At 55.9% G+C, this 55895-nt stretch carries 60 protein-coding genes and 3 pseudogenes (2 of these 63 only partly in view); 26 read left to right on the top strand and 37 right to left on the bottom strand.

The genetic code is table 11. From position 1 onward, the window contains the following. Positions 1-525 carry the 5' portion of a CpaF family protein gene (locus tag XX99_RS10240; protein WP_050059227.1) on the bottom strand. It extends 456 nt beyond the left edge of the window, so 525 of the gene's 981 nt are visible here — the first part of the coding sequence; the start codon lies at positions 523-525; its stop codon lies off the left edge, out of view. Positions 526-554: 29 nt separating this feature from the next. Between XX99_RS10240 and XX99_RS10235 the strand changes: the two genes are divergently transcribed. Continuing rightward, the gene (locus XX99_RS10235; RefSeq protein WP_231581230.1) at positions 555-722 is read left to right on the top strand and encodes a hypothetical protein; all 168 of its coding nucleotides are present in this window, start codon (positions 555-557) and stop codon (positions 720-722) included. Positions 723-793: 71 nt separating this feature from the next. Here the strand turns inward: XX99_RS10235 and XX99_RS10230 are convergent, their stop codons facing one another. From XX99_RS10230 to XX99_RS28640, 16 genes and pseudogenes are all read right to left on the bottom strand, one after another. Continuing rightward, entirely contained in the window at positions 794-1579 is a 786-nt protein-coding gene (locus XX99_RS10230) for a VirB8/TrbF family protein (RefSeq protein WP_050059226.1), read from the bottom strand. Between the two features lie 162 nt (positions 1580-1741). Continuing rightward, on the bottom strand, positions 1742-2659 hold the full coding sequence (locus XX99_RS10225) for a type IV secretion system protein (protein ID WP_050059225.1): 918 nt from the start codon (positions 2657-2659) through the stop codon (positions 1742-1744). A 24-nt stretch (positions 2660-2683) separates the two neighbouring features. Continuing rightward, complete coding sequence (locus XX99_RS10220; protein WP_050059224.1) at positions 2684-2953, bottom strand: hypothetical protein; 270 nt, start codon at positions 2951-2953, stop codon at positions 2684-2686. Positions 2954-2965: 12 nt separating this feature from the next. Further along, entirely contained in the window at positions 2966-3751 is a 786-nt protein-coding gene (locus XX99_RS10215; protein ID WP_050059223.1) for a hypothetical protein, read from the bottom strand. 24 nt (positions 3752-3775) lie between these two features. After that, positions 3776-3982, bottom strand: a complete 207-nt coding sequence (locus tag XX99_RS10210; protein WP_156185906.1) for a hypothetical protein — start codon at positions 3980-3982, stop codon at positions 3776-3778. 5 nt (positions 3983-3987) lie between these two features. Then, positions 3988-4221 (bottom strand): hypothetical protein, encoded by a 234-nt coding sequence (locus tag XX99_RS10205; protein WP_050059221.1) that lies wholly within the window; start codon positions 4219-4221, stop codon positions 3988-3990. Between the two features lie 13 nt (positions 4222-4234). Next, the gene (locus XX99_RS10200; RefSeq protein ID WP_050059220.1) at positions 4235-5491 is read right to left on the bottom strand and encodes a TrbI/VirB10 family protein; all 1257 of its coding nucleotides are present in this window, start codon (positions 5489-5491) and stop codon (positions 4235-4237) included. Positions 5492-5493: 2 nt separating this feature from the next. Beyond that, positions 5494-5673: pseudogene (locus XX99_RS28050) on the bottom strand (TrbG/VirB9 family P-type conjugative transfer protein); the annotation flags it as partial. Beyond that, positions 5672-6718, bottom strand: a pseudogene (locus tag XX99_RS10195) (VirB4 family type IV secretion system protein); the annotation flags it as partial. The pseudogenes XX99_RS10195 and XX99_RS28050, both read right to left, overlap by 2 nt. Continuing rightward, a complete protein-coding gene (locus XX99_RS10190; protein WP_050059219.1) occupies positions 6699-6962 on the bottom strand; it encodes a VirB3 family type IV secretion system protein in 264 nt (87 codons plus the stop codon). The gene XX99_RS10190 and the pseudogene XX99_RS10195, both read right to left, overlap by 20 nt. Positions 6963-6977: 15 nt before the next feature. Further along, complete coding sequence (locus XX99_RS10185) at positions 6978-7268, bottom strand: hypothetical protein (RefSeq protein WP_231581250.1); 291 nt, start codon at positions 7266-7268, stop codon at positions 6978-6980. A gap of 423 nt (positions 7269-7691) precedes the next feature. Next, a complete protein-coding gene (locus XX99_RS10180; protein WP_050059218.1) occupies positions 7692-9965 on the bottom strand; it encodes an nSTAND3 domain-containing NTPase in 2274 nt (757 codons plus the stop codon). A 42-nt stretch (positions 9966-10007) separates the two neighbouring features. Continuing rightward, the gene (locus XX99_RS10175) at positions 10008-11255 is read right to left on the bottom strand and encodes a type II toxin-antitoxin system HipA family toxin (protein WP_050059217.1); all 1248 of its coding nucleotides are present in this window, start codon (positions 11253-11255) and stop codon (positions 10008-10010) included. Beyond that, positions 11236-11550 carry a helix-turn-helix domain-containing protein gene (locus XX99_RS10170; protein WP_050059216.1) on the bottom strand — a complete coding sequence of 105 codons (315 nt, stop codon included), beginning with the start codon at positions 11548-11550 and terminating at the stop codon, positions 11236-11238. Before XX99_RS10170 ends, XX99_RS10175 begins: the two co-directional genes overlap by 20 nt. 435 nt (positions 11551-11985) lie before the next feature. After that, positions 11986-13233 carry a tyrosine-type recombinase/integrase gene (locus XX99_RS10165; protein ID WP_050059215.1) on the bottom strand — a complete coding sequence of 416 codons (1248 nt, stop codon included), beginning with the start codon at positions 13231-13233 and terminating at the stop codon, positions 11986-11988. Further along, positions 13230-13478: a helix-turn-helix domain-containing protein gene (locus tag XX99_RS28640; protein WP_082125434.1), complete on the bottom strand. Its 249-nt coding sequence runs from the start codon at positions 13476-13478 to the stop codon at positions 13230-13232. Before XX99_RS28640 ends, XX99_RS10165 begins: the two co-directional genes overlap by 4 nt. A 5-nt stretch (positions 13479-13483) precedes the next feature. Here XX99_RS28640 and XX99_RS28760 point away from each other — a divergent pair. After that, positions 13484-13846: pseudogene (locus XX99_RS28760) on the top strand (outer membrane beta-barrel protein); the annotation flags it as partial. 31 nt (positions 13847-13877) lie between these two features. Here XX99_RS28760 and XX99_RS10160 read toward each other — a convergent pair. Together XX99_RS10160 and XX99_RS10155 are read right to left on the bottom strand one after the other, a co-directional pair. Continuing rightward, positions 13878-14192, bottom strand: a complete 315-nt coding sequence (locus tag XX99_RS10160; protein WP_231581249.1) for a hypothetical protein — start codon at positions 14190-14192, stop codon at positions 13878-13880. A 247-nt stretch (positions 14193-14439) separates the two neighbouring features. Further along, positions 14440-14655 (bottom strand): hypothetical protein, encoded by a 216-nt coding sequence (locus XX99_RS10155; protein WP_050059214.1) that lies wholly within the window; start codon positions 14653-14655, stop codon positions 14440-14442. A 90-nt stretch (positions 14656-14745) separates the two neighbouring features. Between XX99_RS10155 and XX99_RS26700 the strand changes: the two genes are divergently transcribed. Then, the gene (locus tag XX99_RS26700) at positions 14746-14967 is read left to right on the top strand and encodes a helix-turn-helix domain-containing protein (RefSeq protein ID WP_082125433.1); all 222 of its coding nucleotides are present in this window, start codon (positions 14746-14748) and stop codon (positions 14965-14967) included. 45 nt (positions 14968-15012) lie between these two features. On the opposite strand, the gene XX99_RS10150 is transcribed toward XX99_RS26700, so the two are convergent. Further along, on the bottom strand, positions 15013-15633 hold the full coding sequence (locus XX99_RS10150) for a hypothetical protein (protein WP_156185905.1): 621 nt from the start codon (positions 15631-15633) through the stop codon (positions 15013-15015). Between the two features lie 761 nt (positions 15634-16394). Here XX99_RS10150 and XX99_RS10145 point away from each other — a divergent pair. From XX99_RS10145 to XX99_RS10100, 9 genes are all read left to right on the top strand, one after another. Continuing rightward, positions 16395-17090, top strand: coding sequence for a response regulator transcription factor (locus XX99_RS10145; RefSeq protein ID WP_050059212.1), 696 nt, complete (start codon positions 16395-16397; stop codon positions 17088-17090). A gap of 338 nt (positions 17091-17428) precedes the next feature. Next, positions 17429-18460 carry an ATP-binding protein gene (locus tag XX99_RS10140; RefSeq protein WP_184084760.1) on the top strand — a complete coding sequence of 344 codons (1032 nt, stop codon included), beginning with the start codon at positions 17429-17431 and terminating at the stop codon, positions 18458-18460. A 421-nt stretch (positions 18461-18881) separates the two neighbouring features. Then, positions 18882-19871, top strand: coding sequence for an MBL fold metallo-hydrolase (locus XX99_RS10130; protein WP_050059209.1), 990 nt, complete (start codon positions 18882-18884; stop codon positions 19869-19871). Between the two features lie 633 nt (positions 19872-20504). Further along, the gene (locus XX99_RS10125) at positions 20505-21494 is read left to right on the top strand and encodes an MBL fold metallo-hydrolase (RefSeq protein ID WP_050059208.1); all 990 of its coding nucleotides are present in this window, start codon (positions 20505-20507) and stop codon (positions 21492-21494) included. A 69-nt stretch (positions 21495-21563) separates the two neighbouring features. After that, the gene (locus tag XX99_RS10120) at positions 21564-21971 is read left to right on the top strand and encodes a DoxX family protein (RefSeq protein WP_050059207.1); all 408 of its coding nucleotides are present in this window, start codon (positions 21564-21566) and stop codon (positions 21969-21971) included. A 121-nt stretch (positions 21972-22092) separates the two neighbouring features. Further along, positions 22093-22848 (top strand): hypothetical protein, encoded by a 756-nt coding sequence (locus XX99_RS10115; protein WP_050059206.1) that lies wholly within the window; start codon positions 22093-22095, stop codon positions 22846-22848. 127 nt (positions 22849-22975) lie between these two features. Then, positions 22976-23575: a DinB family protein gene (locus tag XX99_RS10110; RefSeq protein ID WP_082125432.1), complete on the top strand. Its 600-nt coding sequence runs from the start codon at positions 22976-22978 to the stop codon at positions 23573-23575. 209 nt (positions 23576-23784) lie between these two features. Continuing rightward, positions 23785-24285, top strand: a complete 501-nt coding sequence (locus tag XX99_RS10105) for a hypothetical protein (protein ID WP_050059204.1) — start codon at positions 23785-23787, stop codon at positions 24283-24285. Between the two features lie 215 nt (positions 24286-24500). After that, positions 24501-25241, top strand: a complete 741-nt coding sequence (locus XX99_RS10100; protein WP_050059203.1) for a hypothetical protein — start codon at positions 24501-24503, stop codon at positions 25239-25241. A gap of 480 nt (positions 25242-25721) precedes the next feature. On the opposite strand, the gene XX99_RS10090 is transcribed toward XX99_RS10100, so the two are convergent. Beyond that, the gene (locus XX99_RS10090; protein WP_050059201.1) at positions 25722-26669 is read right to left on the bottom strand and encodes an SDR family NAD(P)-dependent oxidoreductase; all 948 of its coding nucleotides are present in this window, start codon (positions 26667-26669) and stop codon (positions 25722-25724) included. Between the two features lie 87 nt (positions 26670-26756). Here XX99_RS10090 and XX99_RS10085 point away from each other — a divergent pair, with 87 nt between their 5' ends. Further along, on the top strand, positions 26757-27374 hold the full coding sequence (locus XX99_RS10085) for a TetR/AcrR family transcriptional regulator (protein WP_082125431.1): 618 nt from the start codon (positions 26757-26759) through the stop codon (positions 27372-27374). A gap of 322 nt (positions 27375-27696) precedes the next feature. On the opposite strand, the gene XX99_RS10080 is transcribed toward XX99_RS10085, so the two are convergent. From XX99_RS10080 to XX99_RS10050, 7 genes are read right to left on the bottom strand one after another with little or no spacing between them, the layout of a single operon-like run. Then, a complete protein-coding gene (locus XX99_RS10080) occupies positions 27697-27984 on the bottom strand; it encodes a muconolactone Delta-isomerase (RefSeq protein ID WP_050059199.1) in 288 nt (95 codons plus the stop codon). 18 nt (positions 27985-28002) lie between these two features. Then, positions 28003-28716, bottom strand: a complete 714-nt coding sequence (locus tag XX99_RS10075; RefSeq protein WP_050059198.1) for a type 1 glutamine amidotransferase domain-containing protein — start codon at positions 28714-28716, stop codon at positions 28003-28005. Continuing rightward, positions 28713-29270 (bottom strand): SRPBCC family protein, encoded by a 558-nt coding sequence (locus XX99_RS10070; protein ID WP_050059197.1) that lies wholly within the window; start codon positions 29268-29270, stop codon positions 28713-28715. The genes XX99_RS10075 and XX99_RS10070 overlap by 4 nt, the downstream gene beginning before the upstream one ends. A 9-nt stretch (positions 29271-29279) precedes the next feature. Next, positions 29280-29702, bottom strand: a complete 423-nt coding sequence (locus tag XX99_RS10065) for a nuclear transport factor 2 family protein (protein WP_050059196.1) — start codon at positions 29700-29702, stop codon at positions 29280-29282. Between the two features lie 27 nt (positions 29703-29729). After that, positions 29730-30572: an alpha/beta fold hydrolase gene (locus XX99_RS10060; protein WP_050059195.1), complete on the bottom strand. Its 843-nt coding sequence runs from the start codon at positions 30570-30572 to the stop codon at positions 29730-29732. A 33-nt stretch (positions 30573-30605) separates the two neighbouring features. Next, on the bottom strand, positions 30606-32237 hold the full coding sequence (locus tag XX99_RS28340; protein WP_050059194.1) for an FAD-dependent oxidoreductase: 1632 nt from the start codon (positions 32235-32237) through the stop codon (positions 30606-30608). Positions 32238-32297: 60 nt separating this feature from the next. Continuing rightward, positions 32298-32675 (bottom strand): nuclear transport factor 2 family protein, encoded by a 378-nt coding sequence (locus XX99_RS10050; RefSeq protein WP_050059193.1) that lies wholly within the window; start codon positions 32673-32675, stop codon positions 32298-32300. 184 nt (positions 32676-32859) lie between these two features. Here XX99_RS10050 and XX99_RS10045 point away from each other — a divergent pair, with 184 nt between their 5' ends. From XX99_RS10045 to XX99_RS10035, 3 genes are all read left to right on the top strand, one after another. After that, positions 32860-35250 (top strand): winged helix-turn-helix domain-containing protein, encoded by a 2391-nt coding sequence (locus XX99_RS10045; RefSeq protein ID WP_050059192.1) that lies wholly within the window; start codon positions 32860-32862, stop codon positions 35248-35250. A 667-nt stretch (positions 35251-35917) separates the two neighbouring features. Continuing rightward, positions 35918-36217 carry a hypothetical protein gene (locus XX99_RS10040; protein WP_050059191.1) on the top strand — a complete coding sequence of 100 codons (300 nt, stop codon included), beginning with the start codon at positions 35918-35920 and terminating at the stop codon, positions 36215-36217. 514 nt (positions 36218-36731) lie between these two features. After that, positions 36732-37286 (top strand): hypothetical protein, encoded by a 555-nt coding sequence (locus XX99_RS10035; RefSeq protein ID WP_050059190.1) that lies wholly within the window; start codon positions 36732-36734, stop codon positions 37284-37286. Between the two features lie 120 nt (positions 37287-37406). Here XX99_RS10035 and XX99_RS10030 read toward each other — a convergent pair whose 3' ends face one another. Beyond that, entirely contained in the window at positions 37407-38231 is an 825-nt protein-coding gene (locus XX99_RS10030; RefSeq protein ID WP_050059189.1) for an alpha/beta fold hydrolase, read from the bottom strand. A gap of 266 nt (positions 38232-38497) precedes the next feature. Here XX99_RS10030 and XX99_RS27200 point away from each other — a divergent pair, with 266 nt between their 5' ends. The 6 genes from XX99_RS27200 to XX99_RS10005 all read left to right on the top strand — a co-directional run bounded on the left by XX99_RS27200 (position 38498) and on the right by XX99_RS10005 (position 44615). After that, a complete protein-coding gene (locus tag XX99_RS27200; RefSeq protein WP_156185904.1) occupies positions 38498-38665 on the top strand; it encodes a hypothetical protein in 168 nt (55 codons plus the stop codon). A 142-nt stretch (positions 38666-38807) separates the two neighbouring features. Next, entirely contained in the window at positions 38808-39806 is a 999-nt protein-coding gene (locus XX99_RS10025; protein WP_050059188.1) for a zinc-dependent alcohol dehydrogenase family protein, read from the top strand. A gap of 387 nt (positions 39807-40193) precedes the next feature. After that, a complete protein-coding gene (locus tag XX99_RS10020; protein WP_050059187.1) occupies positions 40194-41744 on the top strand; it encodes a methyl-accepting chemotaxis protein in 1551 nt (516 codons plus the stop codon). Beyond that, a complete protein-coding gene (locus tag XX99_RS10015; RefSeq protein WP_082125430.1) occupies positions 41734-42570 on the top strand; it encodes a CheR family methyltransferase in 837 nt (278 codons plus the stop codon). Before XX99_RS10020 ends, XX99_RS10015 begins: the two co-directional genes overlap by 11 nt. A gap of 64 nt (positions 42571-42634) precedes the next feature. Beyond that, positions 42635-43066, top strand: coding sequence for a chemotaxis protein CheD (locus XX99_RS10010; RefSeq protein WP_231581246.1), 432 nt, complete (start codon positions 42635-42637; stop codon positions 43064-43066). A gap of 13 nt (positions 43067-43079) precedes the next feature. Next, entirely contained in the window at positions 43080-44615 is a 1536-nt protein-coding gene (locus XX99_RS10005) for a chemotaxis protein CheW (protein WP_050059185.1), read from the top strand. Positions 44616-44725: 110 nt separating this feature from the next. On the opposite strand, the gene XX99_RS10000 is transcribed toward XX99_RS10005, so the two are convergent. Both XX99_RS10000 and XX99_RS09995 read right to left on the bottom strand, forming a co-directional pair. Further along, positions 44726-45541: a family 1 encapsulin nanocompartment shell protein gene (locus XX99_RS10000; RefSeq protein ID WP_050059184.1), complete on the bottom strand. Its 816-nt coding sequence runs from the start codon at positions 45539-45541 to the stop codon at positions 44726-44728. After that, complete coding sequence (locus tag XX99_RS09995; RefSeq protein WP_050059183.1) at positions 45534-46604, bottom strand: Dyp-type peroxidase; 1071 nt, start codon at positions 46602-46604, stop codon at positions 45534-45536. The genes XX99_RS10000 and XX99_RS09995 overlap by 8 nt, the downstream gene beginning before the upstream one ends. 462 nt (positions 46605-47066) lie before the next feature. Here XX99_RS09995 and XX99_RS09990 point away from each other — a divergent pair, with 462 nt between their 5' ends. Next, complete coding sequence (locus tag XX99_RS09990; RefSeq protein WP_184084769.1) at positions 47067-48962, top strand: acyltransferase family protein; 1896 nt, start codon at positions 47067-47069, stop codon at positions 48960-48962. 184 nt (positions 48963-49146) lie between these two features. On the opposite strand, the gene XX99_RS09985 is transcribed toward XX99_RS09990, so the two are convergent. Further along, a complete protein-coding gene (locus tag XX99_RS09985) occupies positions 49147-50094 on the bottom strand; it encodes a GlxA family transcriptional regulator (protein WP_050059181.1) in 948 nt (315 codons plus the stop codon). 108 nt (positions 50095-50202) lie between these two features. Here XX99_RS09985 and XX99_RS09980 point away from each other — a divergent pair, with 108 nt between their 5' ends. Further along, entirely contained in the window at positions 50203-50862 is a 660-nt protein-coding gene (locus XX99_RS09980; RefSeq protein WP_197081865.1) for an HD domain-containing protein, read from the top strand. A 321-nt stretch (positions 50863-51183) separates the two neighbouring features. Here XX99_RS09980 and hemQ read toward each other — a convergent pair whose 3' ends face one another. The 3 genes from hemQ to XX99_RS09970 form a co-directional block, all read right to left on the bottom strand. Further along, positions 51184-52020, bottom strand: coding sequence for a hydrogen peroxide-dependent heme synthase (hemQ, locus tag XX99_RS09975; RefSeq protein ID WP_050059179.1), 837 nt, complete (start codon positions 52018-52020; stop codon positions 51184-51186). 20 nt (positions 52021-52040) lie between these two features. After that, positions 52041-52217, bottom strand: coding sequence for a hypothetical protein (locus XX99_RS27195; RefSeq protein ID WP_156185903.1), 177 nt, complete (start codon positions 52215-52217; stop codon positions 52041-52043). 96 nt (positions 52218-52313) lie between these two features. Continuing rightward, the gene (locus XX99_RS09970) at positions 52314-52574 is read right to left on the bottom strand and encodes an acyl carrier protein (protein WP_050059178.1); all 261 of its coding nucleotides are present in this window, start codon (positions 52572-52574) and stop codon (positions 52314-52316) included. 226 nt (positions 52575-52800) lie between these two features. Here XX99_RS09970 and XX99_RS09965 point away from each other — a divergent pair, with 226 nt between their 5' ends. After that, positions 52801-53400, top strand: a complete 600-nt coding sequence (locus XX99_RS09965) for an acyltransferase (RefSeq protein WP_050059177.1) — start codon at positions 52801-52803, stop codon at positions 53398-53400. A 451-nt stretch (positions 53401-53851) separates the two neighbouring features. On the opposite strand, the gene XX99_RS09960 is transcribed toward XX99_RS09965, so the two are convergent. Further along, complete coding sequence (locus tag XX99_RS09960) at positions 53852-54460, bottom strand: ester cyclase (RefSeq protein ID WP_231581229.1); 609 nt, start codon at positions 54458-54460, stop codon at positions 53852-53854. 221 nt (positions 54461-54681) lie between these two features. Here XX99_RS09960 and XX99_RS09955 point away from each other — a divergent pair, with 221 nt between their 5' ends. After that, complete coding sequence (locus XX99_RS09955; protein ID WP_184084772.1) at positions 54682-55329, top strand: helix-turn-helix domain-containing protein; 648 nt, start codon at positions 54682-54684, stop codon at positions 55327-55329. A 47-nt stretch (positions 55330-55376) separates the two neighbouring features. On the opposite strand, the gene XX99_RS09950 is transcribed toward XX99_RS09955, so the two are convergent. Continuing rightward, on the bottom strand, positions 55377-55895 hold the 3' portion of the coding sequence (locus XX99_RS09950) for a pyridoxal phosphate-dependent aminotransferase (RefSeq protein WP_082125426.1). The gene runs 612 nt beyond the window's last position; the window shows 519 of its 1131 coding nt (coding positions 613-1131); the start codon falls outside the window, past its right edge; its stop codon occupies positions 55377-55379.

Raw genomic sequence — 55895 nt, 5'->3', positions numbered from 1 at the left:
CTCGGCGGGCTGCTCAATGACGATGAGCCGCTCCTGCATCGGCACATGATCGAGCAAGGCTTTCATCAAAGTCGTCTTCCCACTCCCAGTTCCACCGCTGATGATGCCGTTCTTCCGCTCTCCAATGAGGCCGACAACAACATCTCGGATCTCCACCGGCAGACTGCCCGATGCAATCAGCTCGTCGGAGGTAAACCAGCGGTTGAATTTCCGCACCGTGACCGTCGGGCCATTGATCGAAGATGGCGAGCCGACCACGGCAACTCGGGAGCCGTCCGGCAGGCGCGTATTGAGGATCGGATTCTGGCTGGTGAGGTCCTGTCCCAATAGGCGCGCGACACGCTCAATGGCCGCCTGCAAGCGGTCGTTGGTGTAGGGCGTGGATAGCGCAATGTGCTCGACCACGCCGCCACGATCCGCGTAGACGCCGGTGGTCCCATTAATCATCAGATCGGAGATGGACGGGTCCAACAAGAGCGTTCGCAGCTCGTCGGGAAAGAACGGTAATATCAGATCGAAGCTCATCGGACCACCAACCCGCCAGAAAGGACGCTATGGCAATCAAGACCATTTCCTACGACAGCATCGCCAACGAGCTGATGACCAAGGCCAGCCGCGCCCGAGCAAAGAAGCGCGCCAAAGCCATCCTCAAACGCATGGGACTCGACGAATTGCGCGAGGTTCGCAAGGTGACGCAGGAAAACCTCACCCCTTCTAAATAGCGCAACCGCTGGTCCCGGCTGGCAGGGTCGCGTGGATGGTGCTTCGGGCTCCGGAGTTGAAGCAGGAAGTCTCATCGAACTACCCCATCGGTCGTTGCGGCGGTGCCGGGAGTAATGGGATCAACCGAGACGCGGTTTTCGTGGAACTCGGTGATGGTCAATCCCAATGGATTGATGAACTCATATTGCGGGTAAATCTTGGCCTGGTCGCTGACCTGTTTGGGATTCAGATAATAGGTTAGACTGAGCATCCAGTGCTCGGTCCTCGGTTGATGCGAGTGGCTGGGAGAATACAGCTTATCGAAGGCAAGCAATGCCATTCCACGCGCCATCAAAGCGCCCTGCACGGTCTCTTGCGACATGGACGTGATGGTGACGTTTTTCACCTCCACATCGCTCTGCTCGATCTGGCCGCCGACTACCTGCGAAACAAGGTGGTTGGCATTGTCTTCTGTCATCAACTGCGAAGCGAGATTGCCGGACAAGAAGTAGTAGTTGAGGGGATACTTCTTAGCGACGGTGTCGCGGTTGATCGTATAGCGGTAGTTTGCCCAATCGGTGAGGTAGGTCCTAACCTCTCCCTCGCGTGGGCTATAGCTCAAATCGCTATACTGAATCGCCTGGGCGCGGCCCATCTCGTCGATGCGGATGTAACGGTTTACCAGCGGGCGGCGAGCAAGCGAGAGATTGAGCCACATCGAGCCGCAAAGCAGGACTGTTCCACAGGTGAGGATGATGCGATAGGCTTTGCGCTCAGCATAGTGTGAGGCGTAAACCTCATTGCCGATCTGATCCGTGAGCAAGATTTGCTGTGGCGAGAGTGTCGGTTGCTCATTGACTACGGTGTGCGTGGACATGGGGAGGACGACTCCTTTCGTTGACCTCATGGAATACAGCGAAAGCGTAGATCAATCCGGCAATGATCGACCCTAGCAGGAAGAGCAACAACAATGGCCGAATGATTCGTGATGCGCCGGTAGCTCGCGCGAATAGAAATCCTAATAAGAAATTCCACATGCTCATCCTCCCGATTTGATCGCCATCGCAGCCGCACCACCAGCGAGTTGCGCGGGCGCTCCAGTAAGCCCGGCAGCCCCACCGAAGATCGCCTGCGTCATGCTCGGAATAAAGAGCATGTTCACGATGAATGCGACAAACACCATGATGCACGGGATGAGGTTCGCAAGCCACGTTTCCATGGAGTAATTTCCGTTGAATGTCTGCTGGATAAAGGCATTCATAAAGCCACCCCAAACAAAGATGAACGCCGCTGCGACAGCGCGAATCATGGCGAAGCTAATCAGCACGTCAAGGAAGTGAAAGAACTTTGCCCGAAAGGTCTTGGTCATCAGCAAAGGGATGAAGACGGGACCAAATAGAGCCGTCACGCCATAGAGGATGAAGGCGCTGCAATTGATGACAAACAGGATGGCGGACGCGATGCCGAGAAGTGCTTGCACAACGAAGTAGCAAAGGATCTGCACCGGAGCCGTGAGCGACGGCATCGCGGTATTATCGCCAGCCGTTTTGAAGAGCTGCAGGAGATTATCCAGCGAATGCTGGTCGAAGGCCGCCACCATCGCCTGCGCGATGTACGAGAAGAAGTGGTTGATGCCGAAGCTCGCGCCGGGGAAAGGGTTCACCCAGTAGTTCTCAAGCAGGCAGCAAATGATAAGTCGCAACAGGAAGTTGACGAGATCGCCTGCGTGGACCGGCTGAGCGTGAAAGCGAAACGTCATGCTGGTGGTATTCCAGTTAATGACCAGACTGATGAGCGTGAAGAGAGAGATGCAGGCCAGCTCCGTCAATCCCAGTTGCGTGAGTGCGCCGCCATTCTGGGTGGTGAGATTGGTCAGGTTGTTGGTAAACTGATAGAGCCAATCGACCCCGGAACTTGTGCTCGGCAGTGCTTGTGCTAACAACGCCACGGAAACCATATCGTTTCTCTCCCTCGGTCACAGTTACGGGATGTACTTCTGCCAGGTCTTGCCCTCATTGGCAGCAGCGGAGTTGTGCTTCTCCTTGGCCGCTTCGACACGCTGCCGGAACGCCTCATCTTCGGCCTTGCGGTCTTCGGCTTCCTTCTGCTGTTGCTGGAGGATGGCCGCAGCTTTGGCGGCGGCAGCGGCGGCTTTCGCCGCCTCGTGCCGCTGGTAGGTGAGCGCGCCACCAATCGCGGTGAGAGCCGCGAGGATGGCGAGCAGGATTTTGGTATTGATCGCTTTCAACATCGCGGTCTCCGCTTAGGGCAGATAGCTATCCCAGGTGCCGCTTTCGTTGGCGGCGCTGGTGTCGTTGACGGAACGTTGCTGCTGGACGAAGACGGCGGTGTTGAGGTCTTCGACGTGGGCGTTACGACGCTCCATGTTCGCGACCGTCATCTGCGAAGCAAGGCAGGCGTGCAACGTGCCTTGTGATTGCATCTCGCTCAATCTCTGCGCCTCTGCGGCATTCAGGAGATTGAGCTGCTGTACCTCGCTGTTGGTGCTGTCGCCACCGTCGAACTGTTGCGACAGAAGCGAGCTGTTCGCCGTAGCATTCTCGCTGCGTGCGGCGCGGTACTGGCCCACGGCGGTAAGGCAGTCGGGAGAGACCGAATCGGCCGTCTCGATCATCGCCAGTTGCGAGCTGCGGGAGCTGCCGAGAGACTGGCTGGCGAGGTAAGCCGGCGCACTGCCGTTCATGGTGACGGTGGCCGCCTTCCATGCCGTACTCGATGCACCCGGCGAATTGGTATTGAGCGCAATGCTCATACCCGCTGTCTCGCCGAACATATTGGCGACGTTCACGTTCTCAAGAGCATGCAGCGTCGTCTGCCACTGCTGCTTGGCCGAGAAGTGCGTAATGTTGTTCTTCAGCATGTTGTATTGCGTCTGAAGAGTCGTCAGTTGCGATACAAGACTGGCATAGCTGGTGGGATCGAACACAATGTCACCGATGCCGAACAAGGCGAAGCTGGGAGTTGCTGTGAGCAACACCGCCGCGCCTCCGATAAGCCACTTGCGACGCTTGCTGAGAGTGAGTTTCATAAACCCTCCTGTCATTGGGTTGAACTACATGCACTGCGGGCAGGTCGGGTCCAACCTGTCCAGGGGAAAAGTGCGGATGTGGGTTGCGTTTGTAATCGCTTCGGCGGACTGGAGGTAGATCCACCCAAGCGCATCTCTACCGGAGGTTGTACCCACCAGCAGCAGGGCGAGCACAACGGCGGAGAGAATTCCGGAGACATGGCAAAAGCGATGGAAGCCGACTCTCAGCATGACCTTCACTCCTCCTCTGCAAGTTGCCGTGCAACCTGCGGAATGATCGCGAGCCAATCCGGCCCGCTGCGTTCGATCGCTTCGGGGATCGTGTACTCGATCTCGGTCAACCAATCGGCACGATTGAGGACGAGCGCCACGGCAACCTTTTCGGCGGTGGACTGCACGCCCCATGCGTCATGCCCGCCACGCTTGGCGTCGCGTGATTTGCGGAGCAGATGGTCATAACGGTCATTCATGGCAGGCTCCTATCTACAAGGTGGGATCGACGCGATGCTCCGCGTAGGCCGGAATCAGAAGGTCGGTGCCGATGTACACGCGAGCGCGGGAACCTTCCTTGAGCGTGATGATGGGCAGGCGGTTGAGGAAGTGATTCAATACCTGCTCGCCTTCCACGGCAGACTGCTCGGAGATGCCATTGCGAATCTGCACCGAAGGATCGAGAACACTCCCGCCATTCCCGATCTGCGCCAGGCCGCCCAAGCCGCCGATGGCAGCAGCGGCGGCGAACGCCTGCAAATAGCCGTGGTCTACCTTCGTGGCAAGTCCGGTCGTGCCGATCTGGTCAAGGCCGATGTACTTGGCAAATTCTATCGAGAAGCCATCGGGGCAGATAGCACGATGGAAGGTAACGAACATCTTGCGCTGCTGCGCATTGCCGACGCTCTGCACGTCACCAAGCAAACGTGTGCCTTGCGGCAAGAGAAGCTGCTGATGATCGTGGGAATACAGGTCAGTCGTCAGCGACACCATGATGGGGCCGCTGAATCCACCGTCAATATGGTTGGTCACGACACCTTCCAATACCGTGCCCTCGAAGATGCGATACAGACGGCCATCGTAGGTATCGAAGTCATACCCGGCCATCGCATTGCCTTTGCTGTCTTTCTTGGCTTCTACGCTGGCTGACTTTGCTGGAGCCACGCCGCCAGCTGCGGCAGCAGCCGCCTCCTGTGCGGCCTCCGCCGTGACTGCCGGGTTGGTGCGCTCGAAATCAATCGCAACGGTGTCGCTATTGATGGCGTCCTGCTGCTGCTTCTCTTTGGCGAGCTGCTTCTGTTTGGCTTCGGCCTGGGCCTGCGACATGTTGGAAGTCCGCTGCGGGGCGTTTGGACTGTCGCCGTATATAGCCGAACGCTGCGCGGCGGTCATGGGCGGTGCGCCTACGGCCTCCGGGCCGGGCGCACCTTCCGTCTGCTGTAACTGCTGGAGGGCAGCATTCAGCTCCTGCTGATGTTGGCGCGCCTCGGCGTCGCGTTGCGCCTGCAACTGCTGCTGCGACTCGAAGCTGTTGACCTGCTGTGCGTTCGGCGCTGCCGGACGCATGGGCAGGGCGCTGGCTGGCGCATTCCTCTTGCTACCGCTCAAGAGGCTGGAGAGATTGGAGATCCCGATAATCCCGATGATGACAACCAGGGCGATGACGACCGGCATACTCTTCCGCAGTGGGGGCTTGCTTTCTGGTTGTTCGGGAACGGTCGCAGGGACGTTCTCATTGGGCTCCGGCATGGCTACCTCGCTTCCTCGGTACGGTGAAACTCAACCTTCTGCTTGCCGATGGCGAGATAACCGTTATCCAGCTTCTTGGGCACGGTATAAAGGCCATTCGCGAAATCGAAGTTGATAAGCGACGGCTTCTTGTCCTTCACCTCGTACAGGGCAGGCGTCTCCTGAAACTGCCCGCGCAGGTAGCTGGTCGGCGCTGTTGGCCGCCAACAGCAAGCGCAGCGAGTATTCTCCCTGCGCCTTCTTGTCCAACTCGCGGATGACCAGGCTCAAGTCATCGACACTGCTGTTGGCGGCCTTCGCACCCGCGCCTGTGTCAAGCGAAGCAGTATCGCGCCCGCTCATTACTCGCGTCAGAACACCAACTTTGAAAAACGAGATGAACTTTTCCTGCGCGTCGATCTCGCTGCGGGCCGCGGTGGTGGACTTGGGGCGCCATGTCGAGCACAGCACGCTATCGCAATCCAGTGCCAGCAAGCCGGAGAAGAGGCAGGGCCGCGATGCCTCCGGCGTGGTCTTGAGCGAATACATCTGCACATAGCGTTTGCCGACGCGTAGATGATCGCTATGCCATGCAACGGGATTGCTGACAATCTGCCGGTCCACACCCGCATCGTCCCGGAGCTGCGCTTGTGAGGCCCACTCTTCGAGATTGAAAAGGTACGAAAAGAACTGGAATGCGTCCGCCTTGTCGAGCAATCGTAGCCCCAACAAACTTCCCAGATGACCTCCAAGGATCGTTGCGGCTTTCTGTAGTTCTGCGAGCATCCGCGAGCTGTCTGCGGCGTTTTCTTGTGGCTTGCGCTCGAACGCTTTTAACTTCGAAGGCTCCAACGTGAGGCACCAATGAATGTCAATGCGCCGAAAGCCCGCGGTCTTCTCAAGGAAAGTCAGCCGGTCGTCCACGAAAACCTGCGTGACCGGGTTGCTGTACTGCTTCTGTCGAGGCAACTCATAGCCCGACATGACACGGGTGTACTGATACAGACATGCACCTTCGGGCAGGCCGCGCAATGCGCCTTCAATCGACCGCATCCGCGACTCTAATTCCTGGTCGGTCAGGCCCTCCTCGTCGATACCGGTCAGCGCGAACAGGCATCCGTATCCGCCCCCCTTCAGCGCGAAGATATTTGGCCCGATGAAGCGTGCAATCGGAACGATGCTGCATGCGGCTCCGGCCTTGGCGAACCATGGGACGAATTTGGCTTGCTCAGTATTTACGCGGGTCATAGTAGCTCTTCTGGTTGAGGCTCAGGCCCCAGAGCTGGAACATCTTTGGGTGGTTGCGGATGATGAGCCATGCGCCCACAGCAAGCGTGGGGAATGCCATCATCGCCAGCAGGCGAAACCCAACGAGGAAAACCGTTACGCAGACGAATATGATCGCCATCCATGCTGTAAGATCGAGACCAAGCTTGGCCCTCGGTCGATTCAGCGCCTGATTGATCGGTAACGGCTCTCCTCGCTTGGTCATGGTCGATGTCACCTCCTACATCGACTGTCCGGTCAGGCTGCCTATCCATCCGGCTCCCCAACCGAGCACTCCAGCGCCGAAAAGCGCGCCGAAAAGCCCTGGAATCGCGTCCTGGAACCGTCCACTCATCATGCGAATTCCCGCAAAAATGAGCCCTCCAAGGCAGATAACGGCCCCAGCGTACATTGCGAAAGTCTTGAAGGTTGTCATCAGCGTTTGAGCGCCAGAGAAGTCCATCGTTCCTTGAGCATGAGCGACGCCGCTTCCGACACCCGCAAACACGAGTGCAGTAAGCGTCGGTCCCATCACATGAAGAGCGTGGCGGAGGGACTGCTTTGAGAGGGGTATTGCCCACCGTTTGGCGGAGCGATTGGACGACCGATTGAGAGGCTTTCCCAACCGGATTGCGTGGCGGATTCTGAGCATCTTTGCACCTCCGCTGACTCGGTGTCAGCATGGCGCAAACCTAAGATCGCTCAGCTCTCGATGTCCAATAACAAAATGATTTCTGACTATTCTGAATCGTGATAGACGCCAGCGAAAGGTGGAACGTTCGAACCGCTGTGCGTGAGCAACCTCAGTTGGCTGGATGCGGACTTGCTGGACGTCAGATCGGATGACACTCACGGATCGATGGAAACGCTGAATGTCCGGCGTACCTTGGAGACGCCTAAGGCAGACTGGAAGCGGCTGCAGGAGGTACTCGATTCCTATAAGAACCCCTGATGACTACTCATCTACGTCGTCAAATATTCCGCGCTCCTGGGGCGGGAGAGTGTCTTGAGGGTCGATCTCTGCCAAACTGCGCTCGGCCCGCGCGTTATCGGGTTCGTCGGCCAACAGTTGCTCGTACCATTCTCGTCCTAGCTTTATCTGCCGGTCGATCTGACTGATAGCCGCTGAATCATCTGCAAACTCTTTTTTTAACGCCGAGAACGAATCGAGCAACGGATCTAAATGTTGATCCGGTCGCTCGTCGGAATTGCGGTTGCGCTGCCATGTCTCTCTGACAGTTGCTAGATTCGGCAACAGCTCTACTCGGACACGTTCGCGGAACGATGTCAGTTCTGCAGGTGTGAACACACTCTGAATGCGGTGGTTTTCGATGGCGTAAAGGTCCTCTCCTTCCAAAGCGTAAGAGACCACTGTTTCAACGAAACGCTTCCGTTGATGCTCTGGCAACAGTTTGAATCCATGCAGCCGGATAGCGAGACCAACCTCGGAAACCGCATGGAGAAACAGTCCTGGCTCCGCGACTTTCTGGAGTGTTTCCGGGTGATGCTCCAAATACAGTTGCAAGAAGTCTCTTGAACAGCGGCTTGCCAGAAATCGAAGGATGCGACCGCGCCCCATCCACTCTGATAGCCATGGTGCCTTGTATTCCTTGTCAGCCGATGCGTCATCCAGCCTCTTCAAGACCAAAGAGAACAGACCCTTTGGCAAAGTGACGGCTCGTTCGAGGCCAACATTTCCGCACGTTACCTGATCTAGCAGTTTGTGCACGGGGCTGCCGTGCACATAGATGCCTAGCAATTCCGGGCTCTCAAGCAGAATACCGCTGTACGCATCGCCTACAGTCGGATGCTTGAACCTCCAAGTGGCGTTTTGTTCAGTAATAGTATGTTGAACAAGGCTTCCCCTCAGTGCTTCGAGGGACGCGATGCATCCTCCAAGATCGCTGCCAAGCCGTTCAATTGCTTCGCGTTCTGAAGCCTCCAGAATCACTGGGCTATCAAGAAGATCGTTGCGCATGTATATGAGGGCCAGAGCCGCCTTGCTGTCTTTATCCAGTCCTCGCAAGACTTCTTGTAGAAAATGCTCCTGCTTCTCTACAAAGTCAGTGAGATCGTAACGGCTTACGTCCAGTTCTCTGGTGAAAAGCGGATCGGCTAGACGCCGCGCTGTCTCGGGAACGAATCGAGGATGTGCGGCTATGTCCGGCAAATATGCTTTTACGGCCACTCGGAACTCGCGTGGCTGTTTCCCTAGCTTCATGTGGTTGTACAGAATCTGCTGCTTCTCTTCCGCAGTTAGATCGTGAACGTCGATTACCACCTGACTCTCACGCAGGAGCGGGAACGCCCCTTCCTTGAGATCGTTCCTGGCGCGTTTATAGATGTAATCGCGCGAAGTCATGACGATCTTCGCGCCTTTGCGAAGCATAGTCCTCACCATCGGTAAGGCATGATTCCACCCGTGGACGAGGAAAGACTCATATTGCGTCACGCCGAACGCATCGTCTATCCAGAAAAACTGGGAGGGCTCATCGGGATTCCAGTGTTCAACGACTTTTTCTGCCGTGTCGAGCTTCAACGTGGAGGCGCTCCACTGATCCAGAGCACCCATAGACAGCATGGATGCGATCGTGGTTTTGCCAGCGGCGGGTTCTCCAATTAGGAGAACGAAGCCATGCTGATTGAGGGCGTCTGCAGCCCTGCGGTAGGCCCCCGTGAGAACAACTTTTGCAAGGTCATCCTTCAGCGAAGAGAGCAGCGCCTTCGCTTGCTCATAGGCCCGCTCGTCCAGTATTTGGCTCAGATCGCCTAGCCCATAGACACGTGGCACCATCATGCGCAGCCGCTTATTCTCGCGGATTTGCTGGCAAATCCAAGTGGAGCCGAACACGCGGAACTGTTTGACCCCGGCCTGAAGAAAAAGTGCCCCAATGTCTTCGGCAGCGGTTCCCGAGAGTCCGGCATTAGTCATCAGGATGTAGCAATCGCAGCGGCCGGCGAGCACTAGTTTTCTCGCTTTTCCAACATCATCGGTGATGTCAGAAGGCTTTAAGGTCTTGTCTTGTTTCCCAGTGAATTTGCACTGAATGACGAACTTCCCATTGAGCGCTTCTCCATTCATAGGATTCCAAATGCCTGCGAATGCACCGTCTTTTCCTGCATCTGCGGAATCGAGATAAGACTCTACTGTCTGGCCTAAGATTTCACGGGTTATGGTGAGGCAGAGCTGTTGGAAACTGTGCCATCCGAGGATGTGTAGGTCGTACATGCTCTAAGCTCCTCGCGGTGCTATCTCAGTCTGTGTCACTCTCTACCTGTTCTGGAGAATGGGGATAGATTTCATGTGCTCTGTGATCTGATCTCGTGTAGTCCTGTCCAGCGGTAGGTTCTTCTGAATTGCAGGCCAAAGACTTATTATCGTGTTCGCAGTTTCTCTGGCAATATCGAGCACCAATTTGCTCGGCACCTGAGCTTTTCGAGCGAAGCGCTCCAACAGCTCCATGTTTAATTCCGTTGGAGATTTTTCCTTGGCAATCGAGAGCGCCAGCCGATCGTCCGCGATGTAGCGCACGGTCGATACGAAATCATAGGCGGGTGCTAGCAGTGGCGTGTGTCCGTCTGGATAGATAAGAGACCAATTCTTCAGGTGCATATCGTTGTTGCCAATGGCCACGTTAAAGATCAGCCGACGGATAAACTCGGCGAACTGTGTCTCATCGGTCAACCGCCATAGATCGTTAGCCATATTCGTATAGCTGTAGTTCTTGTATTTGGCTTCCGGGAACTGGCCATAGAGCTGATTGAAATCCTCGATATGGATGCGTTTGCCATGAGAACCACGATCAAATCGCCGGATGTAATACGCGTTTCCTTTGAGCTGCTGCCAGGGCTCCGGAATGCCGGGAATCTCGTCCAGTGGAATCAACCCGATTTCGGGCACCTGAATCCCTATTGCACGCGCAAACTCCATCATGGAAAACTCGTTCTCCGGTAGCCCCGGATACGCGGGCGACGGCAGTTTGACAATCCAATGGCCGCCCATGCTGGAGGCGGGGATGGAAAGCTGGCGGTCGGGGTTTCCGATGGCGGAGAGTTTCAACTGCACGCCCGCCAAGGAGAATCGCAGTACATCCCGGCCTGCGCGCGCGCGGGTCTCTCCGGGATTCTTTTCTGACGGGGGCAGGGTGCGGCCCTCCGCATCGCGCACCGTCACAGCGCCAGGAAGATCGTTTCCCAACAGCCAGAGCAGGAAGAATTCTCGCTGTGCATTCACTTCGCCGCGCTCGGCAATGAACTGCCGCAGCGCCCCTTCGGGGAGCAGATTGGAGAAGAACGGCGGCAACCGGCGCGTCACGGGGCGAACGTTCGTAATCGGATTGCGGTAGGCATCGTAAAAGCTCAGACTTAGGACGGGACGGTCCGCATCGGCAACATACGCCGAATCGAAGACGAAGAGGTTCTGGTCGTTCGGGAGGTTGGTGAGGGTACCCACCAGGGTTTCTCCGAGGCGCACTTCCAGTACCGAAGGCCGATTCGTATTATTCGCTGTCTTCGGCATCTTCCGGCGCTCCGCCTACCAAGGGAATATTTGCCTCTGAGGCTAGAACCTGGCTCCGGCCCCCCGTGGCGTGTCCGACAAGAGCCTGCACGGCTGGAACCAGATGCTTCGGGATCAGCATGGGTTCCATTTCAAGAACGCGGGCCATCTCCAGCAGAGTGGAGACCCGAAGGTCGCCGCCACGCTCGATGCGGGAAACGGCACTCTGGGGTTGACCGATACGCGAACCGAGATCGGCCTGCGTGAGACCCTTCGAGTCCCGTGCTATCCGAACCTGCTCCTGAATAGATGCCATGAGATATATCCAGTCTGGATTATATCGCTAAACATATATTTGTGCCCCTTGTGCCCACATTTGCTGAAACGCGCCAAAACGAGGGCGCAATTGTGCCCTTTTCGGTGTCTCTTCGCTTTTTCAGAGAAAATGTTCGTCTTTTATTCGGTTCCCATTTTTGGGAACCTTTGCCGATCCCAGGCAGAGGAGAGGGTCGAAAATGCGAATTATGCCGCAGGACGGCAGAGGTCGCGGAGCTGTTTTGAAGGACTTAGCGCGGAATTCGAGGGCACAACATGGACACAATAACGGTTCCTCGGTGTACCTTTTAGGGCCTATTGGAGCCACCCATTGCCCGGCGTTTCTATAAGTTACGGGTTTTAGGCTCACTGTCACGGCAGAGGTCGCGGGTTCGAGCCCCGTCGTCCCCGCCATAAACCAAAGAAAAATAAGGGTTTATGGCACAGTGACAAGATCAGTTAGAGCCCGCGAGGGTGCTGAAGGGTGCTGAGAGTTTCCGGCACCTTTTTTGCTGCCCTCCAGTAGCAGGGACTCCCGTTGCGAGGGTGCTGAAAGCCTGGTCTTGCCAGCCTCAATCACCATCTCCATCACTTTATTGTTGGCCTCACGCTTGTTCGCTGAGATCGCTCGCGTATAGATATCGAGAGTGATCCGTGAGTTCTCGTGACGCAGGAGTTCCTGGGCTGTCTTCAGGTCGGCCACAGCCGCTCTCAGGTTGGTTGCCAGAGAGTGACGGAAGCTGTGCCATCCGATCCTTTTGCCTATGATCTTCGCCCGGACGAGTGCAGGGCGAATGATCTTCTTCAGAATCATGTCGGGAGTGACCGGTGTCCTTCCCTCATTCCGAACCGATGGAAAGAGAAAATCGTCCTCGCCGTTGTAGCGGGATTCCTTCCTCCAGACATTGAGGCACTCGACGACTGACGTGTGCAGCGGAACGGGCTTGCGGCTGGCCTCGGTTTTCGTATCCCCAAAACGACCCCGCACACAGGAACGAAGAACGTTGATCTGCATAAGGAGCGGATCGACATCTCGCCATGTGAGGGCAACCAGTTCCGACCTCCGCAACCCCGTACTCCCAGCCAGTATCACCATCGCTTTCACACGCAGCGGTAGTTCTTCCACCAAGGCCGAAAATTCGCCAGGTGTCAGAACATCCGGTTCGCGCAGGCGCTTTGACGAGGCCCGGACCTTGGTGATGGGGTTGCGGTGCGTCCATTTATACCGGATGGAATGGTTGAACACTGCGGACATGATGTTCCGGATTTTGCTCTTTGTCGCTGGAGCGTATGGCAGTGCGTGCAGCCACTCTTCCACTTCCACGGTCCGAACATCGGATAACCACTTTTCGCCCCACTTCGGAGCGATGTGGTTCGTCAGATAGATCGAGGTCGACTCAATAGTGGCGAATGCCTTCTTGTCGGCGGTCAACTCGTGTTTGCGATAGTGGGCTATGAGTTCAGAGACCGTAATAGGAACCCTGACCTCGACGTTGATGTTGGCGCGAAAGTCGGCGACGGCCTGCTCCGCATCCCGGCGCGACGGAAGATCTCTCACCGTCCCGAGATTGCGTTTCTTGTATGTGCGTTTGCCACTGGTCTCGTCATACCAGCGAAATACCCATACGTCCGGTCCGCTTTTGCGCTTTTGTTTCAAGAGACTTCCTTGTTGAAAGCGACTCATGCTGTTCTCCTGGCATGAGCGTTGATGGCTACACTTATGGTACTCGCCGGTGGCCGCTTTTTCACGGTCTCTCTTGCCTCAACCCAGGCCAACAGTTCGTGCTCACGAAACCGCCAAAGCTTTCGTTTTCCCTCGCCAAGTGGGTGAGCGGGAACGTAGCCTATCCGCGCCCAACGAACCAACGTCCGCCGATCCATTCGTAAAATTTGTGCTGCCTCTTGAGCGTCTAGAAGAAGATGATCCATAGGTAATGACTCCTAAGCATTCGGCAACTTCTACGTCTTCTGCTGCTACCGGTTCTACCGCACAGGACCCCCAGTGTGTGGACTATGGAGACGGCGGATCACCTTACTTGCTTAGCGCCAAATCGGCGGGTGTGCTGGACTCTATTAACGCCCGCATCGATTACCAACTTCTACCGTCCATGCGCATTTTTGCTCGCTATTCCGACAGCACAAGCAATGCGTTGAATGATTCCACTGGTGGTCCGTACACATCGAATCTAGTCGGGCGCAACCAGGTCTACCTTTTGGGGGCAGATAACACGTTTGGCGTGTCTATTTCCAATGAGCTTCGGCTGCAATATTCCCCGGCTGTCTTCAAAACAGTAGCCACCCCTTCCTCGGCCGGTGGCGCCGTCCCATTCAACTTATATGGGTCAAACGGGGTACCATCTGGAGCCGGCGAGCAGGAGTTCCGATCCAACCGGCACCCCAGCCGAGCACTCCGGCACCGAACAGCGCACCGAAAAGTCCAGGAATCGCGTCCTGAAATCTTCCGCTCATCATGCGTATTCCGGCGAAGATGAGTCCGCCGAAATAGATGACAGCACCCGCGTAAATTGCGAAAGTTTTAAAACTTCCCATGAGCGTCGTTGCTCCTGAGAAGTCCATCGTCCCTTGTGCGTGTGCCACACCCGCGAAGGAAAGAGCAATTAGAGCGGGTGTGATCGCCTTAATAGCATGGGATAGGGTTTGTTTGAGGGAACGTTCCGCGCGCCGATTGGCAGGCCGAACGAGCAGCCGAAAGGAGGTCTTATCCAGTCGGGGAAAACGGCGGAATCGATTCACTTTGCACCTCCGCTGACATCACTGCGTCAGCGGAGGTGCAAAGCTAAGTGCCGGCTTCTAGTCGAGTCCAATGATTTCTAGGGAGAGCGTTATTCCATTTGGGAATAACGGAGCGATACAACAGGCTGTAAATCCGCTATAGCTCGTAGTCGCGGAGGACTTTCGGCGTACCGATACCGCCCTGATAAAGAGAAGCAGTCACTACGGGAGGATGGGACACGCAGCAGGAGAACGAGGTTCCGTCAGTGAGGTCGATCTGAATCTCGGTTCCGTCGTTTCTATCCTTGTAGATGCGGACTGTCTGAATGGTCTTTCCGGACAGTTCCGAGCACTCCACGTAATCCTGGGTCATATCCTCAAACCTCGCGGTGGCTTGCAATCAGGCCTATTATCACACTCATCGTGTGTAGACTCATAGTGGTCACGCTTCAAGTATGGAAGAGTGACCACCCGCTCCGTAAAGTCTCGGTTTGGAACCTCGCTACGAAGACTGCGTGAGGAACGGGGCTATTCCCAAGAGGAACTCGCGGAACGAGCTGGACTGCACCGCAACTATGTGGGCGGGGTCGAGCGAGGCGAACGGAACGTGGCTTTAGAAAACATAATAAAGCTGGCAAAGGCCCTTTCGGTCGGCCCGAAAGACCTCTTTATCGACTTTTCATAGCCATCGGCTGGCGACTGGTACAACAGCCCGTTGCACAAATGACGGTCAGAGGAGCCACCCTGAGGTAGCCACGTTGTTCACGATTGCTGTGGCTTGTCCGAAACGGAAGTAAGCCCTCATCCAACCCCCCAGGGCAGGGGAGATCCAATCGCCGCACCCTGCGAGCTCCTCCAGCGAAATCCTTCTCTGATGCCCGGCATAGAGCGATCCGGCCGAGGTGAGAATCGGCTCATGGTGAGCGACACGGTTCCGTAACCAGCGGATGTCTTCCAATCGTCGATGGATCACGGGGCGCGAGAGCCTGACACCGGGAAAAGTTGCACTCAGGCATGGTTGCCAGAGACTCCAGTGATACCGTTGTGCTGCAAGATCCGTCCAGAAGCCGAACATGAGCTCCGCCACGACCTTGCCAGGAGAGGCGTTTGAGCCTCCTGCATCGCGAACGGCTGCATGGACCTTGTCCAGTGAATAGGAAGATAAGGGGGCCACGGTATACCAGCGTGGCGTGGCGAAGTGAGCCGATAGCTGATCGTGCATACTATTGCGGATGGCGACTTCGAGGCCATGCAGCAAACCAAAGGTCATCTCCGAGAGCGCAATATTCTGCTCGTAAAGAGAGACCGCGTCCCCGAGGTTCTGAGCGGTGGCAGCGAGATACCGTTTCAATCGCTCTCTGGAAATGGCACGCTCGATCTCGGTCAGTAGGTGCGGGGAATGGGGCAATGGAATCCTCCCAGAGGTCGTGCTAATATCGATTCGAGGCTTCTGGGAGCATCCCTGCCGCAAGGCATATTCCCAGGGCAAAGAGCGAGAAGGGGCCAGCGATGGCCCCTTCTTATTTTGCGGCACGTTCTTATCTTGGCTTTCGCGCCATCATTTGTAAACATCTAAGAATCAGATAGTTACCGACCTCTGCCGGGGTTCGGCAGAGGTCGGCAACCTTCAAAAGTTCAAGTGTCAGAAACGGCGGCGGATGCCGAGATTCTTTCGAAACGCGAAGGTGCCGACGGGTGCTGAAGAAGCTAATTAACGCGGTCGGCGTTTATCGGGATACATCAACGGCAGGACGCCTTAGCCTTAGTCGATTGAGGGCTGAAGATCGGTATCTGTCACCAGCACTCCGCGACTTTCTGTGAGCGGGATCGCAGTCATGACGACAACCTATCGTCATCTCCCTACAGAGCAGCCACGCTCGTGCGCTCCACTCTGATCGAATGAAGCTGGATAGGCACAAAGAGATGTCGTCGAGCGTTCTCGCGCTTACCTACAAGTGCAGAACTGATATGCCGACGCAACTCGATGCCGTCCACTGGTTAGACCTATTCGGCCCTTACTAATGAGCCGGCTCCCATTGGAGGCAATGTAAATGTATGTAAAGACCGCGCCCAGAGGATTCAAAACGTCCTACGATAGCTAGAGAGATAGTGATGAGCAAGCTGCTTATTATCGACGACGACCGTGCGCTTGCGGGCCTCCTCGCCGAACGGATGTTAGCGGAAGGATTCATTCTTGACGCTGCGCTTGACGGCAAGAAAGGCCTCGAACTGGCCAATTCTGGAAGTTACGCTCTTGTCATTCTCGACATCATGATGCCACGTATGGGCGGTATGGAAGTGCTGAAGTCTCTTCGCACGAAGTCGGCGGTTCCTGTCCTGATGCTGACAGCGAAGGGCGACGACATAGACCGCATCTTAGGTCTAGAGCTCGGAGCTGACGATTACCTTCCCAAGCCGTTCAACCCTCGGGAACTCATAGCGCGAATCCGGGCGATCCTTCGCCGCGTCGAAGAGCGCGGAGGAGCACCTAACCGGATCGAAGCCGAAGACATTACGATCGACACCCAACAGCGCGAAGCTCACTTCCAAGGTAAACAACTTCAACTCACAACGGTAGAGTTCGCACTCCTTGAAGTCCTCGTGCGCCACATGGGGCGGGTGCTATCCCGCGATTTCCTGACCGATGCCGCGATGGGACGCAGCCTTGGATTCGCAGACAGGACTGTTGATGTCCACATCAGCAACCTCAGAAAGAAGCTAAGCACCAATCGAGGTGTCGAGCGAATCAAGACAGTCCGTGGGACTGGGTATCTGCTGACCCCACGACAAAGCGCAGAAAACCTATGACACGTCTTTTTCTAAAAATCTTCCTTTGGTTCTGGGCGACAGCCATCATCACAGGACTCACGCTTCTTGGCGTCGTGATGTTTCAGAACCGGCAGATTCGTCCCCAGGATCATGAGGGTCTGGTCGATACCGTTCGATACTTTGGAACCGCTGCGGCCAACATTACCCAGCAGCAAGGGAGCGGGTCGGGCACCGACTACATGAGGAAGCTTTCACAGGATGTGCGCATGAGATCGTGCCTTTTCGAATTGAATGGCAAGCCAGCTGCAGGCGATCAATGCGAATCTTTTGAAGGCGTCATCAATGGAGTCATCCGAGGTGAGACCTCGGAATATTCAATGCCGAACAACATGATGCGCATGGGGCTGCGAGTCACGAGTCAGACCGGGCTCCCATACATCTTTGCGACTGAGCTGCCTGTGGGCCCTCGCGCCATGCTGCAAACAAACGTATCTGCTCTTGTCATTCGAAGCGCATTGGCGTTTTTGATGTCGGCCATCGTTTGCTACGTTCTTGCTCAATTTCTTACTGGGCCAATTCTGAATCTTCGAGCGGCGGCACTGCGAATCACAGCAGGAGATTTGGGAGTGCGTGCGGATGCGCGGCTCACACAGCGGAAAGACGAACTCGGCGATCTCGTCCTTGACTTCAATCGTATGGCCGATACAAATCAACGGGTAATCTCACGTCAACGCCAACTCTTGTACGACGTGTCCCACGAATTAAGGTCCCCGCTTACGCGTATGAATGTGGCTTTGGATCTCTTACGCAACCGTGTAGGTGAAGATTCAGCCCTTGACAGAATAGAACTAGACACCGAGCGTCTCAATGAAATGATCGGGCGTCTTCTCACCGTGACAAAACTGGAAAATGCATCGACTTTGCTGAACCCCGTTCCCCTGGCTTTGAGCGACCTAGTGCGGAGCATCGCGTCGGATGCGGACTTTGAAGCCCAGAGAAATGGAGGGACAGTTAGGGTCGTCAACACCTGCGACATCTCGATGAACGGCGACTATAGCCTTCTCCGCAGTGCGATCGAAAACGTTGTCAGGAACGCGGTTCGTCACACCGAGCCAAACACTTCGGTAGACATACAGCTCGATGGACCGACCAAGACCGACCGTGCGAACGCGATTATTACGGTGCGCGATCACGGAGAGGGAGTTCCGGAAAACGAACTTGCAAACATCTTCGAGCCGTTTTATCGCGTGATCGATGCAGACCGGAAAGACGAGAACGGGGTCGGGCTTGGCCTTTCCATCACAGATCGGGTGATACGTCTTCACGGCGGCACTATCGAAGCCTCGAACGCGATAGGATGCGGGCTTCTCGTCACGATCCGCTTGCCGTTATCTCTGCAGTCAGCCTGACATCTTTACCCATCGAAACATTCCCTTACAAAGGGTTCCGCACATCGGCGATTATCTTGCACTATACCGATGCTTGCACAGCCCTCAATCTCGCCCTCTTACTTACTCGACATTTTAGAACCGGCTAGCAGTGCGCGGATCGGGGAGATCCCGTTTCTGCTCGATTTCGAGTGCTCTCCGAACGCAGATGGTGTCGAGTCGACCTGCATCGGATGCGTCTCCTCAATAGCAGTCGCTCAAGCTGAGTTGATTCTTCAGATATTCGAAGAGGCTCATGCCTGTTCGGGCGTGTAAGCCGGAGAAGCGGTTACGCGTCGTCTTTACCAAACAACACATAACCTTACCTACCGCGTCTCGGCCGAAGATTGTAATGAATCCGAGTTCGAACAAAAAAGAGAATTTCCGGAAGGCGTGATACGCGATGAGGACGACTTTCAAAGCAATCGCTCTTGCCATCTCAGGGATCAGCATCACTTCCCTAGCGCTGGCTCAAGGGCCGAACATTGACTACGACAAGATCCAAATTATCTCCCAACAGCTCGCACCGAACTTCTATACCTTTACGGGTTCCCCGAATCTCGATCCGGGTCATCCTGAAGCGGCGGGCGGGCGCATCGGCGTGCTGGTGGGTTCCGAGGGAGTGCTTTTGGTCGATGCGACATACCTTCCGTTGTCGGACAAAGTCGCGGACGCCATCAAAGAGGTCAATCCCGGCCCAGTCCGTTTTTTGGTGGACACGCACTACCACCCGGACCACACAGGGGGTAACCCGAGCTTCGTGAAAACGGGAGCACTCCTCTTTGCACGCGAAGAGGTTCGTGATGCGCTCATGCAGCCTCTTCCGCCAGCAACCCTCGCTGTCATCGGAAAGGCTGCCTCTTTCACCGACCCTGCCCGTCTTCCCACCGTGACTTACGGTCCGGGTTCGCCGGTGAAGATCTACTTCGATGGGGACACTATCGACCTGATTCCACTTCGGGCTGCCCATACAGACGGAGACACGATGGTCCGGTTCGAGAAGGCCGACATTATCATGGTCGGTGACTTCTACCGCAATTACGGATATCCATTCATCGATGTGACACGGGGCGGCTCCTTCAAAGGAGTGTTAGAGGCGGTCGACGTCCTGCTTCAGAATGCCGGCCCGAACACGAAGCTTCTTCCTGGCCACGGCACGGTAACCACGCGATCCGACGTTGAAGCCTACCGGGACATGATTCTGGATGTTCAGTCACGGATTCTTCAGATGATCCGGGAAGGCAAGAGCATACAGGAGGTTCTTGCGGCCAAACTTACCGTCCGCTACGACTCTAAGGTACCCGGCGGAGCCACGCCTTTGCCAATTGGCGTAGGAACAAGCGCAGACCGGTTTGTATCCTCGTTGTACACAGAGTTGAAGTCAGGAAAGTAATTCGCTTCGACACAAACAGCCTTCTCGGGTTGAACAAGCATGAATTCAGACTCACCAAATTGCTGACTGGATTGTGAAACCCATGGAATGGTTGCGATGTATTGAGGTGGCTCGATGAATACATCGAATCCGTTTGATTCGCGTCTTGGTCTCCGGGCAGACGATAACGACACCCAACTGAACTTGCGACGGTCTAAACACCGCTTGATCGCAGATGGTATCGAGTCTGGAGTCTCTTTGCCTCCGATGCTTTCAGTTGGTCGGATCCGCGCAAGACGAGTGGTTGCTCTTGTCCCTTGAGCAAATGCACTTGTGCCATCAAAGTCCCGCACTGTAAAGAGTCGTCGTTGAGTGCCAACACCGTGCATCTTCCCAGAGCGCCCATTGGGTGCGTCCCTTACAAGCCCCCATCTAGCCTAAGTGGCTCAAGTCTCTTCGTGTTTCTTGTGGTCTCCCCTTCGCCCAAGAAACGAAGCTATTTGTGACGAATTTAGAGGCAAGACAGCAAGAGACCTTGAACGCATTCGAGCTTTACCTAACTACACACAAGCTTACGAAACAGATCTTCGAAGCAAGCTGTAATCAAATTCAGATTGATTGCGCTGTGCGCTCGGTCAAAGGAGCAAGAACAGCATGAAGGTGGCTTTTAGAAACGTGGCTATGGCGTTGGCAGCGGTGATGATTACCGCAATGGCCGTTGGGCAAGGACCGGGAATCAATTACGCCAAAGTTCAATTCATCCCACAGCAGCTTGCTCCGAGTGTCTATATCCTGACTGGCTCGGCCGGCGCGGATGCTGGACATCCTGAGGCTGCAGGCGGTCGTGTCGGTATCTTGGTCGAGCCTGAAGGGGTGTTGATGGTGGATGCGAGCTATGCACCCCTTTCCAACAAACTCGCTGATGCGATCAAGCAAATCAATCCAGGGCCCATCCGGTTCCTGGTTGACATGCACTATCATCCTGACCACACGGGCGGAAATCCCAACTTTGCGAAGCTTGGGGCGCTCATTTTCGCTCGTGAAGAAACGAGACAAGCCCTCGTCACTCCCCCTCCTCCACCTGTTCTCACAGCGATTGGGGATGCGGCATCCTGGATTGATTCGGCACGCCTGCCTGTTGTGACTTACGGAAGCGACACTCCAATGAAGATTCATTTCGATGGAGAGACGGTCGATCTCATCCCCCTCCCGTCAGGTCACACGAACGGCGACACGATGGTTCGCTTCGAGACAGCCAACGTCATCATGATTGGCGACTTTTACCGTAATTACGGTTACCCGTTTGTAGACGCAACTCGTGGCGCATCGTTCAAGGGAACCCTTGAATCCATCGACTTATTGCTGCGTACAGCCGACGCAGATACGAAGCTCGTCCCTGGACATGGGTCGTTGCCCACACTTGCGGACGTCAAAGCCTACCGAGAAATGATTGTTGATGTTCGTTCGAAGGTTCAGCAGATGGCAGCGAACGGCAGCTCGTTGCAAGAAGTGCTGGCCGCCAAACTCACAAAGCCATATGACGCGAAGGTGCCCGGCGGAACCGACCCACTTCCCGCCGCTTTGGGAAACAGCGCAGATCGTTTCATTTCGGCTCTCTACGCCGAAGTCAAAGCACCTCGCTAAAGCCCTAACCCAAATCACTGTAAGACAGCACCTCAACCCATTGCCTCACGTTCCTTGAGAAGGAAACAAATGAAGACATTGAAGATCGCTTACTGGGCAAGTACGTGCCTATTTTGTGGAGTCTTTTTCATGACAGGCACCTTATACCTCCTGCACGCACAGTCGATGGTCACGAAGTTTCACGAAATCGGCTTTCCGCTATACATCCTCAACTTGATTGGTTCTTTGAAGATTGCAGGTGCAATCACCCTGTTGGTGCCGAGAGCATACCCACGGCTAAAAGAGTGGGCCTACGCGGGGTTTGTCTTCGATCTCGTCGGAGCCGCCTGGTGCCACTTCTGCGTTCAGGGATTCGCTCAAGGCATCAAGCTCTTGCTCCCAATCACGGTGGTAGCCGTCTCCTATCTCACCTATCACCGACTGAACGACCCCACTGCGACACAGCACCCGGACGCAGACGGGCCTCTGGCGGTATAGCTCCACTTCCAAGTCATCCCTCCCCAGCCTCTTTGAGAAAGGAAGCACCGTTCAAATGAACTCAATTCGTACTCTCCTCCGCAATAGATGCGGATGCACGATTCTATTTGCCGTCTGCGTAATGTCCGGATCCGAAGCGCAACTCAGCGCTCAGGCCACCGTCGGCACATCGACAAGCACCAATCTGGCTCTTCTGCCTGATGCTCCGTCGTTTGAAGTAGCCCTGCAGACCAACTTGACGCAATCATCTTCCGAAACCCTGTCATCTTCTGCATCGCAGCAGGCAGATTCCGAACCTCAAGCTGTGCCGGCAGAACGGCAGATTCCCAACTATCGTCCGTTCAAGGTACGGGAGAAGCTGTACCTCTTCGACTTGATTGGGCCGCGAGCCTTCGTTGTCGCGGGCATCCAAGCTGGCGTCGATCAGAGCCGTACCTTGAAAGTGCCCTACCCCCCGGATGGGTTTGTTGGCTCCGGCAACCATCCTGCACACGGCGCTATTCCAGAGTGGGGAGAGGGTGCCGACGGGTATGCAAAACGCTACGCGTCACGATTCGGCCAGGAGTTGGCCGGAACAACAATTCGCTACGGTCTCGGTGAATTGCTGCAGGAGGATGTCACATACCACCGATGCACATGCACTGGAGTTCTCCCCCGCATATCGCACGCTTTCGTGTACTCACTCGTCGCTTACACCAAGAGCGGACGCGCTGTGCCTTCGCTGCCAGCTATCGTCTCACCGTTCCTTGCTTCAGAGATCGCCGTCAAAGCCTGGTATCCGGCTCGGTACAACACAAGCGACGCACTCAGGACTAGCGCGAACGTCTATTACACCCTCCCTTTCAAGAATCTCTTCTATGAGTTCCGGAAGCGGTAAGGTCCATGCGCCCGGCACCCATCCTTGCCGTCTTGGTCTCTTACCTCAATCGACAGGCATGGAGTCAGCAGGCTTGGCGTCCGCAGTCGAGTTAAACAACAGATGTTGACGAAGGAGGGCGCTGACCATGAAACGAATCGTCTTAATCATATTGATGACCGCATGTTGCTCACTCGGCTTGGGAGCGCAGACGGCGTCCAGGTCGTCTACTTCCACGCAGAAAGCGACGGCGGATTCTTACAACGCCTTACGAACACTCCTGCTCTCCGAGCTTCGGTCGACGCACAATAGCGCCGAATGGTTTTTTCCGATCGACACTGCGGTGAGCGATATGACTCCCGAGCAAGCAAAATGGATTCCGACCAATGCCTCTGGGAAGATCAACCCGAACGCGAATCACTCCGTGGGCATGATTGTGAATCACTTGCTGTTCTGGAATGCAAACGCTCTAGCCCAGCTCAAGGGTGGGCCGACACAAAATCCCAATACCAATGACGAAACTTTCAATGACTTCAATCCCGCGAAATGGGCTAAGACAGTTCATGATCTGGACGCAGTCATGAATTCGCTCGAAGAGCTCGTGGCGCGTACAGACGACTCAACGCTTCTCCAGATTGCGCGAACGATCGAACACATCAGTACGCACAATGCCTACCATACCGGGAAAATTTTTTATGTGCGCAAGCTCCAAGGATCGTGGAAACAGGACAATGACGTTCCGAAGTGATTGCTGCACTTGGATGCACGAAACAGCTACGGGTTCTGTCTTTACACAACTAAACAGAACCTTACGTGTCGCTATGCGCTCTTCGGATGTAATCCGGAACAGGAATCGCCAAACACCCGGCAAAGTTAGCTTTGCGAGTAGAGTGCCGAGTGTCATTGCAGACGGACGCACTTGCGCCGATTTTTTAAGCATCAACGGAGTTTAACGGAATGGCAAAGGTTCTGCTCATTAGCGTCGTAGTCTACAGCTTAATCGCAATTTGGTATGTAGTTCCTTGGCTCAAGAAGTTGGACAAGCGCCAGGCGCTGACCGCGCCTTTGTGGGTTCACGTTTTCCGCTACCTTTGTCTCTATCTCCCAATTGCGCAGCGAGATGGTTATGCGATCTCAGACCGAATATTGAATGTGGTTGTGATCGGTGACCTTAGCGGAGCCGTGCTCGCCTTGACCGGCATCATCTTCCTGCGGATGCGCTCGCGTCTGGGTCCAATCTTTGCCGCGCTGGTCCTCATTGCGTCGATAGTAGATATCGCCGTCGGCACATACGTCAGAAGTCAAATTGGGTCGGACCCCGAGGCAAGCGGCGTGTGGTGGCTGGTCTTCGTTTTCTTCGCTCCGCTCGTCCTCGTCAGTTTGCCCCTTCTCGGTTGGCAGCTTTACCAGCGCCGAGGGGAGACGTTGTCCCCGCGGATCACGGAAACAGAACAGTGACATTCCAAAGTGATTGCACTGTTGAATGCAAGAAACAGCTTTGGTCCTGTCTTCACATAACTAGGCAAACCTTAAACACCTCAGACGAATACGGTCAAATGGTCGAGTATGCACGGATGGTAGGGCGTTCCTCCAGCTAGCCAGAAGTAACCTACCTTAACGAGAACGCATAGCAACCATACTGTCGTATAGACACCAGAATTGAGGTCTCACAGATGAAAAAGAGATACAAGATCGTCATCGGTGCAGTGGTTGTGTTCACCGTATTACTCACCACGTTATTCCTCGAACGGAAGCGATTCCCTGGAGGAGCAGGCAGCCCCAATACTGAAGGTTCTCGTGCGGTGCCAGACGGCGGTATCAAGATCCCTGACTGGAATGGCAGGGTCGATGCCGCTGAAGAGAAGGAGGGCATGGGTCTTAATGCAGCACGGCTCGCACAAGAAGGCGAGGCCCTACACGTAACGACAGGTCCCGCCACGAGCTATTGGAGGACAGATGCAATGGCATCGGGGGACTTCACCGTCAAAGCGACATTCAATGAGCCCGAATACATGAATCTCAACTCCCATGCACACCCTTACGGCGTGTTTATCGGAGGCAATGACATGGGCACTCCCAATCAGTCGGAGTTCTATTGCGCCGCCTACGGAAATGGAAAGTTCGTCGTGCGCGGATTCGGCCCGGACCCGTTCAGAATGAACGGCCTCCTGGGTGAGAGCAATAGTGCCATCCATAAAGCGGCTGGACGAGGCCAACCGGTGACGCAGGACATCGCCCTCTCTGTAAGGGGCAATGAGATAGAGTGCGCAGTGAATGGAACGCTTGTTGCCAGCTTTGACAAGAGCTTGCTCGTTATCCCCGGCAAGCTGAAATCGACGGATGGATATTTCGGTTTACGCTTCGCGCACAACACCGATGTCCTCGTCAGTGACCTAGTGATGTCAAAGAATTAGCCGCCTACGACGTTCAGCCTTCGAGAAGAGCGATTATCAGGACTTATCCGTAGATCGTCGACATCGATGAATGATTGACCCGGAGTCGTCAGTCGAGCACATCTGCGATGTGCTGGTATACGGAGTCGATGCGCTCCAGTTCAGCAACTCTGTCCGTAAATAAAGTTATCTCGATTGGACGTCAGGTAGCCCATTCATCGAATCGGCGCATGATTTCCATGAGCTTGCATCCCAACACGATAAGAGAGCCCCACAATATGAAGGGGACGCCAACGAGTAGAAGATGCTTGCGAGAACGGGCTAACTCAAATACCCGCAACTTCACACTTGCGTATACGTTCGCCGAGAGATAAGCAACGACCAAACAGCTTATTACCAATCTGTGCATCTTGTTACTCCTTCTGTCGCCGTGGGAGATCCGCGCTCAAGTGGCGCGCCGTAATCAGCGCTCCTCCAGGACACGGTGGTCGAGGATGCTGATTAAGACAAATCCACGCCGGAGACTTTGACGACGGCCTGCCACGCGGCTTCCTGGCTGGCGCGATCGTGGAGGTGGGGCTGGAGCTGCACCTCGATTGGGCCTGAGAACTTCCCTTTAGCCGAGGCGAAGAATTGCCCTGAGAGGTCGGTTCCGAACTCCGACGCCTGGATGTAGCGACTGGCCGCGGTCTCCGGCGTTTGATTCATGCCGGGAATGAGGTTCACGATTGGGATAAACAGATACTTCAACATCGGGCTGGCGCTTCTCACTACCTTAGTGGCGGTCGCGCCACCGGGCGAGACCGCATACGCTGCCATGCCGGAGGGCAGCCGGCGCGCCAGTGCCGCGGTCCACCAAGCGATGATGAGCTTCGCGTCGGCATACGCATTGTTGGGCACGTACTTCACGTTTGGCCCGTTGCGGATCAGGACTTCCACAGCGGCGGTTCGGTTGCCTTGGTGGTATTTGGCCGCGAATTCTGGCAGATCGGTGTACTTGAACATGGGTACGCCACCTCGTGCCGGTTCCGCACCGGCGATGACGATCCGCGCGTTGGGACTCAGCAAATTAGCATTGAGCAACCCAACAGTCAGTTGGTGATGCCCAATGAGCGGGGCCTGAGAAGACTCGACGCCCGCCGCAGTGAGCACGCGCTGCTTAAAGGGAACCAACCCTGCATTGAGCAGCAGGAAGTCGACCGACCGACCTTGCTTGACCAGCGCGGCGACGGCGGAGTGAACGTTGACTGGGTCGTTCAGATCTAGCTCCAGCGGCGTGAAGACCCGCCTTTGGGTCTCCGCCGCGAGCTGAGCGGCCGCTTCCTTGATCTGGGCCAGGCTGCGGCCGGTGACGATGACCTCACGGTAGCCCTTGGCGGCAAGTAAGCATGCCGCCGCATAGCCGAGCCCGGTGGTAGCGCCGGTGACGAGCGCGATCGAATGTTCCATTAGTCTCTCCTGTGTTTACTGTCTTGCAACGTTACATACGCGAGAGTACGATACTCAACAGACGCGCTGCAAGGAGTTTCGTACGCAATGGTAACTAATGTCGTAAAGCGTCCCCCAGGACGTCCTAAAGGCTTTATCCCAGACGAAGCACTCGACCGTGCGGTTGAGATGTTTTGGGAGCATGGGTTTGAAGGAGTCGACGTAGAACGAATCGCGCGCGCCGTGAACGTCACCAAGCCCGCGCTATACCGAGCCTTCGGAGACAAGTCCACCTTGCTGCTAAGGGCCGTCGAGCGCTATGCGTTGATCTATGGAGCACCCAAAATGGCAGCGTTCCAAGCGGAGCCGGACATCCACAAGGCCGTGACCACCTTTTGCGAGGTTACCGTCAACACCGCTACCGGCGACGCTCGCAGCGGTTGCATGTTGGCCGCCGCTGCGCTGGGACGTTCGGAGCGGGTAACAGAAATCCGTTCCTGGCTCGCGAACGGTTTCACTGCAAGCGCTGATGTTTTCGCGAAACGTTTCGAGCAGGAGGTGAAGGCCGGGCGTCTGCCTCGCACTCCCTCTGCAAAGGTGCGAGGCCGTTTGCTCGTTGACTTGCTGCAGGGTGTGCAGCTTCGCGCCAAGGTTGGTATCACTCGTAAGGAATTGCTGGAAGATGTCCGAAGCTATGTGCCTCTGATTCTTGGTGAGCGAATCTGACGCACCTCTCACTGGCCGTGCGTCAGATCGTCGATGAGCTCACCGGCGCAAGGTAAGTACAGGGAAGTCAGCTTATGAGAAGCAATCCCCGAGTGAAGGACCTCTACTGAGGTTCGGTAGAGGTCTGTAACCTTCAAAAGCGCAAATGTCAGAAACGTCGGGAGATGCCGAGGTTTTTCGAAACGCGGAGGTGCCAACGGGTGCTGAAGAACAGCTGCCTGACGTGCTGCGAAAAGGTTACGCTCTTTCGCTTTACTGGGTTGAACGGATCCCGCCCTATTGGGACAAATGGTCTTTATTTATCGGATCCGGCGGGTACGGATCACTTGTTCGGTTCAAGGGCGCCTGGATGGCGGCAAAGCGCTGCCACTTCGACCTCCATAAACGGGTAGAGAGGGAGCGAGCTGAGAACTTCGTGGAACTCGGCTGGGCTCTCCACTTCGAACACGCTGACGTTTGCATATTTTCCGGCAACCCGCCAGAGGTGCAGCCACTTGCCCTGCAACTGCAATTCTCTTGCGCGCTCATGTTCTTCGCTCTGTAGCTGCTTGAGCTTTTCCTGATCGAAGCCCTGCGGGATGTGAACATTCATCATGACGTGAAACAGCATTTCTACTCCTCCGATGAGCTATGCCTTAGTCTCAGCCGGACTCTCGACGACCGACACCGGACTATGGCCGGTCATCAGATGTAGAAGCGCGAGGGCGTATTCCGAAGCTGCAGACTGGTCCTGGCCGGTGATGAGCCTGCCATCGACAATCACCTTTGGCGTGTAAGGCTGAATGCTCGAGTAGATCGCACCTGTTTCCTCGAGTACTTTCTGGGGATAGTGCGGAATGATGAAGCCGCTGCCGAACATCGACTGCAATTGTTTGTCAGCCTCGTAGGTGAACCCCGTTACCTGGCGGCCCCGGATGCGATCGGGGATATTACCGAGGGCAACAGCCCCGTGGCATATGGCGCCGACGACTTTATCCCTCGTCCAGAAGTATTCGAGTGCTCGCGCCACGTCTTCATTCGGATAGAGATCGAAGGTCGCGCCTCGGCCCCCGGCAACATGGATTGCGTCGTATGTGGTCAGGTCCACCTCGCTTAGCTTCAGCGTTGTTTCGAGCTTGGCGACAGTCTTCTTGTCCGCGAGGAAGCCCTTGCTCACAAGGTCTTCGGGCTCCATCGATTTCTCGAAATGGGGATCGCTGTATCTGTCATAGACGACCCGCCCACCGTTAGGGCTGGCAAAGTCGACTTCGACGCCACGTTCGGTGAGATGCCAGTAGGGGTGCGTGACTTCCGACAGCCAGAAAGCAGTCTCGGAGCTGCTGATGATAAATAACACTTTCATTGTTTTTCTCCGTTGGTTAAGCCTGTGGGGATGCCCAACGCTCTCCGCTCGATGCTCTTTGCGAATTTCGGCGTCTCTTCCTGATTATGGGCATGAGAAGCTTGCTGACGCGAGGCGCGCGCCTGTTCAAATGGAATGCCATGTTCGGCTAAGAAGGCGAGAGTCTGATCGATGGCGCTCGAATGAATGTGGTTCGTGAATTCGCAGGTCTGATCGTCGACCTTCCGGACACGGAGTTCCCAGACGACCTGGAGCTTGTTGCGCCCGGTCGGCGAGATGGAGTCCGAGATTGAGACCATGCGGCAGAAGTCCGACTGGCGAACCTCCCCAATGTAGTGCTGCACAACGAACGCGTCGCCTATCATCTCGACGTTGATCGACATGGGCCGGCCGTCGTCAGTCGTGGTCGTCCCCGCGGCGATATGAGCGTGTGAGCAGCGCTGGTACTCAGCGTCGGGAATGTGGAAGAGCCAGTCGGCGATATCCACCTTCTCGATGGGTGCATTGATCGTGGCGCTGACGGTAGAGAGTGAGAGTGTTCGGTCGTTTGTCATTGGTTTCGCTCACTTCTTCTTATCGGTGACATCAGCGATGCCGTTGGGGAACATGCCATCTGCTGCTGCGAGTACGTTGAGAGCTTCGCGAAGCAGCACGATCTTGCCGTTCGCCACGACGCAGTGACCGAAGAAACGCTGGTGCACGTCCCGGCCAGAGATGCCGGATTTCTGGTGGATCGTGTATTCGCCGAATGCCTGATCGGGCGTGTCGATGTAGATCTTCACGTCGACAAATTTGAACCCCGGGTACATCTTTTCGTGCAGAAACGTGAGAAAGCTCTCGATGGTTTTTGGCCCTTCGTACCGCGGGTCGACACCGAGATCCGCAAGATAAGGCAGCTCAAGCGCACCGTTATCCGCAAAGAGCGCTGCCGATTCCTTCGCAGTGCCGTCGATATAAGCCTGAAGAAGTTCCTTTGCTGTTTTCATGATTTGTGCCCTTTCAGTTGTTGAGTGCTAGAGTTTCGCGTAACCGCCCTGAATGAAGTCGCAGGCGAGCTTGGCGTAGATATCCGCTTCGTCTTCCCACACGAAGTGCCCGCAATCGATGACGTTGAGCTGGCTCTTCGGTAGACCCTTGTGCAAGCCCTCGGCATTCGACACCGGGACGAAAGGATCGCGCTGGCCAACAATAAGCTGACAAGGCACGGTGATCTCCGGGAGGAGCTTCGCAAGGCGAGGCAGCGAGTTGGGATAGTCCCGGATAAAGGCCATTGCGTCCCAAAACTTCTGCCCGGCGTAGGAGGCGATGTAATCGTCGAGGGCGAACGCGGGAAGCTTGTATTTCTTCATGTCAGCGACCGCCCCGCGTACGAACTGTTCGCCGGTGAGATCCTTGAAAGGTTCTAGCGATGGCGCATTCACGATCTGGTCCAGAATTCCAAGAATGTCTGTGTGGTCCGTTGCGCCGCTGCCAATCACGAGACTCTTGAAGACGCCAGGGTGCTTTGCCGCCACGAAAAGACAGGCAGGAGTGCCGATATCCGGCGCAACCACGTGAGGCTGCTTCAAACCGAAAGCATCCATAATGCGGAGAACGAGCTCACCGACAGTCTCCGGTGTTCGTATGTCCTCGCTGACTTCGGAGCGGCCGAAGGGCGGAATATCAACAGCGATGACCGGGCCGAGCGCGGAGAACTTCTCCCAGGTAGGGAGAAAGGCAAGGATGCTTTCGGGCAGCGGGCTAAGCAGGAGAATCGGCTCGCCATCCACCTTATCGTTTGTGGCATAGCGAATCCGCAGGCCGTCGATGGATTTGTACTGTGTGGTGTGCAGGCCGGTAGCGGTGTCGGTGATCATCTTTGAATTCCTTTTGAGTCCTCTGAATCGAGCTCAGGACTCGGCCAGTGTCTGGTGAACCATGTGGACGACGATGGAACCTTCTCCCACCGCAGAAGCTACGCGCTTTACATTTCCCGAACGGGCATCGCCAACAACGAAAACGCCGGGCAAGCTCGTTTCGAGCATCAAGGGACGCCGTGAAAGAGGCCAAGGAACAGGCGGCTCGGAGTTCTCAAGATCGCGGCCGGTCAGAACGAAGCCTTTGCTATCGAGCGACACGCATCCGGAAAGCCAGTCGGTCTTGGGCGATGCTCCGGTCATGACGAAAACGTGGCGGATCGGACGGGTTGTGCTCTGGCCGGAATTTCTGTCGACCCACGAGACCTTCTCCAGGTGCCCATCGCCTTCAAGGCAGGTAAGCTCATTTGCGAAGTGAAGATGAATGGATGGATTCTCCTCGATGCGCTGAATGAGGTAACGCGACATGGTGTCAGTGAGGCTCTTGGAGCGCACGAGCATATGCACGCCGCGCGTGTTCTGCGATAGGAACACAGCAGCCTGGCCGGCAGAATTGCCCCCGCCGATGACGACGACTTCTTCGCCGACGCAGAGCTGAGCTTCCATGTAGGTGGCGTTGTAGTAGATTCCCTTGCCGGTAAACCGTTCGAGCCCCGGAATGGACGGCTTGTTGTATTCGGCTCCGATGGCGAGCACGATTGTTCGTGTTCGCATCGCCGACCCGTCATCGAGCGTCACCTTGTAGGGCCGTTGGTCGCACTCAAGGCGCAGGGCGGAGTGGGCGACCATGATCTGCGCGCCGAACTTCTCCGACTGCGCGATCGCACGGTCCGCCAATTCCTGACCGGAAAGCCCCGTCGGAAAGCCAAGGTAATTTTCAATCTTAGAGCTCGAAGCCGCCTGTCCGCCTGGCGCGCTCTTTTCAAGGACCAGCACATCGAGTCCTTCCGAAGCGGCATAGACGGCCGCGGCCAATCCCGCGGGCCCGGCGCCGACGATGACAAGGTCTCGGACGTGAGAATCGTCGATGTGGCAATTGAATCCCAGGCTGTCAGCAAGCTGGTTCAGGGAAGGATTTCTCAGGACCAGAGTGTTGTTGCAGATCACGACGGGAATATCCGCGACGCCGACTCCGAAGCGATCGAGCAGCTCCTGCGTCGCCTGGTCCGAATCGAGATCGAAGTAGGCAAAGGGATGTCCGTCGCGGGTAAGAAACTCGCGGAGCGCCAGCGTATCGGCCGAATAGCGCGAGCCGAGGACGACTACATTTCCATGCCCAGCATTTTTGAGCGAGAGCCTGCGGGCGAGAAATGCGTTCATGAAGATGTCGCTGAGCTCCGCGTCCTTCGCAATAAGCGTGCGGAGGTCGTGGGCCTGCATTTCGAGTACGTTGCCGGATTCGATCGCTTGACATCGGTAGATCGATTTCCGGCCAGCAATCATAAGCAACTCGCCGGAAAACTGCCCGGCCTTATAACTGGTGATCGTGGACTCCTGCCCACCACCTATCGCCAGAATTCTGATCTCACCCGAGAGGACAACGTAGACAGGAGGTGTTTCGAAGCCGGGCTCATAGAGAATTTGGCCGGCCTCGATGGGTCGAGGCGTGGCGAAATAGCGGATCCGCTCGATCTGTTGTTCGGTAAGAATCGGGGCGTACGACATAATGATTTCCAGGGTTGGGTCAGGCGCAAACTGTTTCGACAAGCGGAGTTCCGGCTCATCTCAAAACATGGTGTTGTTGTTCTTTGGGTTCTCTGGGATGGGCTGGACGACGTCCCAGTGCTCGACAATCTTGCCGTCTTCAAATCTCACGATGTCCACGACGGCTTCGCCCCTTTCTCCTGGGGTTCGGACCCATTCGCTGTGCAGTAGAACAAAATCTCCGTCAGCGAAGGCCCGCTTGATGTGGAGGCGCCCTTCAGGATGGTTGTCACGGAGCCAGCCGACGAACTTCTTTAGGCCGGCCCAGTCGTCCTCGATCAGAGGATTGTGTTGTTTGTAGTGCTTCCCCCCGTGTAGAGCGATCGCGGTGTCGGTATCGAATTCGTTGATTGCCTTCTCAAAGTAGGCGATCGCAGCCCTCTTATTTTCTTCAGACATATAGCTCCTCACCCGGACAGGCTTGACGTGAAGCCAGTCTCGTTGAGAATGAGCCGGGAATAAAGTCAGCAGCACTCAAATGCGAATCAAATAACAGTCAAATGGCCAAGTGGCCTGATTTCAGAGGGATATCGGCGGTTTCGCAGCGGATTTGACCCAAGTAAGATCGGTTAGACTCGAACCCATGGCTCGCCAGGAAGCGGATCAGACAACCCGAGTGCGTTTCGGAGCATTCGAACTCGACGTTCGTAGCGGAGAGCTGCGGGCAATCGAGCCGAGTGACGGCGAGTCCGCCATTCTGCAGGAGCAGCCGTTCCGCATCCTGCAGCTCCTCATCGAGCGGAATGGCGACGTCGCGACCCGGGAAGACATCCGCCGCAGTCTCTGGCCAGACGAACGAACCGTTGATTTCAACCACTCCATTAATGTCGCCATCGCAACGCTTCGACGGGTACTGGACGATCCAGCGACCGAGGCGAAATACATTGAGACAGTGGCCAGACGCGGCTACCGGCTGATCCCGGCTCCGGCCTGGCTGCCAGCGTCCACCGCTCCTGCCTTAAAAGAAGATAGCCCTGGCCTCAATCATGAACTGTTGCATATCCAAACGCCGGATCAGGCAGCGATTCCTCCAGCGTATGCCCGGGAGAGGAAGACATTCATCCGGTTGTGGGTATGGCCCATAACGGTGATGGCGCTTCTGGCAGCGGTCACCGGAGTAGCTTGGTACTGGAAGCTTCGCCCTGCCATGCGGCTTGCGGCCAACGACACGGTGGTCCTGGCGGATATCAGCAACCAGACCAGCGATCCCGTCTTTGAGGATGCGTTGAACACGGCGTTGCGCATTGAATTCGAGCAGACGCCTTACTTCAACCTTCTAGGGACAGATAAGGTGCGCGGGACGATGAAGCTGCTCGGCTATCCGGATGCTCAGAAGGTTACACCGGAAAATGCGCGCGAAGTATGCCTTCGGAGCAATAGCGTGGCTGTGATTGCGAGTTCCATTGCCGATGCCGGCAACCGTTTCCGGATCGAAGTCAGTGGGATTGAGTGCCGTACCGGGAAGACGCTTGCGAGCTCTGCAAAGATTGCCGCCAACCGCAAGGAGATCGTGGCGACGCTGGGACAGTTGGGAGAGCAACTGCGGCGGAAGATGGGAGAGCCTTCGTCTTCAGTCGCGAGATTCAGCAAACCGTTGAACGTGGCAACTTCGGATTCGCTCGAGGCGCTGCAACTACTCACGACCGGATACCGGCTCCATCTGGAGAGGGACAAGCAAGCTGCGTCTTATTATCAGCGCGCGATCGACCTCGATCCGAAGCTGGCGCTGGCTTATATCGGACTGGGTGCCTGGCACTCTAATTTTGCGGAAAACACCGAGGCGACGGCCGCCGAGACCAAAGCCTTCCACCTACGGGACCGGCTGACTGGCCCGACTCGATTTTTGGCGGAGACGCTTTACTACAGCTTAGTCACGGGCGATCTGGAAAAAGCCTATCCGGTTTATCTGGAGTGGGTACAAACATTTCCCCTGGATGTAAGAGGGCATATCAACTTCAGCTTCTGCGCGCTCTATCTTGGACAGCTGGACAGAGCCGTGACGGAAGCACGCGAAGCAGTACGGCTTCTACCCTCGCCCGCTACCTACGGCAACCTGATACAGATCACACTTAACGACGACCAAATCGAGGCAGCAAAAGCCGCATTGCATGAGGCGGAACAACAGGGGACGGTTGACCCATTCCGCGTCTGGAGACACTTCATAGCATTTTTACAGGGCAATCAGGCTGGCATGCGGGAACAGGCAGCCTGGGCGGAGAACACAGCGAGTGGAGAGGCGGCCGCACTTCTTTACGCGGAAGCGAATGCAGAGGCTTACGCCGGCCGCTTTCATAGTGCTGCCGCACAGTTCAATAAAGCCAAGAAAAAGTCGATTGAAAACGAGTACGGTGGCATACCGCTCAGTCTTCAGGAGGAATTCGCGATCCAGGAAGCAGAAGCCGGTCAAGCAGTCGACGCAAGAGAGCTGTTACCTGGCCTGATAGCCGAATCGAAAGACCGAAACACGCGCCTGGATTTGGCAATGCTTCTTGCGCGGGTGGGCGAAACTGAAAAGTCAAAGGCATTGGCCGACGCGCTAAGCCGCGAATACCCGTTGGATACGCTTGCACAGAACTATGCACTGCCTGTTGTTCGTGCTGCTATCCAATTAGAGGAGAATGACCCGGCGGGCGCGCTAAAAAGCCTCCGCCCAACCGTGAGATATGAACTCTCCCTCTCCGACACCGTCAACAGCGTCTATCCGGCGTATTTACGTGGTCTCGCTTATCTGCAGATGGGCAAAGGGGCGCTCGCCATTCCCGAATTCCAGAAGGTAATCGACCATCCCGGAGTTGTGGGCCGATTTGTGACCGGTGCTTTGGCACGACTGCAGCTTGCGCGTGCTCAGGCGATATCCGGCGACAAGACATCTGCCCGAAACTCTTACCAGGAATTCTTCGCAATATGGAAGGACGCTGATCACGACGTTCCTGTCTACCGACAAGCCAAAGTCGAATATTCCAGGCTGGACTAGATTTCGCATAAAGCTTGTCTGCTCGTCCCTCGTACACAACATTCCTGGCACCTCGCCTCTTTGAGGTGCCCACAGCCATTCTCTTGCTTTTGTTTACGACAAAGCTGATGAGAAGGGTTTTTCTCAGACCTCTGCTAAACGTAGGCAGAGGTCAAGCTCTCTTGGACGGGGATGAGCGAGGGTGCTGAAATTTCGAATCTGCATTTTTCCCAGTGTTTCTGAGTGCTCAAGGGTGCTGTCGTTAGCCATCAACGCCCATGAAATCATTTCGATACAACCAGTTAGCGTAACTGTCACGGCAGAGGTCGCGGGTTCGAGTCCCGTCGTCCCCGCGATACAAAGCCAAAAGACTTTGCTTCGTATGGGACCCAAAGTGGCAATCCATCATCCCGCTCACATCCTATGAACTATTCCTGAACGCATCCTTGATGGTTTAGGAGCGATTTTTGCGCGTTTCGTCGCTGTTGTCATACGTGTATAGGTTGAGCGTCATTCGTAGGTTGCTGTGCCTGTTCACACGGCGGGTACATTTGCTTTTCTATTTGGCGGCTCAGCTCGCTTCCTTTGGAATATCTGCGCACTGCTTGACCGGGGACCTGATGAGCGGTCGTTGTTCCTGAACCGTCATGATGACACTGTTGAAAGAGAAGGAGGGCCGACCCATCCGATGGATCATGTGAGCTACGTTCTGGTGCTACTGATCGGACTGCTTTGTGTGGTGGCTGCGGTGGCTGGCTTGGCGCACCGGCTTGCAGTCTCCTATCCGATTGTTCTGGTGATCTTCGGGTTGCTGTGTTCGCTGCTGCCCCACATCCCGCGCATTCCACTGCCGCCTTCACTGGTGTTCCTAGTGATTCTGCCGCCTCTGCTTTATGTGGCCGCGTGGCAGACCAACGGACGAATCGGAGACCGCGTACACCGCAAGCTGGAGCGAGAACTTGATTTGGGCGAAAGCCGGCTGGCGTAGTTTCCAAGCATGATCCTTCTGCGACTGGTGATGCCGTCCGAGTTGCCCGGGATCCGGGCGCGATTCCGTGTTTCGTGGATCCCTGGAATTATGAGCGGATTTACAATTCTGGAGTGAAGCGTATCGTCCATACCGCATCTCGGATGTCAGTCTGGCTGCTATGTACGATGCTGGCCTGGATATCGGTAAGCTCGCCCCATTGCGACCTTTGCGATGGGCCACGTGCGATTGATTTTCTGTCTTCCGTGCATTCGGACGTACATCATCCTGCTCCCCTTAAGCAGGATGGATGCAATCGCGTGTGCTCGTGCTGCGGTTTTCAATGGCTCCCGGCCGATACGCCGATTCCTAGGCCGCTTCAAATCGTCAGCACAGCATCTCCGGCTGAATTAGCCGCGCCTCTTCTCGCTCCTCGATCCTCTCCTTTCCGACCTCCTCGCATAGACGTCTCTTAACAGCTTCGTTTTCCGTGCGTAAAAGCGCGGGCGAGACAGCTCACATACAGGAGATATCTATGCGTATTCGTGTATCCACGCTCGCAGCGGCGTGCGTTTTTGTGTTTTTGTTTTCGCCTATGTATGGGCAAACCTCGTCGGCCCCTTCCTCCGGGCGCCGACAAGCAACATCCGAGGATCAAGATCCTGTTGCCATTCTTGAAATTGGTGCAGCTACGAGCTGGAATGTGGCTGGTGGTGCGGCGAGCTTTGCGCCGAACTTTGCGGTTGAAACGACGCCCATTGAGAACTGGCTGGAGATTGAGGCGGGCGTGTCGCCCTTCTTTACACACAGTTCGACAGAGTGGGATACGGACCTGCTGTTCAAGAAGCCGTGGACGCTATCCCGCAAAGCAGAATTTATGCTGGGTGTTGGACCGGAGTGGGCCCATCTCAGACGGAATGGGAGGACAGCGGACACGCTATCCGGCGAGGTAGCCGGTGACTTCATGTTCTGGCCCGCCCGTGAGCATCGCTTCGGATGGTTTCTCGAACCCGCCTACGACTATAGCTTTGCCGGAGGACACCAGCAATCGATCGGCTTGAGCGGTGGGCTGCTCATCGCAATCAGGTGAGGCGCAATTTCCGTGCAGGCAAGCCGAAAACTGCAGATCCGCCCCCTCCGCTTCGCTCCGGTCGGAATGACAATTTGTGGCTTGAGCGAGGGGCCGTTTTCGTTGGCCCCTCGCTGATGTTTACTGCTTGAGGAAGGCGAGCAGATCGGCGTTGATGGTCTCGGCTTGCGTGGTGGGCATGCCGTGCGGGAAATCCTTGTAGGTTTTCAAGGTTCCGTTCTTCAATAGCTTCGCAGACAGCGGCCCGGCGGCGACGTAGGGAACGATCTGATCGTCTTCGCTGTGCATGACCAATACGGGGACGGTGATTTTCTTGAGGTCTTCTGTGAAGTCGGTCTGTGAGAAGGCGACGATGCCGTCATAGTGAGCCTTGGCTCCTCCCATCATGCCCTGACGCCACCAGTTTTCGATAGTTGCCTCGGAGGACTTCACACCCGGCCGGTTGAATCCATAAAACGGCCCGGTGGGCAGGTCGCGATAGAACTGCGAGCGATTCGCCGCGAGCTGTGCCTGCAAGCCGTCGAAGACTTCCCTGGGAAGCCCGGTGGGATTGGCCGCCGTTTTCAACATGAGCGGCGGCACGGCGCTGATCAGCGCGGCCTTGGATACGCGGCTTTCGCCATGGCGGGCGAGGTAGCGGGTCACTTCGCCGCCGCCGGTCGAATGGCCGACATGAAGGGCATCTTTCAAATCGAGATGGGTTGTAACAGCGGCGAGGTCGTCGGCGTAATGATCCATATCGTGGCCGTCGGAGACCTGGCTGGAGCGACCGTGACCACGGCGATCATGGGCGATCACGCGATAGCCGTGCTGCAGGAAGAACAGCATCTGTGCGTCCCAGTCATCGGCCGAGAGCGGCCATCCATGGCTGAACACGATGGGCTGGCCTGTCCCCCAGTCTTTGTAGAAAATCTCAACGCCGTCTTTGGTTTTGATTGTGCTCATCGAAATGTCTCCTGGATGATGCCGTAGTGCGAAGCATGAGAGCTCGCGGTGATGGTTGATTCTTCCTATCTGGGCTGCGTTTTTGTGCTGGGAACCTGTTTACGCTGGCACAAAACAGTGGTTTCCGCGGAACTACTTGCCTCGTGGAACGAAACTATCTCAATCGTAGAACGAGTGCGACCGCTTTGTCCCTCACGAAAAATTTGATTCGCCGTGAATTCATATCTACGCTTCGGCGGCGACTCGCTAGATTGGCAAGAGTGACATTGTCCGAGGCAAAAACGACAAAACAAACCAAGCGCAATCCCCATGTCGAAATCGGCATCGTGAAGTATCGGAATATCTGGAAAGCATTGCCGAACATATCTCAAGGCTTCGGCACACAAGAAGGGCGCATTTTTACGCTGACGCGCAAACTGGGTAGCGATGGATGATCTTCAGCGTTATTTTCTCCAGTTTCCGGAATTAAGTTCACTAAATATTTACGTAGCTCTCCTGCGGCGGGAAAGTGCGAATTCTGCGTCCTCGACATTTTGTGATTCATCTAATTGAGGCATCTTCCATTGAAGGGTACGCATGTCCAATACTGTAAAAATCGTTCGCTTCCATCAGACCGGGCCCGCCGAGGTTCTCCAGTTCGATGAGCTTCCACTTCCTGAGCCCGGCCCGGGTGAAATCCGTCTCCGCGTCAAAGCTCTTGGGCTCAACCGCGCCGAGGTAATGTTTCGCAGCGGACAATATCTGGAGACACCTGTACATCCAGCAAAAAACGGTTACGAGGCTTCCGGCATCATCGAGGCGGTGGGGTCAGGCGTCGATTCCAGCTGGATCGGCAAGACTGCCAGCACCGTTCCCGGAACCTTCAAACTTAACGACCACGGAGTTTATGGCGAAGTAGCGGTTGTTCCCGTTCATGGAATCGCCGAATATCCTTTGACTCTCTCGTACGAGCAAGGAGCGTCCATCTGGATGCAGTACCTGACTGCGTACGGTGCGCTTGTCTGGATCGGCCATGTGGCTAAGAATGATTTTGTCGTCATCACCGCGGCCAGCAGCAGTGTAGGCGTAGCCGCTATTGAGATAGTCAAGGCGGAGGGCGCCGTCAGCATCGCCGTCACCCGCACCGCGGCGAAAAAAGCTCAGTTGCTCAGACTGGGAGCCGATCATGTTATCGTCACCGACGAGGAAGACCTGGTCACCCGGGTCAACGAAATCACCTCAGGGAAGGGGGCGCGCATCGTCTTCGATCCGATCGGCGGCAAGATCCTCGAAGCGCTCGCCGCGGCGACCGCCTCCAAGGGCATCATCTTCGAATACGGAGCCCTCGCGCCCGAACCCACACCCTACCCACTCTTCACCGCACTCGCCAAATACTTGACCATCCGGGCCTACACGCTTTTTGAGCTGACGCCTGCTCCAGAGTTCTCCAAAGCAAAGCAATACATCTTCGACCATCTTGCTTCGGGTGCTTTCAAGCCTCTGATCGACAAGACATTTCGTTTCGCGGAGATTGTCGAAGCGCACCGTTATATGGAGTCGAACGCCCAGGTCGGAAAAATCGTCGTCACCCTCTGAGTCGCGCGAGGCGATCTCACATCTACAAGGGTCTGCGCTCCGTGCGTTGACCCTTTTGTGTTGCTCGGCCATCGACTCCGCAGCCAAACTACCTTAATGGCAGAAGCCGGATAGTTTTCGTATAGTCAAAAATTTTGATTCAAACTACCACAAACTAGAAATTATGGTTAACGCATCATAGTTTGCAGTCCCGTCAACTACTTTTAAACTACCGACGCATGCATGAAACTTCGCGGAAGATGAGGTTTTCAATGAGGATAAACGTCGCTGATCGGGCCAGTCATACATAGATTTACTGTTCCAACGAGGTGAAATCGATAGTCTGACGCTTATAGATTGGAATGCCGGGTGGCTGATGCCGATAGGAGGCGTCGGAGGAAGACCGGCATGCCTGTAAGCGCACCGTACAAAGAGGATCTTCAAAAGACCCCCCCAAACAAAAACAACAACAGTGATGTTGAAATGATAGGGAAGTTGGAAGCGCTTGACCGGGTACAAGCATTAATTGAGTTTTCGTTGACCGGAGAAATTCTCTATGCGAATGAGAATTTTCTCAAGGTCTTCGGCTACTCTCTTCAAGAACTGACAGGTAAGCCGCACCGCATGCTCTGCGAGGAGAGCTTTGCGAAGAGCAGCGACTATCAGGAACTATGGGCGGCTCTGGGGCGGGGTGAGTTCCGCACCGGGCAGTTTGTTCGTGTCGCTAAGGATGGCCACCGCGTCTGGATCGATGCCAGCTACAATCCCATCTTCGATCAGGATGGGGAGCCGATCAAGGTGGTAAAGTTCGCCACCGACATCACAGAACAGAAATTACGCAGTGCGCAGGATGCAAGCCTGGCGCAGGCCATCGATCGATCGCAGGCAGTGATCGAATTCGATGTCGATGGCACAATCCGCAAGGCCAACGAGAATTTTCTAAATGCGGTCGGGTATAGTCTCGCAGAGATTCAGGGAAAACATCACCGCATTTTCTGCGACGACGCTTATGCCAGGGGCAGGGAATACCAGCAATTCTGGGAAGATCTGCGTAACGGCAAGTTTCAGTCCGGGCGCTTCAAACGGTTTTCGCAGAAGGGCAATGTCATCTGGTTGTTTGCGACTTACAATCCGCTGCGCGACGAGGCAGGCAAGGTTATCGGGGTGATCAAGATCGCCTCAGACATCACGCGCCAAGTGGATATGGAAGAGTCGATCAGAAAAGTAGCCACCGACCTCGACAACCAGATAGAAGACATTGCCAAGCGCTCCGCCAGCGTGGCGACTGGAGCACAGGCTCTGGGCGCCACTTCAGAAGAGATGAATGCCTCGGTCGAGGAGCTGACTGCGTCGATCCATTCCATCGCGCAGAACGTGAAGAACGCCGATACACTTGCTCGTGGCGCTCGCTCGCAAGCAGATACGGGAGCGCAGCTCATCGACCGTTCGATCGACGCCATGGCTCTCATCAACAAGTCGAGCGAAGACATCGGAGAGATCGTCAAGGTGATTGGCGAGATCGCATCGCAGACCAATCTGCTGGCCTTCAATGCAGCCATCGAAGCGGCGAGAGCAGGGGAGATGGGGCTGGGATTTTCAGTGGTCGCCGATGAGGTGCGCAAGCTGGCCGAGAGGAGCTCGCAGGCAACTCGTGAGATCTCCAAGCTCATTCACGAGTCGGTGAAGCGGATCGAGGCGGGCAGTGAGACCTCTCGTCAGGCGGCTGAGGCCTTCCATCGCATTGTCGAAGGAGTTGCGAAGACTACAGACGCGATCACCGAGATATCATCCTCTGCGGATGAGCAACTGATCGCGTCGCGAGAAGTGAGCAGCGCCATCCAAAATGTGACGGAGCAGACGGAACAGGCTGCGAATGCTTCGGAGGCAATCGCGAATTCGACGAAGGAGCTCAGGTCAGCAGCCAAGCAATTGACCGAGACCCTCCGCCATGTTGACTAACTTCGGCGAGGAGATTGTGGAGATCGACGATGCGCACGCCCAGCCGATCCTGGACGTGTTGAAACAGCTCACGGGCATCACCATCCCTGTTCAGAAGAAGATGATGGTGGTGTTCCGTCTGCGCAAAAGACTTGCGGAGCTGGACACTCCTTTATCCGATTACGTTGCGCGAGTGCGGCACGACCGGCGGGAGCAGCAAACTTTCATCAATCTACTAACTACCAACGAAACTTCTTTTTTTCGGACCCTGCGAGTCTGGAAGTACTTTCGGGAGCAGTTTCTCCCGGAGTTTCTCGCGTCGAAAGCGTCGGAGATTCTTCGCGTCTGGTCGGCAGCGGCTTCGACGGGAGAAGAGGCCGGATCGATTGCGATGTCTTGCCATGACTTTCAGCTTTCTCATCCATCTTTCCGATTCCAGGTGCTTGCGACAGACGTGGACACGGAGGTATTAGCAAAGGCCGAGAGCGGTGTGTACAGTGCGAAGACTATCGACAAACTCAGAGAGACTGATCCGGAGATGTTTCGCCGGTATTTCAAGGAGAACCGCGACGGTCTTCACGAGATCGATGCGCAGCTCAAGAGCAAGATCAAGTTCGCAACTCACAATTTGATGGAAAGCCCGAGATTGCTGGCTCCTCAACACATCGTCTTTCTTCGCAACGTTCTGATTTATTTTCGCGAACAGGAACAGATGACGATCCTGAAGCAGATCGGTTCCACGATGGCGCCCGGGACGATCTTGATCCTGGGGGAGTCGGAGTCCATTTCCGCTCTCGAGACACCATTCGCATTCGTACAGCCACAGATCTATCGAAAGTTGGCTTAACTTGTCAGATTCGACGACATCAAGCGGGATCCCGCTGCAGCATGTTTTGATCGGCGAAATCAAAGTGGCATCGCAGGGCTTTCTCAAAGCGACACTCGGGTCCTGTGTCGCTATCGCCCTGATCGATCGTAAGAGAAAGGTTTGCGCTCTTGCGCATTGCCTTCTTCCTTATGCTCCGCGGGGCGCTTCGCCTGCGGATGCGCGTTTTGCCGACCACGCTCTGCAGAACTTAATGAAGGCAGGTGGATGGGAGCCGACAGGAAATCGTGGACTCTCGGGCTACCTGGCCGGTGGGGCGCGGATGATTCCCGAGACCGATGGGAGCAGACCGACGGTGGGTGAAATGAATGTAACTGCGGCTCAGACGGCGTTCGATTCTCATCGGATTCGCTACCAGGTACTTGAAGTTGGGGGCACGGAAGGCTACTCGGTTTTGTTGGATTGCGAGGCGCTCACACTGACATGCAACAAGATCCGTCCAGAGACGGCGGAGTGAAAGGACGGCTTCTATGACAATGATTTCGGGGACAGCTAATCCGGGAACAAAGAATTCGGGCACTCGAACAAATACATCACGTCGCATCTATGGAACGTTTTATCTCGGCGGAGATGAGTTTGCAATCGAGATGGAGGACCTGCAGGAGGTGGTGAATGCGCCTGCAAAACTGCAGAGGATGCCGCTTGCTCCAAGCTATCTCCTGGGGCTGTTCAATCTTCGCGGGCGTATCTTGCCGGTGATCGACCTGCGGATTTTGCTTCATGCAGAGCAGGTGGAGACGACAGCGGAATCGATACCGCGCATGGCGGTTTTGCGGCGCGGGGCCGCGTGTCTGGGTCTACTCTTCGATGCCGTTGGTGAGATTCTGCGAATTTTTCCGGAGGACCTTGCACCCATCGAACAGCGTAACGTCTCCGCTGAAGTTCCGAAGATGCCGGTTAAAGCGGTGATTTGCCGCGATGGAGGGGAGCGGGTCATCCAGGTGCTGGACCTTGGGGCGCTGCTCTCGATCCGCAACCTGCCGCTCATTGAAAAATTGACGGGTGGTGAAGAGGCAAATCAACATCTCACCTCCCGGATGAAAGACTTGTACCGGGAAAAGCTTATCGGCTTCACGGTGGGCGACTGCAACGTCGCGATCGAGATGAAATGCGTGATTGCGATTGTCGAGAACAATGAGAAGAAACCCAGCCCTTGCAGGTCCGAGCTATGCAGCTCGGTGATTACTTTCCATGGGCGCCTTGTTCCCGTCGTGCAGATGGCGCAGCTGCTGAGGATATCAACTGCGCATTCGCCGAAACACATCATGGTCTGCCGGCTGGGAAATGATCATGTCGGCTTCGAAGTGGATGAGATCAGCAGCATCATCCCTTACGCGACGGACAAGGTGATTCCAATACCTGTCTTAGACGATTACCGCTCGTCCATCTTTCATGGCTGCTTTACCGATCGCGATGGTAAGGACTTCATCGTGCTGAACGAAGAAGGAACGCTCTCGAAGGCTGAGATTCTGGAGATATCGGTCAAGCACAAGAAGTTCGATCAGCAGGATGGGACGATCGAAGCAGCGAAGGCGGCCGCTCCTCAGGTTTCGCTGCTCACATTCCGCATCGGGAAGTTATACGGCCTCAAACTTCTCGATGTGCTCGAGGTGCTGGTCTCTCCGAAAGAATTTACCCGCGCTCCGGATACGCCTCCGGCTGTGCTTGGTGTTCTCAACTTGCGCGGCACGCCGGTGTCTGTCGTCGATCCGCGCCGGCTTTTCGATCTGGGATCATCAAGTGAACGTGCGGGGTCAAACATCCTGGTGTTTCAGCATGAAGATCGCAAAGTCGCGATGTGCGTGGATTCGGTGGAGAGCATACTCTCCGTGCCCGCGGGCAGCGAAGCCGAGCTTCCCGCGATATTCTTTCGCGAGGATCAGCCGAAGTTGCAAGAAACCTTTGAGAGAGGCATCCATGTCATGTCCAACGGCGACAAGACGGTGGTTGTAGTTTTAAGCGCAGAGCAGATTGTGAAACGTCTTTCGGATGCCATGGCTGCTTAAGGGCGCGCGGCGGTGCGGAAATCCATCGTTAGATTGGGCGCAAACATAAGAAGCTTGCGCCCAATCTCATTGATATTCAGAGATTCCAACGGCAGGGAACCGCGGAGTGTTTAAGCAGAGGGCGTTGCGGAGGCTGCGAGCACGACCGATGCTTCGCTGGTCAGGACGCGGAAGGTGAATGTCTCCTGGAGATAGAGACGGACAGCCGTGTCCGTGTGACTGAGATAACCGATGGAGACATCCTGGCCGAGGTTGAGCTCGAAGTCGCCTCCTCGCGTGGAGAGCACGAACGCGCCCTCGATGGCCGGAGCCCAGATGATGTTGCCGTCAACGATGCGCTTGACGTGTTCGAGAACGGGATATCCGTGGTCGCGAGTTTCGGCCAGCTCGGTATACGCTTTGGCTCCGAGCAGGACGGAGTAGGGGCCGTTCACGCCTACCAGACGCAATTGGCTCAAGGCCTGAGCTACGGCATCCGGATAGTCCTGCACATTGGCGGGCAAAGTCATGACGGGATTGCTGGTGCCTTCACGGATGCCCTGGATGTTGGCTTCGCGATAGCCATTGAAGATGGCCCGATCTTCGGCGAAGGCGAGAATCTTCGCTGCATCCTTGGCCGGCTGCCAATCGGAGTCGTCCGAGCCGCGCTCGACATCGTCTATAGCATCGCGCGTCAGCTCGAAGGGAATTCGCAGCTCCACAAGAGCCTTCACTTCACGCTGCCTGGCGAGAACATTTTCCGCAGGCGGGGCTACTGCCACCAGATGGCCGGTGCCCACGGCGGGCAATCCAATGCCGCCCGGGGCCGGTACATCGACGACGCGGCGGCCGGCAAGGTAGCGCTTGAGTGTCCGGGTAGTTTCTTCTTCAATCTCGGCCCACGCAGCGTCAGAGACTGGCGCCAACTCCCGATGGAGGTTATTCATTTCGTTCTCCTCTTAGCGATCCTATCCCAAGTGATGTGTCGCGCACCGAGGATGCCTGCGGCGGATCGGATGCGACAGACGGCGTGGCGGCGGCCGCAGCGGCGGGCTGCTCTTCACCGGCACCTTCAAGAAAAGTTTCCGAGGGTGCGAAGAACAGGCCTCCGGTGACGGCGCGGCTGAAATCCAGAAGACGGTCGTAGTTGCCCGGCGGACGGCCTATGAACATATTCTCAAGCATGAGCTCAGTGACGCGCGGGGTGCGGCTGTAGCCGATGAAATAAGTACCGAATTCGCCGCGACCTGGCTGGCCAAAGGGCATGTTGTCCCGGAGGATCTTGACCTCTTTGCCATTCTCGACGATGACGGTCAGCGCACTGTGTGCGGAGGTTGGCTTGACGGAGTCGTCCAGCTCGATATCGGAGAGTTTCTTGCGGCCGATGATGCGCTCCTGGGCTTCGGTGGTGAGCGCGTTCCACGCCTTCATGTCGTGCAGATATTTCTGGACGATGACGTAGCTGCCACCGGCGAAGGCGGCATCTTCGTCGCCGATGAGCGCGGATTCGAGAGCAAGAGCTCCTCGTGGATTCTCGGTGCCATCGACGAAACCGATGAGGTCACGATCCTCGAAGTAGCGGAAGCCTTGAACTTCATCGGCAACGGTGACGGCATCTCCGATGCGTTCGATGATCTGGGTTGCCAACTCGAAACAGATATCCATGCGCCCGGCACGGATGTGAAAGAGCATGTCGCCCGGCGTGGCAGGGGCGTAGCGGTTGCCCGAGCGGAACTCGCGGAAGGGATGCAGCTCGGCGGGGCGGGGATCGCCGAAGAGCCGGTCCCAGGCATCCGATCCGAAGGATGCGATGCAGGTGAGCCCCGCGTCGATGTCGCGGAACTCGACGGCGCGGATCAGCCCGGCGAGGTCGGCGCAGAAGGAGCGCACGGTTGCGCAGCTCTCTGCATCGGGCTTTACGGTGAGGACAAGGAAGATTGCGGCGCGGGTGAGCGGTCCGAGCACTGGCTGCGGAACAGGCGCCGGGTCAGGCGCGTTGAGCGTCGTCATCCGAGCTGCCTCGATCTGATGCGGTTCTGATTCATGCGATCGTTCCTGATTTTGCCATGTATCGAAAGTAAGCCAATCTTCCTTGAACGTTGAGCAGCAAGTATGTTCCTAAAATTAAAACACACTCGCGTGTGCGGAAAACGACCGGATCTCGCCCTCACTCTATGCGCAAGTGTGACAAGAGGATGACAACTGGTGAGCAGTGTTCCCTGACAATTAAGGTAATGCCGGACACCGGGTGCATCGCGCAGATGGATGGGCTTAGAGTCGCAGCGCCGGCGTTATTTCCTATCTCAAATTTGTTCCTGGCTCGATGACAGTCGATCTCTCAGAGCATTTCGGGGGCGAAGTGAGGAGCAATTGCTTCAGAAATTGACGGTCGATGAGGTTGAGACTTCGGCGACGGGGCGACTAGAGTCCAGCCGGAGTTCCAGTATCCCGTTCAGGCCGGATATCGAAGGCTTGCGGGCCCTCGCAATTGCTTTGGTGGTTGCATATCACGCGGACGTGCCCTTTCTGCGGGGCGGTGTGATCGGTGTCGATGTTTTCTTCATTGTCTCGGGATACCTAATCACCAGTTTGTTGAGCAGGGAACTGGAGGTGTCCGGCGGAATCAACCTCATCCAGTTCTATGCACGGCGAGTGCGCCGTTTGTTGCCGGCGGCGACTCTGGTGGTAATAGCTGTCTGCATTGCAGAAGCTATTCTGGCCAGCCCGCTCATACAACACCGCGTCTTGAAGGATGCAGTGGCTACGATGCTCTACGCGAGCAATATCTACTTCAGTCATAACAAGCGGAACTATTTCTTCCCTGGTATTCCTCCGAGCCCGCTGATCCATACGTGGTCGTTGGCAGTAGAAGAACAGTTCTACATCGTCTGGCCAATTTTCCTGCTGGTTTTAGCTCGGTTCCGCGCGAGCGCCAAACTTAAAGTGCTGGCTCTTGCTTCGATCACCGCGATCTCCTTTGTAATCTTTCTGTGGCTCATGAGCATCAGCGAGAGCCGGGCGTATTTTCTATCACCGGCGCGGGCCTGGGAGTTTGGGGCCGGCGGGCTGGCGAGCTTTGTTCCTGTTGCGACGCTGAAGCGAAACAGAGATCTATGCGCGTGGGCCGGTGTCTCAGGATTGCTTGCATTGATGCTTGCGGCTGCACTCATGACACCTGCGGTGAGGTTTCCGGCCAACGTGCTGGCTATGGTTGCGGTCGCGACGGCGGCGGTTCTTTTATCAGGAGTTGGTGCGCCCAGTTCTTTGGCGCCGAGGCTGCTGACGCTGCGTCCGCTGCAGTGGGTCGGGGCGATCTCTTATTCGCTCTACTTATGGCATTGGCCTGTTCTGACCATTGCGAAGTATGTTTTGTCGAGCGACTCGGTTGAGCTTCGCACGGGCTGCACGATCGTTTCGGTGTTGCTGGCGGGAATCACCTATGTGGTTATTGAAAATCCGATTCGGCATAACACAAGGTTGAAGTCGAAACCGGTTCTGACCTTAGGCATCGCAGCGGCATCCATCGTGACCTGCATGGTGGGGTTCGCGGGATGGCGCTCGGTCCTGGTCCATTCCGCACAGTATCGAAAGTTTCAGCAGGTGGCTGAAGATGTGCCGTCCTACGATGACTTGAATTGCAAGGCGGAGAGCTTGCTTCGTATGTGCGTTTTGGATGGAAGCTCCGATCCCGCGTTCACCATGGTGCTTTTCGGCGACTCCCACGCGGCGCAGTGGCTGCAGCCGGTGAGAGAGATAGCAGAGACGCAGCATTGGAAGCTGGTGACGATGATTCGCGTGGGGTGCCCGCCGATGCGCATCATCAGCTATCGCGGGGAGAATCCCGAGGAGAACGGACTTTGCGATCAATGGAGAGCGCTGGCGATGGCAAAGATTCGCGAGATGCATCCGGATATGGTCATCTTGACCAGCTCGTCCATTTACCCGAGACCCGGGAAGACGCCTGGACTCATCGATGCTGCGGAGTGGGAGCACAGCTCGCATGATGCGTTTCTTGCTCTTGCTGGAGCGGCACGCGAGATACGGTTCCTTCGCGATACTCCTCATTTCGATTACGACGTCGTTTCGTGTCTTGCACAGAGGGAGTGGAATGGCCGCGCAACCTGTGATTCGCTGCTACGTTCGAAGGCTTTGAACAGCGATATTTATGAAGCCGAGGTTCGTGCGGGAGCCGGTCTTGGGAATGTGAGATTCGTTGATATGTCGGACGCGATCTTCGATGGAGACCGGCTCGTACCGGAGCGAAACGGGGTGGTTCTCTTTATGGATGGCGATCATATGGCGCAGAGATTTGCGGGTACTTTGGCTGATGAGCTCGAGAGGCAACTGCTGGCTGGTTCTAGTCAATAAGGGCGCTACGACGATCTGCTTTCGACACCTTCGAAGATGGAGTCAGGCTCCTGATTCAGAAATATGCCGTGTATTTACGCGGCATTGCTGTGGCGCCAAACTCTAGGGAGACTCCAGGTCCCTCCGCTCCGGTCGGGATGACAATGATATGGGAGAAATCAACGACTCAGGAGACTCGTGGGTGTCAGGAATCCATGCGCTTGAATCTCTCGATGTACTCCCCGGCGGTAATGCCCATCACACGCTGAAAGGTGCGGCGCATCGAGTCCGTCGATCCGAAACCACATGCATCGGCTACCTCTTTCAGGCCCATGGAGGAGCTGTCGATCATCTGCTGTGCAGCTTCGACGCGGAGACGATCCACGAACTGTCCTGGGTTCATCTTCATCTCGCGCAGGCATACGCGCGAGAAGTGGCGCGGACTCATTCCGATGCGCTCGGCCAATGTCTCCACGGATAGATCGGCCCTGAGGTTTTCGAACATGTAGACCTGCAGCTCGCGTAAGGGTTCGAAGGTGGTTGCCTGCCGCGAGAGCATGTGGCTGTACTGCGCCTGGCCACCGGGGCGAACGAGGAACATGACGAGCTGCCGTGCCACAGTCAGCGCTGCGTGGTGACCATGATCCTCTTCGACGAGAGCCAGGGTGAGATCGATTCCCGCGGTGATGCCCGCAGAGGTGTAGATCGAGCCGTCACGGAGGAAGATGGGATTCGAAAGAACGTTCACCATGGGGAACTCTTTGGCGAGCCGGTCGCAGAAGTTCCAATGAGTCACTGCTTTCCTGCCATCGAGCAGGCCTGCCGCTGCAAGGAGGAATGCTCCGGTGCAGATCGAGGCGACACGACGCGACCTGGCTGCTGCGTCCGCAATCCAACGCACGTACTCGGGGTCATACTCTCCGCTCTCCGCGCCCGGGCCTCCGGCGATGACGAGGGTGTCGATAGGACCGGAGACGCTGTTGCGCGGGACGGCACCGCCGAGTTTGATGCCGCGGTTTGTCAGCAGCTGATCTGAGCCATCGGAGGCAACGACCTGCACATAGTAGTCGGAGATGTTCGAGAATACCTCAAGGGGACCGGTGACATCGAGGATCTGCACGGGCGGGGGACCGCTGATGACAACTTTGCGCATCTCTTCATTTTAAATTCGGATGTCCGAAATTGCCGGAACTGTGTCATGGCGATTCCTTTGGGCGAGGGCTACTGTAAGTCCTGTAAGAAAGCTCAAAGGAGGAAGCACATGATGTCCGCAAATACTTCAGTGAAGTTGATCTCTGGTGTCAGCGTCCCTGATTCCCAGCTTGCGCGGGAAATCAAAGAGTTCATTCGGGACACGGAGACCGAACTGCTGTTCAACCACTCCAGCCGTGTGTATTACTTCGGCGCGATCGCTGGGAAAAGGCGCGGCCTCGAGTTCGATCCCGAGCTGCTGTATGCCGGCGCGATGTTCCATGACATCGGGCTGATGCCGAGTTACAGCAGCGCTGCGGACCGCTTCGAGGTGGATGGAGCCAACGAGGCGAGGGCTTTTCTGAAGGCGCGTGGGATTGCGCAGCATGATCTCGATACGGTGTGGACGGCCATCGCGCTGCACACGACTCCGGGCATCCCGCAGTACATGCACCCCGTGGTGGCGCTGGTGACGGCGGGTGTCGAGATGGATGTGCTCGGCCTTACCTATCCTGAATACCCGGACGAGATTCGCAATGCAATTGTCGCCGAATATCCGCGCTCCGCGAATTTCAAAGAAGACATCATCCAGGCCTTCTACGATGGCATTCACAAGAAACCTGAGACCACCTTCGGCAACGTGAAGTCCGATGTGCTCGCGGACAAAGATCCCAAGTTTGTTCGCGGCAATTTCTGCAGCGTTATTCGGGGTTCTGGTTGGGCAGCTTAAGGACGTGCTTCCTCGTGCTCATAGGTGCCAACAGGGCCAGTTAGTCTCCAGGCTGTTTCGGTATCCCCACATCTCAACATCGAGATGTGGGAATACCGGCATCTTATGTTTCTGAAAGAGCGGCCAGCGGTCTGAGATTCGAAGATTGGCCGCTCTTTTCACCGCGGGCTAGTCTATATGAGTTACAAGTGCATGGGATATTGAGGCGGCTCTGTTGCCGTGCGGGCTTCGGGAGGACTGCAGGTCCCTCCACTTCGCTTCGCTACGGTCGGGATGACAACTTCTGAAAGATTCGGAGGATGTTAGCTGGCCAGATAGCCTCTAGACGAGCTTGCCCCCAAACCACTGGGCGAGGTCTGCTGCTTGCACCCTGACTCCGATGAAGAACTGCCCGAATAGCGCGTAGACGGCGCTGACCTCGTCGAAGCGCATTTCGTAGATCAGCTTCTTGAAGACGATGGGATCTTCTGCAAAGAGATCGACGCCCCACTCCCAATCGTCGAAGCCGATGGAGCCGGTGATGATCTGGCGCACCGAGTCAGCGTAGCGACGGCCGATCATGCCGTGCTCGTGCATCATGCGTTGACGCTCCTCGATCGTCTCCTTATACCAGTTCTTCGCTTCGCCACGGCGCCTGTCCATGGGATAGAAGCAGAGATACTTCGCCGGGGGGATGGCCGGGAAGAGACGCTTCTCCATCGCGACGGTCTGGCGCTGAATCACTTCCTGGATGCCTGCATTCCACTCGGCAGAGCTCGGGGTGAATCCCTTTCCGGCGAGATCGGCGTAGGTCTTCGCCGAGGACTCATAGAGGCCAAGCTCGACGACGGAGAGGTAGGAATGCTGCGGGGTGAGGAATGCGTTGAGACCGGTCTGGGCGAGCTCGAGCTCAACACGATTCAGCTCGGTGAAGGACTCGCGAAAGTGGACAAAGATCAGATCTCCCTTATGCCCGATTAGCGAGAAGAGCGCCGACTGATTTCGTGCGGACTCAGCGGAGCTGTTTTCCCACTTTCCGAAGAGACTTGCGGCCTCTTCCTGGATTTTGCGCTGGTCTTCGTTCGAGAGCTTCTTCCAAGCCTCCCAATCAAACCGGAACATCTGGTGAAGAACACTGGAACCTTCGAGGGTAATAGGAACACTGGGCGAATCGGACACGTCACTCTCCTTCCACCAGTTTAACCATCGCCGCGCCTGCCGGTCTGTTTACGCCGTGTCCGGTGCGTTGGAAGTCCCACAATGTAGAGCAGTGCTCCGATGAGTGCGGCGAGCAGGATCAGCCGCAGGCCCATGAAGTAGTAGGAGACAGGGAATGCCTTTGGACTTTGCGGCGCCAGGTTCATCGAGAACAGCACACTTAACAGATTCCCGGGGTGGACACGAGATGCTGCTTTTCCTCTCTCATCCTGAGGGAAAGGGGAAGGGAGTTGGAGCTGCTCTGTGGGGGCCAGCTAATTAGCGGGCTGTGACTTCTCCAGCACCAGGTCGACGAGGTCGCCTACGGTCTTGAGCTTCTGCAGCTCCATGAGGCCGAACTTTACCTTGAAGCGGCGCTGCACCGTCTCGAGAATTTCGATGTGGGCCAGGGAATCCCAGTTGGGAGTGTTGAGGGCATTCGAATCGCGGGTGATTTCGATGCCTGGCTCATCCAGGACGTCTTCGAAGATGGGTTGAAGGCCAGCGAGGACAGAATCTGCCGTTAGATCAGCCATGGGGCGTGCTCCACTCCTTGAATGTGTTTGTTCTGCACTCATGTTAATCAAAACTGGTGCAAGTCTGGCCAAAATGGCGACAGAGAAGACGCGGCGAGGGCTTACTTTAGGGGGAGCCGGCGGGCATCGGTTTTGCGCCACCTGGAGCCTCGCATCAGGCTAGACTGGTGAGAGCAAGTGCGTTCGGTTTGTGAGAGATACACGCGATATTTGAGGTGAATGGTAAATGATCAGGGGACTGATTCGCAGGATCGCTTTCCGCACTGGACGATTGCACGGCCTATATCTGCGGGTATGCCGCCCCTCGGGCGACGAATATGCTCGCTTTCTGCGGGAGCGGAAGACGTTTCAGGCCCAGGGCGACTTCTGCTACATCATGCCGACGACGGTCTTCACGGACCCGAAGTACGTTGAAATCGGCAACAATGTGCAGATGGCGACCTGCACGGTATTCGGACACGACGGCTCGGTGGGGATGCTGAATCGAGCTTATGGCGTGGTTCTAGACGCCGTGGGACCGGTGCGTCTAAAGGACAATGTATTCATCGGCCACAACTCGATCATCATGCCGAACGTCACCATCGGACCGAATGCAATCGTTGCCGCCGGAGCGTTGGTGACGCGCGATGTTCCGGAGGGCAAGATCGTGAGCGGCGTGCCGGCCAAGGTGATCGGCAGCGTGGACGCGCTGGTTGCATTTCGCGAATTGCAGACGAAGGAGCTGCCGTGGGCGGATCTGCTGATGACTCGTGGTGCGTCGGCATACGATCCAGAGCTCGAACCTGCACTCATGGCCAAGCGGCTTGCGCATTTCTTTCCTGAATAGCTAGTTGCCGATTTCTATGTGCGCTGCTCGCTGCCGGAAGCAAAGGCTGTTGCAATCCTGAAGAAGCTGACATCAGTTATTTGTTCCGATCAAGCGAACCCAAATGCTTGCAGAGTGCGGTGACCTCGACATCCATTTCGGCAGCGACGGTTGCTAAACATCGGTGACCGGACTATGGCCGGTCATCCGATGCTCAGCGAACAACAACACTATGTTCAGACGACCAAATCGGCTATTTCACAATACCGCTCGTCTTCACAGTCGGAGAAACAAATAGGGTTTTATGCAGTCGCACTTATGAAATGCACCCTTCAAAGTTGCCAGCACAAAAGTGAACGGCGGCAAAGGGTCGGTATTCTCCGCATCCTTTGCCGCACAAAATATGTCGACTGGTTAGCACAAACCCCGGTTGGGCCGCTGATGAAGCAAATGAGACTAGCTGTTCCGTCTCCTATCGTACGGAAGCACGTTTCATCAACTCATTCGAAGGAAGAGAGGGATCTAACACCTTATGCGCCGTGGCCGATCCCACAGCGGGTAATGTTGAGTCGTCCAATAAGCCAAGTTGTACTAGAACGGAAGCCTGATCCCAGTAGATCCGCTCGCTGAACATCTTGCCTTCGCGAAACTGAACGATCACAGCGAGAGCAACCTCTACATATTTCCCCGTGGGTGCGAGCCCGGGGAGCATCCAGTCCATTGCGATGTCATGAGTAAAGCGCACGATCATCTCATCCACGAGCCGGTCCGAGCCGACTGTGCGCGAAACAGGAACCGTCTGCGTGTCAGACGGCATCTGTGGAATGAAATATTTCGAGTAGAAATGTTTTAACTGCTCACGGCCAACACCACCGGTAAGAACCGGAACATGATTCACTTGCGCATCATCAACCATCGTGGTCAGAGCAGAGGATGCATCCTTGGTTGCAAACTCGTTCATAAGGTGTTCATCCCAAAGATCGCTGAGCTGCTGCTGTTCTGCAGTCAATTTTTGAAGCGGAATGTACTGAAGTCCCATCATCTCCCTAGGAGAACAAACTCCGGCCAATGAAGCCTGCATAATGGGACCATTCTGTGAACAAAAGTGCTGGAAATCACGCAATCGAATCGGCTAGCAACGGGAGACCGGGGGTACGATCGAGACTCGTAGAAGTCTTCACGGCGACTGCGCCGAAAGGAGATTGGGATACTCCTGCAATCCGGCACATCAGCTTGGGCCTCATGCTTTCGGACTTTTCCGGAAAGTGGAAGGGGAAGTCGGGATTTGTCGCGGCTGACATCATGGCCGGCGACATCGCAATTTGTGAATATGATCGCTCTCGAACATATACGCTCGACCGTCCGGCAGATTCAGGAGTAATCGTTCTCGCCGACGAGTTGATGCGAGAAGTAAGTCAGGAAACAAGGTATCTGGTCCCCGACATTCAGACGTTTCCAGTGCTGCGCGATGTTCAATTAGCTCGTCTGTCACAAATCCTGCTTGACGAGGCGTTGAGTAATTATGAAAACGGCAGCCTGTTCACAGACAGCGTTGCAACTTCTTTGGCCCATTACCTATGGAATAAGTATCCCGCATCGAACTCGCCGCGCATGGAGTCAGCCGGTGGATTGGCTCCAGCCCTTCTGCGAAAGAGCATTGAATATATTCAGGAAAATCTGGATTGCGACATCCGATTAATCGATCTGGCAGCAGAGGTTGGGCTAAGCCGGTCGCACTATATCCGAGGTTTTCGGCAGAGCATGGGGGTTACGCCTCACCAGTTTGTGCTCAGTCAACGGATTGAGCGCGCTCAATTGCTCATTCGCAAAGGTACGATGTCGCTGGCTGCTGTAGCACTCTCTTGCGGTTTTGCAGACCAACACCATCTCGCCCGTACTTTCCGTCGATTTACCGGCATGACTCCTGGTATGTTTCGAAGATCGCTTTAGCCACAAACGGAAGGCTGGTGGCGAGTGACCGAGCATTGAGCAAGTAATCATCTTTGATGAGAATCTTCATGTGATGTGAGGATTTTTCTTATCTGCTGCTGGACGATGTGATTCTCCTCGGGCTGCCCAATGGTGACGCGAGCCCAATTGGTATAGGGCGGGAAGGTCCGGCCTATCTCCACGCCTTCGGTGCGCAGGGCTGCGGCGAGCTGCGCCTGTGGGCGGCCTGCGTCGAAGAAGATGAAGCTGGCCTGCGTGTCGGTGTGCGGTAGCTTCATTTCATCAAGAACAGCGACCCACTTGGCGCGCTCGTCGGCGACGATAGAACGGACTTGGCGGACATGGTTAATGTCGGCGAGCGCGGCGGAAGCTGCGGCTATGTTGAGGCGGCCCAGTGATTCAGCATCGCCGAGTCCTTGTTTGTGCAGAGCGTCGGCGAGCGGCTGCGGAGCCAGGGTATATCCGATGGGAAGTCCTGCAAGGCCATGAATTTTGTCAAATGTGCGGAAGACGAGGACGTTCGCGCCTTCGCGGACGAGCGATACGGCGGAGCGAGCCTCAAAATC

Source organism: Silvibacterium bohemicum, from assembly GCF_001006305.1.
Lineage (GTDB): Bacteria > Acidobacteriota > Terriglobia > Terriglobales > Acidobacteriaceae > Silvibacterium > Silvibacterium bohemicum.
This window is presented reverse-complemented; position numbering and strand designations above follow the sequence as displayed.

Bases quoted from the DNA above. Each gene is read 5' to 3' on its own strand.
- XX99_RS10180 (WP_050059218.1), bottom strand. From the start codon at position 9,965: ATGTACGACCTACACATCCTCGGATGGCACAGTTTCCAACAGCTCTGC.
- XX99_RS09955 (WP_184084772.1), top strand. From the start codon at position 54,682: ATGGCCGGCGACATCGCAATTTGTGAATATGATCGCTCTCGAACATAT.
- XX99_RS10130 (WP_050059209.1), top strand. From the start codon at position 18,882: ATGAGGACGACTTTCAAAGCAATCGCTCTTGCCATCTCAGGGATCAGC.
- XX99_RS10100 (WP_050059203.1), top strand. From the start codon at position 24,501: ATGAAAAAGAGATACAAGATCGTCATCGGTGCAGTGGTTGTGTTCACC.
- XX99_RS10120 (WP_050059207.1), top strand. From the start codon at position 21,564: ATGAAGACATTGAAGATCGCTTACTGGGCAAGTACGTGCCTATTTTGT.
- XX99_RS10000 (WP_050059184.1), bottom strand. From the start codon at position 45,541: ATGAATAACCTCCATCGGGAGTTGGCGCCAGTCTCTGACGCTGCGTGG.
- XX99_RS10075 (WP_050059198.1), bottom strand. From the start codon at position 28,716: ATGAAAGTGTTATTTATCATCAGCAGCTCCGAGACTGCTTTCTGGCTG.
- XX99_RS09985 (WP_050059181.1), bottom strand. From the start codon at position 50,094: ATGCGCAAAGTTGTCATCAGCGGTCCCCCGCCCGTGCAGATCCTCGAT.
- XX99_RS10215 (WP_050059223.1), bottom strand. From the start codon at position 3,751: ATGAAACTCACTCTCAGCAAGCGTCGCAAGTGGCTTATCGGAGGCGCG.
- XX99_RS10170 (WP_050059216.1), bottom strand. From the start codon at position 11,550: ATGGCATCTATTCAGGAGCAGGTTCGGATAGCACGGGACTCGAAGGGT.
- XX99_RS10175 (WP_050059217.1), bottom strand. From the start codon at position 11,255: ATGCCGAAGACAGCGAATAATACGAATCGGCCTTCGGTACTGGAAGTG.
- XX99_RS10125 (WP_050059208.1), top strand. From the start codon at position 20,505: ATGAAGGTGGCTTTTAGAAACGTGGCTATGGCGTTGGCAGCGGTGATG.
- XX99_RS10070 (WP_050059197.1), bottom strand. From the start codon at position 29,270: ATGACAAACGACCGAACACTCTCACTCTCTACCGTCAGCGCCACGATC.
- XX99_RS10030 (WP_050059189.1), bottom strand. From the start codon at position 38,231: ATGAGCACAATCAAAACCAAAGACGGCGTTGAGATTTTCTACAAAGAC.
- XX99_RS10105 (WP_050059204.1), top strand. From the start codon at position 23,785: ATGGCAAAGGTTCTGCTCATTAGCGTCGTAGTCTACAGCTTAATCGCA.
- XX99_RS10205 (WP_050059221.1), bottom strand. From the start codon at position 4,221: ATGAATGACCGTTATGACCATCTGCTCCGCAAATCACGCGACGCCAAG.
- XX99_RS09995 (WP_050059183.1), bottom strand. From the start codon at position 46,604: ATGACGACGCTCAACGCGCCTGACCCGGCGCCTGTTCCGCAGCCAGTG.
- XX99_RS10035 (WP_050059190.1), top strand. From the start codon at position 36,732: ATGCGTATTCGTGTATCCACGCTCGCAGCGGCGTGCGTTTTTGTGTTT.
- XX99_RS10060 (WP_050059195.1), bottom strand. From the start codon at position 30,572: ATGATCACCGACACCGCTACCGGCCTGCACACCACACAGTACAAATCC.
- XX99_RS10190 (WP_050059219.1), bottom strand. From the start codon at position 6,962: ATGACCAAGCGAGGAGAGCCGTTACCGATCAATCAGGCGCTGAATCGA.
- XX99_RS09960 (WP_231581229.1), bottom strand. From the start codon at position 54,460: ATGCAGGCTTCATTGGCCGGAGTTTGTTCTCCTAGGGAGATGATGGGA.
- XX99_RS10005 (WP_050059185.1), top strand. From the start codon at position 43,080: ATGACAATGATTTCGGGGACAGCTAATCCGGGAACAAAGAATTCGGGC.
- XX99_RS10230 (WP_050059226.1), bottom strand. From the start codon at position 1,579: ATGTCCACGCACACCGTAGTCAATGAGCAACCGACACTCTCGCCACAG.
- XX99_RS28340 (WP_050059194.1), bottom strand. From the start codon at position 32,237: ATGTCGTACGCCCCGATTCTTACCGAACAACAGATCGAGCGGATCCGC.
- XX99_RS10140 (WP_184084760.1), top strand. From the start codon at position 17,429: ATGCCGAACAACATGATGCGCATGGGGCTGCGAGTCACGAGTCAGACC.
- XX99_RS10025 (WP_050059188.1), top strand. From the start codon at position 38,808: ATGTCCAATACTGTAAAAATCGTTCGCTTCCATCAGACCGGGCCCGCC.
- XX99_RS09970 (WP_050059178.1), bottom strand. From the start codon at position 52,574: ATGGCTGATCTAACGGCAGATTCTGTCCTCGCTGGCCTTCAACCCATC.
- XX99_RS10225 (WP_050059225.1), bottom strand. From the start codon at position 2,659: ATGGTTTCCGTGGCGTTGTTAGCACAAGCACTGCCGAGCACAAGTTCC.
- XX99_RS10040 (WP_050059191.1), top strand. From the start codon at position 35,918: ATGGATCATGTGAGCTACGTTCTGGTGCTACTGATCGGACTGCTTTGT.
- XX99_RS10085 (WP_082125431.1), top strand. From the start codon at position 26,757: ATGGTAACTAATGTCGTAAAGCGTCCCCCAGGACGTCCTAAAGGCTTT.
- XX99_RS10145 (WP_050059212.1), top strand. From the start codon at position 16,395: ATGAGCAAGCTGCTTATTATCGACGACGACCGTGCGCTTGCGGGCCTC.
- XX99_RS10015 (WP_082125430.1), top strand. From the start codon at position 41,734: ATGTTGACTAACTTCGGCGAGGAGATTGTGGAGATCGACGATGCGCAC.
- XX99_RS10200 (WP_050059220.1), bottom strand. From the start codon at position 5,491: ATGCCGGAGCCCAATGAGAACGTCCCTGCGACCGTTCCCGAACAACCA.
- XX99_RS10050 (WP_050059193.1), bottom strand. From the start codon at position 32,675: ATGTCTGAAGAAAATAAGAGGGCTGCGATCGCCTACTTTGAGAAGGCA.
- XX99_RS28640 (WP_082125434.1), bottom strand. From the start codon at position 13,478: ATGGATCATCTTCTTCTAGACGCTCAAGAGGCAGCACAAATTTTACGA.
- XX99_RS10220 (WP_050059224.1), bottom strand. From the start codon at position 2,953: ATGTTGAAAGCGATCAATACCAAAATCCTGCTCGCCATCCTCGCGGCT.
- XX99_RS10115 (WP_050059206.1), top strand. From the start codon at position 22,093: ATGTCCGGATCCGAAGCGCAACTCAGCGCTCAGGCCACCGTCGGCACA.
- XX99_RS10165 (WP_050059215.1), bottom strand. From the start codon at position 13,233: ATGAGTCGCTTTCAACAAGGAAGTCTCTTGAAACAAAAGCGCAAAAGC.
- XX99_RS10210 (WP_156185906.1), bottom strand. From the start codon at position 3,982: ATGCTGAGAGTCGGCTTCCATCGCTTTTGCCATGTCTCCGGAATTCTC.
- XX99_RS10080 (WP_050059199.1), bottom strand. From the start codon at position 27,984: ATGCTGTTTCACGTCATGATGAATGTTCACATCCCGCAGGGCTTCGAT.
- XX99_RS10155 (WP_050059214.1), bottom strand. From the start codon at position 14,655: ATGACCCAGGATTACGTGGAGTGCTCGGAACTGTCCGGAAAGACCATT.
- XX99_RS10110 (WP_082125432.1), top strand. From the start codon at position 22,976: ATGAAACGAATCGTCTTAATCATATTGATGACCGCATGTTGCTCACTC.
- XX99_RS09980 (WP_197081865.1), top strand. From the start codon at position 50,203: ATGATGTCCGCAAATACTTCAGTGAAGTTGATCTCTGGTGTCAGCGTC.
- XX99_RS10065 (WP_050059196.1), bottom strand. From the start codon at position 29,702: ATGAAAACAGCAAAGGAACTTCTTCAGGCTTATATCGACGGCACTGCG.
- XX99_RS10185 (WP_231581250.1), bottom strand. From the start codon at position 7,268: ATGGGACCGACGCTTACTGCACTCGTGTTTGCGGGTGTCGGAAGCGGC.
- XX99_RS10045 (WP_050059192.1), top strand. From the start codon at position 32,860: ATGGCTCGCCAGGAAGCGGATCAGACAACCCGAGTGCGTTTCGGAGCA.
- XX99_RS09965 (WP_050059177.1), top strand. From the start codon at position 52,801: ATGATCAGGGGACTGATTCGCAGGATCGCTTTCCGCACTGGACGATTG.
- XX99_RS10090 (WP_050059201.1), bottom strand. From the start codon at position 26,669: ATGGAACATTCGATCGCGCTCGTCACCGGCGCTACCACCGGGCTCGGC.
- XX99_RS10020 (WP_050059187.1), top strand. From the start codon at position 40,194: ATGCCTGTAAGCGCACCGTACAAAGAGGATCTTCAAAAGACCCCCCCA.
- XX99_RS10235 (WP_231581230.1), top strand. From the start codon at position 555: ATGGCAATCAAGACCATTTCCTACGACAGCATCGCCAACGAGCTGATG.